At 36.6% G+C, this 57,301-nt stretch carries 60 protein-coding genes, 1 pseudogene and 1 riboswitch (1 of these 62 running past the window's edge); of the genes and pseudogenes, 15 read left to right on the plus strand and 46 right to left on the minus strand.

Going from position 1 to position 57,301, the window contains the following annotated elements:
* Positions 1–135 precede the first annotated feature (135 nt).
* The 5 genes from MKZ14_RS19275 to MKZ14_RS19295 all read right to left on the minus strand — a co-directional run bounded on the left by MKZ14_RS19275 (position 136) and on the right by MKZ14_RS19295 (position 1,787).
* The gene (locus MKZ14_RS19275) at positions 136–720 is read right to left on the minus strand and encodes a DUF305 domain-containing protein (protein WP_004225628.1); all 585 of its coding nucleotides are present in this window, start codon (positions 718–720) and stop codon (positions 136–138) included.
* Between the two features lie 102 nt (positions 721–822).
* Positions 823–1,011, minus strand: coding sequence for a cysteine-rich CWC family protein (locus MKZ14_RS19280; protein ID WP_054549001.1), 189 nt, complete (start codon positions 1,009–1,011; stop codon positions 823–825).
* A 78-nt stretch (positions 1,012–1,089) separates the two neighbouring features.
* Positions 1,090–1,287, minus strand: coding sequence for a hypothetical protein (locus tag MKZ14_RS19285; protein WP_054549000.1), 198 nt, complete (start codon positions 1,285–1,287; stop codon positions 1,090–1,092).
* Between the two features lie 12 nt (positions 1,288–1,299).
* Complete coding sequence (locus MKZ14_RS19290; protein WP_004225632.1) at positions 1,300–1,509, minus strand: hypothetical protein; 210 nt, start codon at positions 1,507–1,509, stop codon at positions 1,300–1,302.
* A 44-nt stretch (positions 1,510–1,553) separates the two neighbouring features.
* On the minus strand, positions 1,554–1,787 hold the full coding sequence (locus tag MKZ14_RS19295; RefSeq protein ID WP_048394826.1) for a hypothetical protein: 234 nt from the start codon (positions 1,785–1,787) through the stop codon (positions 1,554–1,556).
* Positions 1,788–1,920: 133 nt separating this feature from the next.
* Here MKZ14_RS19295 and MKZ14_RS19300 point away from each other — a divergent pair, with 133 nt between their 5' ends.
* Complete coding sequence (locus tag MKZ14_RS19300) at positions 1,921–2,415, plus strand: L,D-transpeptidase family protein (protein ID WP_048394827.1); 495 nt, start codon at positions 1,921–1,923, stop codon at positions 2,413–2,415.
* Positions 2,416–2,454: 39 nt separating this feature from the next.
* On the opposite strand, the gene MKZ14_RS19305 is transcribed toward MKZ14_RS19300, so the two are convergent.
* Entirely contained in the window at positions 2,455–3,222 is a 768-nt protein-coding gene (locus MKZ14_RS19305; protein WP_257962118.1) for a DUF2935 domain-containing protein, read from the minus strand.
* Positions 3,223–3,432: 210 nt separating this feature from the next.
* On the opposite strand from MKZ14_RS19305, the gene MKZ14_RS19310 reads away from it, so the two are divergent.
* Entirely contained in the window at positions 3,433–5,106 is a 1,674-nt protein-coding gene (locus MKZ14_RS19310; protein ID WP_016993466.1) for a ribonuclease J, read from the plus strand.
* A 44-nt stretch (positions 5,107–5,150) separates the two neighbouring features.
* Here MKZ14_RS19310 and MKZ14_RS19315 read toward each other — a convergent pair whose 3' ends face one another.
* A complete protein-coding gene (locus tag MKZ14_RS19315) occupies positions 5,151–5,804 on the minus strand; it encodes a hypothetical protein (protein ID WP_016993465.1) in 654 nt (217 codons plus the stop codon).
* Between the two features lie 213 nt (positions 5,805–6,017).
* Here MKZ14_RS19315 and MKZ14_RS19320 point away from each other — a divergent pair, with 213 nt between their 5' ends.
* A complete protein-coding gene (locus MKZ14_RS19320) occupies positions 6,018–6,407 on the plus strand; it encodes a helix-turn-helix transcriptional regulator (RefSeq protein ID WP_004225641.1) in 390 nt (129 codons plus the stop codon).
* A 40-nt stretch (positions 6,408–6,447) separates the two neighbouring features.
* Here the strand turns inward: MKZ14_RS19320 and MKZ14_RS19325 are convergent, their stop codons facing one another.
* Positions 6,448–7,323 carry a radical SAM/SPASM domain-containing protein gene (locus tag MKZ14_RS19325; protein WP_258860043.1) on the minus strand — a complete coding sequence of 292 codons (876 nt, stop codon included), beginning with the start codon at positions 7,321–7,323 and terminating at the stop codon, positions 6,448–6,450.
* Positions 7,324–7,518: 195 nt separating this feature from the next.
* Here MKZ14_RS19325 and MKZ14_RS19330 point away from each other — a divergent pair, with 195 nt between their 5' ends.
* Positions 7,519–7,932 carry a hypothetical protein gene (locus MKZ14_RS19330; protein WP_339280350.1) on the plus strand — a complete coding sequence of 138 codons (414 nt, stop codon included), beginning with the start codon at positions 7,519–7,521 and terminating at the stop codon, positions 7,930–7,932.
* 100 nt (positions 7,933–8,032) lie between these two features.
* Here MKZ14_RS19330 and MKZ14_RS19335 read toward each other — a convergent pair whose 3' ends face one another.
* From MKZ14_RS19335 to MKZ14_RS19345, 3 genes are all read right to left on the minus strand, one after another.
* The gene (locus MKZ14_RS19335; RefSeq protein WP_339280351.1) at positions 8,033–9,436 is read right to left on the minus strand and encodes a SpoVR family protein; all 1,404 of its coding nucleotides are present in this window, start codon (positions 9,434–9,436) and stop codon (positions 8,033–8,035) included.
* 44 nt (positions 9,437–9,480) lie between these two features.
* Positions 9,481–10,638, minus strand: a complete 1,158-nt coding sequence (gene yhbH / locus MKZ14_RS19340) for a sporulation protein YhbH (protein ID WP_036076919.1) — start codon at positions 10,636–10,638, stop codon at positions 9,481–9,483.
* Positions 10,639–10,955: 317 nt separating this feature from the next.
* Positions 10,956–12,905, minus strand: coding sequence for a PrkA family serine protein kinase (locus MKZ14_RS19345; protein WP_280522772.1), 1,950 nt, complete (start codon positions 12,903–12,905; stop codon positions 10,956–10,958).
* Between the two features lie 157 nt (positions 12,906–13,062).
* On the opposite strand from MKZ14_RS19345, the gene MKZ14_RS19350 reads away from it, so the two are divergent.
* Together MKZ14_RS19350 and MKZ14_RS19355 are read left to right on the plus strand one after the other, a co-directional pair.
* The gene (locus MKZ14_RS19350; protein WP_036076918.1) at positions 13,063–14,058 is read left to right on the plus strand and encodes a M23 family metallopeptidase; all 996 of its coding nucleotides are present in this window, start codon (positions 13,063–13,065) and stop codon (positions 14,056–14,058) included.
* Positions 14,059–14,321: 263 nt separating this feature from the next.
* Positions 14,322–16,016 (plus strand): methyl-accepting chemotaxis protein, encoded by a 1,695-nt coding sequence (locus MKZ14_RS19355; protein ID WP_339280352.1) that lies wholly within the window; start codon positions 14,322–14,324, stop codon positions 16,014–16,016.
* Positions 16,017–16,072: 56 nt separating this feature from the next.
* Here MKZ14_RS19355 and MKZ14_RS19360 read toward each other — a convergent pair whose 3' ends face one another.
* The 6 genes from MKZ14_RS19360 to MKZ14_RS19385 form a co-directional block, all read right to left on the minus strand.
* A complete protein-coding gene (locus MKZ14_RS19360) occupies positions 16,073–16,750 on the minus strand; it encodes a hypothetical protein (protein WP_339280353.1) in 678 nt (225 codons plus the stop codon).
* A 139-nt stretch (positions 16,751–16,889) separates the two neighbouring features.
* Positions 16,890–18,380, minus strand: coding sequence for a sodium:solute symporter family protein (locus MKZ14_RS19365; protein WP_339280354.1), 1,491 nt, complete (start codon positions 18,378–18,380; stop codon positions 16,890–16,892).
* 21 nt (positions 18,381–18,401) lie between these two features.
* Positions 18,402–19,154, minus strand: a complete 753-nt coding sequence (locus MKZ14_RS19370) for an SDR family oxidoreductase (RefSeq protein WP_036076910.1) — start codon at positions 19,152–19,154, stop codon at positions 18,402–18,404.
* Positions 19,144–20,895, minus strand: coding sequence for a HAMP domain-containing methyl-accepting chemotaxis protein (locus MKZ14_RS19375; protein WP_258860047.1), 1,752 nt, complete (start codon positions 20,893–20,895; stop codon positions 19,144–19,146). Before MKZ14_RS19375 ends, MKZ14_RS19370 begins: the two co-directional genes overlap by 11 nt.
* Before the next feature lie 107 nt (positions 20,896–21,002).
* Positions 21,003–21,088: riboswitch (cyclic di-GMP riboswitch) on the minus strand.
* A 219-nt stretch (positions 21,089–21,307) separates the two neighbouring features.
* Positions 21,308–21,502, minus strand: coding sequence for a hypothetical protein (locus MKZ14_RS19380; RefSeq protein ID WP_004225659.1), 195 nt, complete (start codon positions 21,500–21,502; stop codon positions 21,308–21,310).
* 141 nt (positions 21,503–21,643) lie between these two features.
* A complete protein-coding gene (locus MKZ14_RS19385; protein WP_036076905.1) occupies positions 21,644–22,138 on the minus strand; it encodes a DUF1456 family protein in 495 nt (164 codons plus the stop codon).
* Between the two features lie 185 nt (positions 22,139–22,323).
* On the opposite strand from MKZ14_RS19385, the gene MKZ14_RS19390 reads away from it, so the two are divergent.
* Positions 22,324–22,527 (plus strand): alpha/beta-type small acid-soluble spore protein, encoded by a 204-nt coding sequence (locus MKZ14_RS19390; protein ID WP_004225662.1) that lies wholly within the window; start codon positions 22,324–22,326, stop codon positions 22,525–22,527.
* A gap of 71 nt (positions 22,528–22,598) precedes the next feature.
* On the opposite strand, the gene MKZ14_RS19395 is transcribed toward MKZ14_RS19390, so the two are convergent.
* Positions 22,599–23,795, minus strand: a complete 1,197-nt coding sequence (locus MKZ14_RS19395) for an MFS transporter (RefSeq protein WP_339280355.1) — start codon at positions 23,793–23,795, stop codon at positions 22,599–22,601.
* 614 nt (positions 23,796–24,409) lie between these two features.
* Here MKZ14_RS19395 and MKZ14_RS19400 point away from each other — a divergent pair.
* Positions 24,410–24,913, plus strand: coding sequence for a hypothetical protein (locus MKZ14_RS19400; RefSeq protein WP_339280356.1), 504 nt, complete (start codon positions 24,410–24,412; stop codon positions 24,911–24,913).
* 119 nt (positions 24,914–25,032) lie between these two features.
* Here the strand turns inward: MKZ14_RS19400 and MKZ14_RS19405 are convergent, their stop codons facing one another.
* The 10 genes from MKZ14_RS19405 to MKZ14_RS19450 all read right to left on the minus strand — a co-directional run bounded on the left by MKZ14_RS19405 (position 25,033) and on the right by MKZ14_RS19450 (position 34,468).
* Complete coding sequence (locus tag MKZ14_RS19405) at positions 25,033–25,761, minus strand: methyl-accepting chemotaxis protein (protein ID WP_339281021.1); 729 nt, start codon at positions 25,759–25,761, stop codon at positions 25,033–25,035.
* 314 nt (positions 25,762–26,075) lie between these two features.
* Positions 26,076–26,828 carry a carbon-nitrogen family hydrolase gene (locus tag MKZ14_RS19410; protein ID WP_339280357.1) on the minus strand — a complete coding sequence of 251 codons (753 nt, stop codon included), beginning with the start codon at positions 26,826–26,828 and terminating at the stop codon, positions 26,076–26,078.
* Between the two features lie 326 nt (positions 26,829–27,154).
* Positions 27,155–27,739 carry a TetR/AcrR family transcriptional regulator gene (locus tag MKZ14_RS19415; RefSeq protein WP_339280358.1) on the minus strand — a complete coding sequence of 195 codons (585 nt, stop codon included), beginning with the start codon at positions 27,737–27,739 and terminating at the stop codon, positions 27,155–27,157.
* Positions 27,740–27,769: 30 nt separating this feature from the next.
* Entirely contained in the window at positions 27,770–28,084 is a 315-nt protein-coding gene (locus MKZ14_RS19420) for a multidrug efflux SMR transporter (RefSeq protein ID WP_036076887.1), read from the minus strand.
* Positions 28,085–28,087: 3 nt separating this feature from the next.
* Entirely contained in the window at positions 28,088–28,429 is a 342-nt protein-coding gene (locus MKZ14_RS19425; RefSeq protein WP_036076886.1) for a multidrug efflux SMR transporter, read from the minus strand.
* 463 nt (positions 28,430–28,892) lie between these two features.
* Complete coding sequence (locus MKZ14_RS19430; RefSeq protein ID WP_339280359.1) at positions 28,893–29,900, minus strand: DUF4179 domain-containing protein; 1,008 nt, start codon at positions 29,898–29,900, stop codon at positions 28,893–28,895.
* On the minus strand, positions 29,878–30,420 hold the full coding sequence (locus MKZ14_RS19435; protein WP_339280360.1) for a sigma-70 family RNA polymerase sigma factor: 543 nt from the start codon (positions 30,418–30,420) through the stop codon (positions 29,878–29,880). Before MKZ14_RS19435 ends, MKZ14_RS19430 begins: the two co-directional genes overlap by 23 nt.
* Before the next feature lie 412 nt (positions 30,421–30,832).
* Entirely contained in the window at positions 30,833–31,801 is a 969-nt protein-coding gene (locus MKZ14_RS19440) for a tRNA-dihydrouridine synthase (RefSeq protein WP_312126578.1), read from the minus strand.
* A gap of 286 nt (positions 31,802–32,087) precedes the next feature.
* A complete protein-coding gene (locus MKZ14_RS19445; protein ID WP_312126576.1) occupies positions 32,088–33,071 on the minus strand; it encodes a bile acid:sodium symporter family protein in 984 nt (327 codons plus the stop codon).
* Positions 33,072–33,082: 11 nt separating this feature from the next.
* On the minus strand, positions 33,083–34,468 hold the full coding sequence (locus MKZ14_RS19450; protein ID WP_333004994.1) for an FAD-linked oxidase C-terminal domain-containing protein: 1,386 nt from the start codon (positions 34,466–34,468) through the stop codon (positions 33,083–33,085).
* 224 nt (positions 34,469–34,692) lie between these two features.
* Here MKZ14_RS19450 and MKZ14_RS19455 point away from each other — a divergent pair, with 224 nt between their 5' ends.
* A complete protein-coding gene (locus MKZ14_RS19455) occupies positions 34,693–35,418 on the plus strand; it encodes a FadR/GntR family transcriptional regulator (protein WP_339280361.1) in 726 nt (241 codons plus the stop codon).
* A 343-nt stretch (positions 35,419–35,761) separates the two neighbouring features.
* On the opposite strand, the gene MKZ14_RS19460 is transcribed toward MKZ14_RS19455, so the two are convergent.
* From MKZ14_RS19460 to MKZ14_RS19505, 10 genes and pseudogenes are all read right to left on the minus strand, one after another.
* Complete coding sequence (locus MKZ14_RS19460; protein WP_339280362.1) at positions 35,762–36,646, minus strand: hypothetical protein; 885 nt, start codon at positions 36,644–36,646, stop codon at positions 35,762–35,764.
* 24 nt (positions 36,647–36,670) lie between these two features.
* Positions 36,671–37,015 carry a hypothetical protein gene (locus MKZ14_RS19465; RefSeq protein ID WP_327868559.1) on the minus strand — a complete coding sequence of 115 codons (345 nt, stop codon included), beginning with the start codon at positions 37,013–37,015 and terminating at the stop codon, positions 36,671–36,673.
* A gap of 17 nt (positions 37,016–37,032) precedes the next feature.
* On the minus strand, positions 37,033–37,926 hold the full coding sequence (locus MKZ14_RS19470) for a hypothetical protein (protein ID WP_339280363.1): 894 nt from the start codon (positions 37,924–37,926) through the stop codon (positions 37,033–37,035).
* 92 nt (positions 37,927–38,018) lie between these two features.
* Positions 38,019–38,996 carry a hypothetical protein gene (locus MKZ14_RS19475; RefSeq protein WP_339280364.1) on the minus strand — a complete coding sequence of 326 codons (978 nt, stop codon included), beginning with the start codon at positions 38,994–38,996 and terminating at the stop codon, positions 38,019–38,021.
* A 53-nt stretch (positions 38,997–39,049) separates the two neighbouring features.
* On the minus strand, positions 39,050–40,255 hold the full coding sequence (locus tag MKZ14_RS19480; RefSeq protein ID WP_312126561.1) for a hypothetical protein: 1,206 nt from the start codon (positions 40,253–40,255) through the stop codon (positions 39,050–39,052).
* Between the two features lie 114 nt (positions 40,256–40,369).
* Positions 40,370–41,583, minus strand: a pseudogene (locus MKZ14_RS19485) (recombinase family protein); the annotation flags it as partial.
* A 368-nt stretch (positions 41,584–41,951) separates the two neighbouring features.
* Positions 41,952–42,386 carry a DUF4406 domain-containing protein gene (locus tag MKZ14_RS19490; RefSeq protein WP_312126559.1) on the minus strand — a complete coding sequence of 145 codons (435 nt, stop codon included), beginning with the start codon at positions 42,384–42,386 and terminating at the stop codon, positions 41,952–41,954.
* Positions 42,386–43,138 (minus strand): phage antirepressor KilAC domain-containing protein, encoded by a 753-nt coding sequence (locus tag MKZ14_RS19495; RefSeq protein ID WP_100330393.1) that lies wholly within the window; start codon positions 43,136–43,138, stop codon positions 42,386–42,388. The genes MKZ14_RS19490 and MKZ14_RS19495 overlap by 1 nt, the downstream gene beginning before the upstream one ends.
* A gap of 385 nt (positions 43,139–43,523) precedes the next feature.
* Positions 43,524–43,742: a hypothetical protein gene (locus tag MKZ14_RS19500; RefSeq protein ID WP_000658732.1), complete on the minus strand. Its 219-nt coding sequence runs from the start codon at positions 43,740–43,742 to the stop codon at positions 43,524–43,526.
* Positions 43,743–43,767: 25 nt separating this feature from the next.
* Positions 43,768–44,481 (minus strand): GAP family protein, encoded by a 714-nt coding sequence (locus MKZ14_RS19505; protein WP_015926217.1) that lies wholly within the window; start codon positions 44,479–44,481, stop codon positions 43,768–43,770.
* A gap of 103 nt (positions 44,482–44,584) precedes the next feature.
* Between MKZ14_RS19505 and MKZ14_RS19510 the strand changes: the two genes are divergently transcribed.
* Positions 44,585–45,184, plus strand: a complete 600-nt coding sequence (locus MKZ14_RS19510) for a TetR/AcrR family transcriptional regulator (protein ID WP_339280365.1) — start codon at positions 44,585–44,587, stop codon at positions 45,182–45,184.
* Positions 45,185–45,468: 284 nt separating this feature from the next.
* Here MKZ14_RS19510 and MKZ14_RS19515 read toward each other — a convergent pair whose 3' ends face one another.
* From MKZ14_RS19515 to MKZ14_RS19540, 6 genes are all read right to left on the minus strand, one after another.
* Entirely contained in the window at positions 45,469–47,403 is a 1,935-nt protein-coding gene (locus tag MKZ14_RS19515; protein ID WP_339280366.1) for a DNA polymerase, read from the minus strand.
* A 72-nt stretch (positions 47,404–47,475) separates the two neighbouring features.
* Positions 47,476–48,024, minus strand: a complete 549-nt coding sequence (locus tag MKZ14_RS19520; protein ID WP_339280367.1) for a DUF2815 family protein — start codon at positions 48,022–48,024, stop codon at positions 47,476–47,478.
* Positions 48,017–49,165: a DUF2800 domain-containing protein gene (locus tag MKZ14_RS19525; RefSeq protein WP_339280368.1), complete on the minus strand. Its 1,149-nt coding sequence runs from the start codon at positions 49,163–49,165 to the stop codon at positions 48,017–48,019. Before MKZ14_RS19525 ends, MKZ14_RS19520 begins: the two co-directional genes overlap by 8 nt.
* Positions 49,158–49,481 (minus strand): hypothetical protein, encoded by a 324-nt coding sequence (locus MKZ14_RS19530; RefSeq protein WP_061129968.1) that lies wholly within the window; start codon positions 49,479–49,481, stop codon positions 49,158–49,160. The genes MKZ14_RS19525 and MKZ14_RS19530 overlap by 8 nt, the downstream gene beginning before the upstream one ends.
* A complete protein-coding gene (locus tag MKZ14_RS19535; RefSeq protein ID WP_061129967.1) occupies positions 49,456–49,674 on the minus strand; it encodes a hypothetical protein in 219 nt (72 codons plus the stop codon). The genes MKZ14_RS19530 and MKZ14_RS19535 overlap by 26 nt, the downstream gene beginning before the upstream one ends.
* 46 nt (positions 49,675–49,720) lie before the next feature.
* Positions 49,721–50,254 carry a sigma-70 family RNA polymerase sigma factor gene (locus MKZ14_RS19540; protein WP_339280369.1) on the minus strand — a complete coding sequence of 178 codons (534 nt, stop codon included), beginning with the start codon at positions 50,252–50,254 and terminating at the stop codon, positions 49,721–49,723.
* Positions 50,255–50,680: 426 nt separating this feature from the next.
* On the opposite strand from MKZ14_RS19540, the gene MKZ14_RS19545 reads away from it, so the two are divergent.
* From MKZ14_RS19545 to MKZ14_RS19565, 5 genes are read left to right on the plus strand one after another with little or no spacing between them, the layout of a single operon-like run.
* Entirely contained in the window at positions 50,681–51,682 is a 1,002-nt protein-coding gene (locus MKZ14_RS19545) for an ABC-three component system protein (RefSeq protein ID WP_312753481.1), read from the plus strand.
* Positions 51,675–52,127: an ABC-three component system middle component 2 gene (locus MKZ14_RS19550; RefSeq protein WP_312753482.1), complete on the plus strand. Its 453-nt coding sequence runs from the start codon at positions 51,675–51,677 to the stop codon at positions 52,125–52,127. Before MKZ14_RS19545 ends, MKZ14_RS19550 begins: the two co-directional genes overlap by 8 nt.
* Positions 52,128–52,133: 6 nt before the next feature.
* On the plus strand, positions 52,134–53,963 hold the full coding sequence (locus tag MKZ14_RS19555; protein ID WP_312753483.1) for an AAA family ATPase: 1,830 nt from the start codon (positions 52,134–52,136) through the stop codon (positions 53,961–53,963).
* Between the two features lie 34 nt (positions 53,964–53,997).
* Positions 53,998–54,207, plus strand: coding sequence for a helix-turn-helix transcriptional regulator (locus tag MKZ14_RS19560; protein ID WP_053995401.1), 210 nt, complete (start codon positions 53,998–54,000; stop codon positions 54,205–54,207).
* A 46-nt stretch (positions 54,208–54,253) separates the two neighbouring features.
* Positions 54,254–55,297: a restriction endonuclease PLD domain-containing protein gene (locus MKZ14_RS19565; RefSeq protein ID WP_312753484.1), complete on the plus strand. Its 1,044-nt coding sequence runs from the start codon at positions 54,254–54,256 to the stop codon at positions 55,295–55,297.
* Between the two features lie 15 nt (positions 55,298–55,312).
* Here MKZ14_RS19565 and MKZ14_RS19570 read toward each other — a convergent pair whose 3' ends face one another.
* Both MKZ14_RS19570 and MKZ14_RS19575 read right to left on the minus strand, forming a co-directional pair.
* A complete protein-coding gene (locus MKZ14_RS19570; RefSeq protein ID WP_312753485.1) occupies positions 55,313–56,557 on the minus strand; it encodes a DNA cytosine methyltransferase in 1,245 nt (414 codons plus the stop codon).
* Positions 56,545–57,301 carry the 3' portion of a DNA cytosine methyltransferase gene (locus tag MKZ14_RS19575; RefSeq protein WP_312753486.1) on the minus strand. Its footprint extends 362 nt past the window's final position, so only the last 757 of its 1,119 coding nucleotides appear in the window; the start codon falls outside the window, past its right edge — the gene reads right to left on this strand; the stop codon is at positions 56,545–56,547. Before MKZ14_RS19575 ends, MKZ14_RS19570 begins: the two co-directional genes overlap by 13 nt.

The raw sequence follows: 57,301 nt of genomic DNA on the forward strand, positions 1-57,301 counted from the left end.
TTACACTTTATTATTTTTTCGTCCACTTTATTGACAATTTCTTATTTTCTTAGTTAAACACTGTCTTTACGCAGAAAAAGCGCTAAAATCCTGATTGATTTAGCGCCTTCTTCCCATATAAACTTCTCGTTAGTGCTAGCACTCGCAATCGCAATTTTGTAAACTATCCAGTAGCTTTTCCATGGCTTCTAGTTGCTCACACAGCGTTTGAATCATGCAACGTAGGATTGGAATTAACTCTTGACAGATGCAGAATCTAAGCACATTTTGTGCCAGTCGTATACCACCCTGATGATGGACAATCATTTCCCGAAGATAATTGATATTAATGCTATTAGAGACTGGTGGAGCACACATTGCATTGAACATAGCTTCTGTAATTTCTTTGTAAGCACACATATACTCGTATAATTCATACTCTGAATTTTGTACGACACAACATCGATTTTGTATCGCTTCAAGACTCTCAACCATTTCTGTATGTGTGCGAATGATTTCTAAGGCGAGATTTTGCACAGGTATATTCGTTGTATAACGTAAAACATTTTCAGACATTTGTATTGCTGCAACTTGATGAGGGATGATTTGCTTAATAAAATTTTCTGAGATACTACAAGTAATGGTTACGTAGGTCATACCCTGCATCATTTTTTTGAGGATTCGCTGATATTCCTCTAAATATGCCTTTGTCACATTACTGAGTTCAATTGGTTTAGCCATTAGACACACTCCTTTCAGAGTAATGTATGCCTGCTAGGTTGTTGTGCGATAGACAATTGTACCAATTGCTCAATTTTTACCAACCTTTATCATCGTAAAAAACTATACTTCCTCTTTCTTATATGTAGCTATGCATGTTGAACAAATGCATAGATTTGGCTCTCTTTGCACTGTATTTAACAGGGTTTCTGGAATGCTAACTGTCATACACCAGCACTCTTTTTCACCTTTTGCCACGCCACAATGGTTTTCGCCTCCGCATAATGGACATTTTATTTCTCCAGTTGACATGCTTTTACAACTCCTTTATTTTTCATCATTGTAAAATAAAAAGGGAAGAGCGCTCAATACCTTGCTCCTCCCAAAACTTTAATGTTGATGCTTGTGTATATCTTGTTTTACTTCTTCAATGTCAGTGTCACTATAAATAGATGTTCCACGTCCGCCACCTTTTGCTAACAGGGCCTTCACTTCATTATAGGATAATCCTGCCTCTGCATTTTTTTGCTTCACTTCGTTAATATTTGTGCCTGCAGATGTAAACTGGATGTCTTTTTCACGATTCATCATTTTTACCTCCTATAATTCATCTGGCTGCATTTCAATTAATTCGTCGCCTTCTCTTTTTACACGCTTATTGAGTTCCTCTATCGGAATGGCATCTACAGTTTGCATATCCTCATGCAGATCGAAAAGACTAATCGTATCTGATTCAACCATGTCAGGCTTGTCCTTACTATTTAAATTCATGAACATTTTCTTTTCATGTGGTATTTTTTCGATGTCCATTCTGTCACACTCCTTTTCCTATAATGTGTGTAATGCTGAACAGATTATGTGTCTTTCTCTTTCGTACTTTTATCAATTCGATGATACTCAGCTATTTGAATAACTCGTACATGTTTTGTGTGCAGTTCATGGTATATCCCCCTACTATCCGTAAAGGAGATATATTGATCACGTTCATTTTTCACTAATTTTTCTGCCTCTTGTTGCGATTCAATAAAAATGAATCTTCGTACATAATGTACCTCATCAAAAAAATACGTAATTTTAAATTCCTTCATCTTTATGCCCCTTAATCCTGAATGTCACCGCTTATTCTGTCCAGAAACTGAAAAACCTTGCATTCCTAAAATTACATAAAACATCTGATGCATATAGTAGAGCAATAAACCTTTGCATTGGAGGGAACAATAATTGATTCATACTGTCAAAGCTGGTGAAACCCTAACTCAAATTTCTCAAGATTACCGTACATCTTTGGCATCCATTCTCGCTGCTAATCCAGGAATTCAGCCTGATCATCTTTTCATGGGTCAACAAATCGTCATCCCTGGCTTGCCTGAGCCCGACACAATTCCTTACCGTATTGAGATATCTACCAACAATCGCTGGCTCCGTTTATATAGAGATAATATCCTTCAAAAACAATACCCAATTGCAGTTGGACGCATGCTTCACGAAACACCAGTAGGTAGTTTTATGATCATCAATAAAGCGCCAAACCCTGGTGGTCCTTTTGGCACGATGTGGATGAGTCTTTCTAAACAACACTACGGAATTCATGGCACAAATGATCCTAGCTCTATTGGGCATGCTGTTTCACATGGGTGTATCCGTATGCAAAATCGAGATGTTGAAGAGCTAGCCAGTATTGTGCCAATAGGTACAGAAGTAGTGATTCATCCCTAACTTAAAAGGCTATCTAGTTAGTTTAGATAGCCTCTTGTTTTACTTATCTTGTTCTCTAGCCTGTGCGAGCTTCGTTAAATAGTATTGCTCCTCACGCCACATATGATCCGCCATCGGAGCTGTAAATGTACCTAGCACCTCTGCACTTAGCTCCATCTCTTCTAGCTCTCTTAAAAATGTTTTAAATAATGTCATTTCAAGCTCAACATCTTTACTAAAGCGTTTTAAAGCAGGAAAGGAATTCATATTCGTACGTAAATAGCCTGTTAATTCAACAGCCTTTAAATAAAATTGCTCAAAGTGTTGAGCAAACTCATGGCTCTTTTGCTTCAAACGCTTCTCAACACCATCTAAATCATCATTAATAATGCCTGCATGACCGGAGGCATCTAAAAGCCAAACTAAATGATGATGAAGCTCATGAAAAATAGGTGGTGCTTCTCCTTTTTTTAAATAACCCAGCACATTTTGATATTCTTCTAATTCATTAACCATATGATTGACAAACGTAGGCGTTAAATGAATCCCAATATCCCCCAATAGTTGATGTCTGAGTAGACGAAGCTTGAACTGCTTAAATTGCTCAACATTGTCGTCCACGGACACTGAAAAGGATACAGCATTTGAATCATCGAGTGAAGGGACATAGGTAAGTAGCTGCGAGAATTGATAAATATACGTATGGGCTCTTTGAATATCTTCTTCTTCTGAGGGATAAAGGGCGTCATGAATAAATTGAGCGTGGTTTTGCATGATTTCTAGCCAAAATCTATGCTCGAAAATGGCATGTTGCACAAAATTTGACAAAGGTCTACCTCCTCTTATCTTGATTTTAGAGAAATAAACTAAAAAACTTCCCTCGAGCTGTCTTTGCTTTCTGTTATCTCCCCATTCTATTCTTCGTGCTATACAATTAGTCTTACTGTAAATTTCGTATAGGATGAAATGCTAAAAGCTATACTATCTATGGCAAAACCATTTAGATGGCTTTATTTAAAACTATAGGAGGGAAATACGTTGTCAACAAGTAAACAGCTATTATCCATATTCGCCCTAGGTGGGATAAATGAAATTGGTAAAAATATGTATGTAGTACAATATGCAGATGACATAATTATTATTGATTGTGGAGCAAAATTTCCGGATGAAACCCTGCTCGGAATTGATTTAATCATTCCTGATATTACGTTTTTACTTGATAATAAGGAGAAAATTAAGGCATTAATTGTCACACATGGACATGAGGATCATATTGGTGGAATTCCCTATTTATTAAAAAAATTAAACGTCCCTGTGTATGCTACCCGATTCACCCTCGGACTTATTGAGTTAAAGCTTAAGGAACATAAACTTTTAAGAGAAACGGATTTAATTGAAATTCATGCTGATTCAGCACTACATTTAGGACAAATCGATATTAGTTTCTTTAGAACCAATCATAGTATACCCGATTGTTTAGGAATCGTTTTAGCTACCCCTGAAGGAAATGTTGTCCATACGGGAGATTTTAAATTTGATCTAACGCCCGTTAACAACCAGTTTGCTGATATTCATAAAATGGCTGAAATCGGTTCAAAGGGTGTGCTTGTCCTTATTTCAGAAAGTACAAATGCAGAAAGACCAGGTTTGACCCCTTCTGAGCAACTTGTAGGGCATCATATCGAGGAAGCCTTTTTACATGCTGAACGAAAAGTAATCATCTCAACCTTTGCTTCAAATGTTAATCGCATCCAACAAATCGTACATGCTGCAATTGCCACCAATAGGAAGTTAGCTTTAGTTGGGCGCAGCATGGTCAATGTTGTGGATGTTGCGATTGAACGAGGTTATTTATTTGTGCCAGAAGATCTGTTAATTGATGCACGAGAAGTTAAATACCTCCCCCCAGAAGAGGTCGTGGTCCTCTGCACAGGTAGCCAAGGTGAGCCTCTAGCTGCACTAGCAAGAATAGCAAATGGTAATCATCGTGAAATTAAAGTTTTACCAGACGATACAGTCATTCTTGCGGCTTCACCAATCCCAGGTAATGAAAAGGGCGTTTCTCGCATTGTAGACAATTTGTTTCAGCTTGGTGCTAAGGTTATTTATGGTTCTTCCAGTCATACAGGTATGCATGTATCAGGTCATGGTCATCAAGAGGACTTGAAACTTATGCTGACCTTTATGAAGCCTAAATTCTTCATTCCTATTCATGGTGAATATCGTATGTTACATCAACATCGTTTATTAGCAGAATCTGTTGGCGTTCAAAAGGGACATACATTTATTATGAAAAATGGGGATGTTGTTGATATTGAACATGCGAAGGCAAGGCAAACACGGAAAATTCCTGCTGGGGATACGTATGTAGATGGGATTGGCATTGGTGAGGTCGAAGGAATTGTCCTCCGTGATCGCAAGCAACTTTCAGAAGACGGAATGCTTGTTATTGTATTGACACTCAATAAAGCTGATGGTGCTTTTATTTCAGAACCCGATACCATTTCACGTGGTTTTGTTTATGCAAAAGATTTCGAGGCACTATTAACTAAAGTCAATGTGCTTACCAAAGAAATCGTCAATGAGCTTCAAGAAGAAGGCAGACAGCAAATACATGTCCTTCGCCGAGAAATTAAAAGAGCTGTTGGACAATATTTATTTACCCAAACAAAGCGAAAGCCCATGATTTTACCAATTATTATTGAAATTTAGCAAGTCGGTGCAAGGATTGCCTAATCCATTTGCACCGACTTATGTTAATTGCTCAACCTTTGAAAGGAATCATTTAGAAAATCTCCATTAAAAACCTTATGTAACATATCAGCATATAGATATTGGAGCTGTTCAAAGCTATGATGTAAGTTTTTTGAATGCTGATTCACTTGTTTTGACACATTATCGAAATACTGTGGAAGCTTTTCTACCGCTGTGACTAAAGAATCTTTATTTATTAATAAATGTTGAATAGCGTTTAATAGTTGAGCTACTCTATGCTGTATATCAAGAGGAGGTAATTCAATTATTAAACGAAAGATATGACGCCTCTCTTTATTTATTTGATACCATTTAAAAAAGTGAAATAAATAATCACTAACAACAATGGATTCATTCGGAATAATGGCAATGATATCATGACCGATACACACAGCTTTTTTACATTGATAAATAAGGGTTTCCTTTAAATTCAATTTATTGAGAAGGATGCTTTTTGCAGGTACTAGCGACAAATCAAATGAATCAACCGTGTGATCAATCTTTGGCACTTGACTAGCATCATCATCTACCAATAACTTCAATAGTGTTGCTTTGGTGATAAAAGGAGTACCTTCCGTAGTAAAACATTGATCATTCACAATTAAATGACCAATTTGGACTTTTGCTATTTCTTCTAAAAAAAACTGCTTCACCATATATGAACCCTCCAATCCTCTGTCCCAATTAATACCCTGAATACAATCCTCATTAACGCATTATACCTAGTTATTTATTTAGGTCATTTGTCTGAATAAAGTATTACTCTAAAGATTGTACCATTTTAATGTAACTTTTTCTCTATTATACCACTATAATAGTATAGTCATTTCCATTGTTTTTCACTAGCTTTTAACTTAGAGGTGAATCATATGTCAGATTTTTTAAAGCTAGTAGGTGAACAACTTCGGATTATTCGGTTATCTAAAGGACTTAGCCAAGAAGAAGTGGCTGAAAGGACAGGGAAGTTAGGTTTCAGTAAAGGAAGGGTTTCCAATATTGAGCATGGACAATCTAATATTACCTTAAGTACTTTGGAAACAATCATGAAGGCATTAGACATTACCCCTGAGGAGCTATTTAATTTTCAAAAATTATCTGGCGTTACTGATATTGAGGAGAAAAACCTCATGCTAGACATTCATCGCTCATTATTAAGAGAACGAAATTTAGACGAGGTCAAATATGTAGTTCGTATTACGAAGGATTTTTTAGATACCATTGATTCTCAATCAAAGAAAAACAGCTCCAACGGTCAATGACCAGTGGAGCTGCTTCTTTATTCAACATAACTTTTAGTAGCTACATACCAAACTTTTGACGATAGCCACATTTTCTACATAATTCTTCTACAGCTTCCCTTCGTGAGAAGCCTGCTACGATCTTATTGGCACGTTCCCCTTCTACAATTTCGGAGAAGGATTTTTCGTGTACATTTCCTAAATTTATGACACCTTCCCCATCCAAACAGCAAGGTACAACGGTCCCATCCACCAATATAGCTGCTTGACTACGCAGTGCATGACAAAAACCCTTACCTTCATCCTCAGGCTCTAGAAGACTTGGCCATCTAAACTCATGATCCTGATTTAAATACACATGAGGGGCAATTTTTACCCCTTTTCCAGGCTCTACTTTTTCTTCTATACGGTAATCAAGATTATACTCATTTTCTAATATTTCTAAAGTCTCACGGTTGCGACGGGCTGCAACATCCGAAACATGATCCTGTTGTAGATTCCATAAACGATAGGAAATAATCGTATTGTATTCCCTAGAGTCTCGCACAAAATCTAAAATATCCCCTAAATATTTTTCGCGATTTTCGGAGCCTTCATGCCCATCAAAGCTATGCAACGAGAAATTAATTTGGCGTAATGCTGGCTTTCCTAATATTTTCTCGCGGTTCTTTTTAATTAGCGTACCATTCGTTGTAATATTCACTTTAAATCCTTTTGCATGGGCAGCATCTAATAGCTGATCAATTCTTGGATGTAGTAATGGCTCTCCTTTCACATGCAAGTAAATATATTTTGTATGTGGACGAATTTCATCTAATATTTTATTAAATTGTTCGACTTTAATAAGCCCTTTTGCACGAGCTGTTGGTGGACAAAAACTACATGCTAAATTACAGACACTCGTAATTTCTATATAAACCTTTTTAAATGTTTTCAATGTTACTTCTCCGTTCCCATTCACTAAATAATCAAATCTTATTCATTTTAACAAATTTATTGGATAGATAGCAAAAATCGTTGAGTTTCCATCTAGAACTCCTACCTTTTCTCTAGGTAACATGGCTACACGTACAGGTGGGTTCACGAAGCACTAATATCTTAATAGTAATAGGAAAGGAAGGGAGGAGAAACGATGTCTAATTTTAATTCTAAAAAATTTTATGGACCTGATGAACCTGAGCAGGAATCCTCTAACAAGCAAGGGAAGAATCATATAACAATCAATTTTACATTCAATATAGGAAATACTGATTTTCACTTTGAGCAACGAGCGGAAGGCGGAGGCCAAATCAATCATGATGTAGGTACAAATGCCAACCAAGGTGGTCAAAATGCTAGTAATGGTAGTCATACACGCAACGTCAATTCGCAATTTGCTGACGGTAATGGAAGAAGTGGTATTGCTGGTAATAATAAAGACGAGGCTGGTGGGCAACAAGGCATTAAAGTACGGGATAGTCTTGTCATTGATAGTGATATTCATTCATCCTCTAACCATAGTGAAAGTAATGAAGAGCCTGATGTATTAACTGAAGAAGGTGAGTAGATTTGCTTTCACAAAAAGACTATTGATGGTTTTGTTTTTCAACACGATGAAAAAACTTCTATCTGCTTGATGGTACCCTCAACAGATAGAAGTTTTTTTATTACACATTGCGTTTATAGTTTTTTGTGCCATCATATGAATAAAGCATCGGCTTTTTATCCACATAGGTTTCTAAATGAACAGGACGTCCCCATAGCTGGTAAATATAAGGCAATACATTTTCTAAATAGTGTGGATCTAACTCCATCCCTTCATAGCCATGAACTAAATATAGCTCGCCATTTCGCAAATAATCACCATTTTTTACGACAATGTATGGGAAGCCTCCATTTACACGCATGGATACAAGCTGATCGCGAACCATCTCGTGATCCTTATCCGTTATACGGTATTCATTCCCTTTCTTTTGGAACAAGTACAAATCTTCACGCTTCACTAAATCCTTTGTTAAATAGTTTCGAATAAAGGAAATATCTGATTCTACCTCTCTAACCTCAAAAATCTTTTCACGTCCTGTATTTGGCAAAACACCTAACCGTTTCATTTCCTCAGTAGGGTTATTATAACGATTTTCAATATCCTCGAAAATTTTAATCCCAAGATAATATGGATTAATCGATGTTTTGGAAGGCTGCACAACCCCCGCATTTAATTTGGCATATTCGATTGTTTCAGCAGTTGTTAGCTTTAGCTCCCGCATGATTCGTTGATGCCAGAAGGAGGCCCAACCCTCGTTCATTATTTTTGTTTCTAACTGAGGCCAAAAATAAAGCATTTCCTCTCGCATCATTGTTAATATATCTCGTTGCCAGTCTTCCAATTCACGGCTATGCTCCTCTAAGAATAACAACAGATCCTTTTCTGGCTGAGGAGGAAATTGCCTTAATCGGCGTCGGATTGGTTTATAAACTTTTTCTTTTTCTTCTATACTCCATAAATCATCGTACGGTGATTTTGCTGGTGGTTTTTCCTCCTCAAGCTCATCCTCCTCACTCCAGGATAGCTTCGGTCGTAAAATAGATGGATCAATATGCTCTTGAATAGCTAAAACAGCATCTAAAAACTGCTCCACCTCATCCTTGCCATATTCTCTCTCATAGCCAGCTATTCGCTCCGCGGTTGCGGTCATACTTTCTACCATATCTCTTCTTGTATTAGAAAAACGTATATTATTTTTGAAGAAATCGCAGTGTGCTAAAACGTGGGCAATAATCAATTTATTTTGCGTTAATGTATTGGTATCGAGTAAAAATGCATAGCAAGGATTTGAATTAATCACAAGCTCATAAATCTGACTAAGCCCTAAATCATATTGAAGCTTCATTTTATGAAATTGTTTACCAAAGCTCCAGTGGGAAAAGCGCGTAGGCATACCGTAGGCGCCAAATGTATAAATAATATCTGCAGGACAAATTTCATAACGCATTGGATAGAAATCTAAGCCAAAGCTTGAGGCAATTTCGGTAATTTCATCTATTGCTCGATGAAGCTCTTTTGTGTCCATGTTACGCCCCCTCCTTTGAACGTGGTGCTGAGCAAACTTCCTTGTTACTCTTCATTTTTCTTGAAAAAGCTCTTTAAGGCGTCATAGACATCGCCTTTTTTTCTCAGAATATGGTATCTAAATTTAGGATCATCAATTTTTTTATACGTATACATAAGCGTTGAGAAACGGTTATGCTGATTCACCTCACCATAGCCAAACATGCTGGATACATCCATTAATTCTCCTACTAGCTTTAAGCACTTTTCATTATCCATCGATATATTTTCACCGTCTGAAAAATGGACAGGATAAATATTGTAGCGAGATGGATGATATTTATCCTGAATTAATTCCAATGCCTTTTTATAAGCTGAAGAACAAATGGTTCCTCCACTTTCGCCCTTTGTAAAGAATTCCTCTTCTGTGACAACCTTTGCCTCTGTATGATGAGCAATAAATTCAATTTCTACTGTTTCATATTTTGAACGTAAAAATTTCGTCATCCAAAAGAAGAAGCTTCTGGCACAATATTTTTCAAATGCTCCCATCGAGCCACTTGTATCCATCATGGCGAGCACTACTGCCTTGGATTCTGGTTTCTCCACTTCATCCCATGTTTTAAAACGTAAATCGTCATTGTGGATTGGCGTTATTTCTGCTTTCCCATGCATCGCATTGCGCTTTAATGCGTTTAAAATTGTACGCTTTTTATCGACATTACCCATGAGTCCCTTTTTTCGAATATCATTAAACTCTATTTTTTCTGTTTTAATATCTGCCTTTTCTTTTTGCTGTAAATTAGGTAACTCTAGTTCATGGAATAAAACATTTTGAATTTCCTCAATACTGACTTCCGCTTCATAATAATCTTGGCCAGGCTTGTCACCCGCTTCTTTTCCTTTACCTGGAGCCTGATTGGCCTTACTGCCATCGCGCGCTACTACGTCTCCAACACTACTATCCCCTTGTCCTTGCCCTACATGCTTAGAATTATCATAGTTATATCGAATCTTATATTCATCAAGTGACCGAATTGGTATTTTAATAACCTCGCGACCATTGGACATCACAATACTTTCTTCGCTAACTAAATCAGGTAAATTATTTTTAATCGCATCTTTCACTTTTTCCATATGGCGTTGCTGGTCCTGGTGCCCTTTACGATGGAGGGACCAATTTTCCTGAGAAATGACAAAGCGTTTATTTTCGTGTTCAGTCATTTTTATCCTCACCCATCTATCAAATTCGCTTTTTCTATACTATGCTTGTGAGCTAAATTTTTGAACTTTTTTCATAAAATCAATTGCTTCCAGATTTTTTTGAGCATCCTCGAAAAGCTACTCTTCAAAATCTGTAACATCCGCTGGGACTTTATCCAGATTTTTTCACTGAACCAAAGAGAACAATTTGTGCATCCATCTCACCACCTATAAAGGTGAGCGTTTTCTGCTGAATCAAAATAAATCTCTCATCCTGATAATAAAAGGAGTGCCCTAAAAATGGGACACTCCTATCTGAATTGGAACAATCAACATAGTTATCGATTGAGCAAACTTCCTACATATTGTAGCAGCTCATTTGCTGATGTTGTATTATAGCCATGTTCATCAACAAGCCTTGCCACAACCTCATTAATCTTCTTCAGTTGCGATTCATCTGGCATCTTAGAAGAAGTAGTAATTTTCACGACATCTTTCAAATCTGCAAATAATTTCTTCTGAATGGCTTCTCGCAATCTTTCATGAGAATTATAGTCAAAACGTTTACCTTTCCGTGCATAGGCAGAAATTCGAATAAGAATCTCTTCACGGAATGCCTTTTTAGCATTTTCTGAAATGCCAATTTGCTCCTCAATCGAGCGCATTAATTTTTCATCTGGGTTCATTTCTTCCCCAGTAAGTGGATCATAAATTTTATTTTTATTACAAAATGCCTCTACATTATCGAGGTAGTTGTTCATCAATGTTTTAGCCGATTCCTCATAAGAGTACACAAAAGCTTTTTGTACTTCATTTTTAGCAATTTCATCATATTCTCTACGAGCAACCGCAATGTAATTCATATATTTTTCACGATCTTCTTGAGAAATAGATGCATGCTGATCTAACCCATCCTTCAATGCTCTTAAAACGTCTAATGCATTGATCGATGGTATCTCTTTGCGGATAATAGCAGAAGAGATACGGTTAATAATATAGCGTGGATCAATACCGTTCATGCCTTCATTTGGGAACTCTTTCTTCAGCTCCTCTAAGTCAACGGAATTAAATCCCTCCACATTTTCTCCGTCGTACAAGCGCATTTTTTTAATCAGATCCACACCTTGTTTTTTCGGTACCTCCAATCGAGTGAGTACCGAAAAGATTGCTGCAGCCTTTAAAGCATGCGGTGCAATATGGACATGGGACATATCGCTCTCTTTTATCATCTTTTCATAAATATGCTCTTCCTGACTAACTTTCAGGTTGTAGGGAATTGGCATAACGATAATTCGAGAATGTAATGCCTCATTCTTTTTATTCGAAATAAATGACCGATACTCCGTCTCATTTGTATGAGCAACGATTAACTCATCTGCACTAATTAAAGCAAATCTTCCTGCTTTGAAATTTCCTTCCTGAGTTAGAGATAATAAATTCCATAAGAATTTTTCATCGAGCTTCAGCATCTCCTGGAATTCCATCATTCCTCTATTGGCTTTATTTAGCTCCCCATCAAAGCGGTAAGCACGAGGATCCGACTCTGAACCAAATTCGCCAATTGTAGAAAAATCAATACTTCCTGTTAAATCAGCAATATCTTGCGATTTAGGGTCTGATGGTGTAAATGTCCCAATACCCACACGTTTGTCTTCTGAAAAAGTAATACGTTCAATCATCACATTCTCAATGCGTCCATCGTATTCCTTTTCAAGCCGCATTGTATTTAAAGGCGATAAACTTCCTTCAATTCTAATACCATATTCCTCAAAGAACTCATTACGCAAATGATGTGGAATTAAATGGAGTGGATCTTCATGCATTGGACATCCCTTAATTGCGTAAACCGCACCCTCATCTGTTCGCGAATATTGTTCTAATCCGCGTTTCAGTAAAGTAACGATTGTTGATTTACCACCACTAACTGGTCCCATTAATAATAAAATACGTTTTCTAACATCTAACCTGCGTGCTGCTGGATGGAAATATTCCTCCACCAGTCTTTCAATTGCTGTTTCAAGCCCAAAAATTTCTTGTCCGAAAAATTTGTACATTTTTTGCCCATCGCGTTCCTCTACACCAGCACTTTTTATCATATTGTAGACGCGTGAATGGGCTGTTTGAGCAACTTCAGGTCTTTCCCTAATGATGTTTAAATAATCTGCAAATGTCCCTTCCCACTTCAGCCTGTTTTCTTCTTCGCGATAGTTTTTCACTTTATCTAAAATGTTAATAGCCTTCCCTCCATTCAGGGCTTGATTTATAACATAGTATGAAGTTAACAGCATGATGATACCATTACTTTTTCTTTGATGAAGTTTCTTCTTATATTTCTATTTTTCGGGGCAAAAAAATGGCAGATATATCAACTGTTTTCATACATAGAACCTTACTGAATGAAGATAAAAATTTCGGTTATTCTAACGTTAGAAAGGAGGTCCATCATTGCATCGCCATTTTACATTTCTTTTCACATTTTTATTTTTAGGAATTATGCTGTACCCCTCTGTCTCTTTTGCAAAGGAAGAGCTAACAGAAGAAGAAATTTTACAGCAGCGTATGTCCTATTATGTACAATTTGACGAATTACTCATTCCTTGGCATTTTTTAGCTGCTATCGATCAATATGAAAGAAACCTACAGTCAGTTCGTAAAGATATCCCTAAACGAGAAGGTTATTTGGCTATCCAATTTTCTGATGAATACTGGTCAGGTGCATTAAATCCTATAAAAGAAGACACTTCTCCTGAGACAATCAGCTATTTCGGAGGAATGGGCCTTGATGGCAATCACGATGGGATCGCCAGTCCTAAGGATGATGAGGATGTCATTTTCTCGATGGCTAGTTATTTAGGGAAATTTGGAACCACTGATGAGGATTTTAAATTAGCTTTATGGGAATATTATGGAAGCGAAGAAGCAGTCAATCAAATATTCACCATCTCCACATTGTACAGACATTTTAAAACAATTGAGCTTGATGCACATACCTTCCCGTTAAATGTTCGCTCTGATTACAGTTACAGGGGCACTTGGGGCGCCAATCGTGGTTGGGGTGGACGCCGAATTCATGAAGGAACTGATATTTTTGCCAGCTATGGAACGCCAGTATTATCTACCTCTTATGGAATTGTTGAGGTAAAAGGATGGAATCAATTTGGTGGCTGGCGCATCGGTATTCGCGACAATCATAATTCCTATCACTATTATGCCCACCTTGGTAGCTATCATAAGGATATTGAAGTCGGTTCAATTGTAAAACCTGGTACTGTTCTTGGTTATGTTGGAAGCTCTGGGTATGGGAAAGAAGGTACATCTGGCAAATTCCCTCCACATCTTCATTATGGGATATATAAATTTAATGGCAGAAACGAATGGGCTTTTGACCCGTATCCTTCACTTCTACAGTGGGAGCGGCAAGCAAAAAATCAAAAACAATAAAGAAACTTTTACTTATGGCACTTGAAGCAAATTGCTTCAGGTGCGTTTTCTTTCCACATAGGAAATTCTACATAAATATATAAATCAGTTGTTAGACATCTATATATATTTAACTATTAATAAAAGGAAAACAATTATGTCATTGTACTAAAAAACTATTTTTAAATATTTCTATCGAAAGGCTTATTAATATGCATAAATAGTTATAAAATAGTATTTGTGATTGAAAAAATTTCTCAATGAGATAGTAAAGGGATGGGAAAATGAAAGGCATAATCAAGTTTAAAACACTTAAAACTCGAATTTTAAGTGCATTTATTCTTTTGTTAGTTTTAGTAGTTAGCTTTACAACCTACACTTACAATTCCAATACAAATATGGAAAAACAGGCAAAAGATTTAGTAAAAGAAGATTTAGTTGTTTTAAATGCAAGTAAAAATTTAGCACTCTCTATGAGTGTTCGCCTATCTGCAGCGTTAAATTATGTGTTGACAGGTGACGAGAAATACAAAGAATCATTTGATGAATATCGCAAAATGGCTGAGGAAAATAACGCTATTCTAGACAAATATGAAAAATCAGATGAACGCGAACAACTAGTAGCTATCGCCCGTGATTGGAGTACCCTTGTCAACACAGAGGTATTTGATATCTATCAAAAGGGCAATAAAGAATTAGCTTTAGAAAATTTAATGGATACTCATGGACTCGTTACGAAAGTACGATATGGTTACGAAAAACTGGCAGATGAACATGCTCAAGCCATTACAGATGTTGGTAATGATGTTGTATCAACAAGCTCTGAGAATCGAACAATTGGTATCGCCTTTAGTTTGATCCTAACTATAGCTGGTATTCTAATTGCCATTATCACAGCTAATACCATCTCTAAACCTGTTACAGTCGTAGCCAATCGAATGAAAGAATTAGCAGATGGAAATTTGCAGCTAGAGTCTCTACCTGTCAAAACACGAGATGAAATTGGAACGTTAATGGTGGCAGCAAATGATATGAACGAAAAACTAAAACAAACGATCCGCTCTATTTACACGGTTTCTGAAACAGTAGCAGCTAGTAGTGAAGAACTTGCTCAATCATCGAATGAAGTACAAGCAGGTACTGAGCAAATTACAATAACAATGCAAGAGCTAGCATCAGGTACAGAAACACAAGCATCCACAACAGGGGATTTGGCAGAAACAATGACAGCATTCAAGCGTAGCATTCAGGAAACGACACAAGAGGGCATTGAATTAAGTGAGCATTCTAGTCATGTTCAAAAATTAACGGTTTCAGGGAAAAGTTTAATGGTTCAATCTACCAAACAAATGGCTACAATAAATGAAATTGTATTAGACTCTGTGAAAAAGGTCGAGAATTTAAATGAACAGTCTGCTGAAATTTCCAAGCTTGTGTCAGTTATCGATGATATCTCAAACCAAACAAATTTACTTGCATTAAATGCAGCAATCGAAGCAGCACGAGCAGGTGAGCATGGCAAGGGCTTTGCTGTTGTGGCAGATGAAGTCCGAAAGCTTGCTGAGCAAGTACAGTTCTCTGTTACGGATATTGCAACAATTGTCCATCGTATTCAAGGTGAGACTGGCAATGTAACATCTGCCCTTCAGACTGGCTATGAGGAAGTAAAAAGAGGAACAACACAGCTCGATGAAACAAATGAAACATTTGAAAAAATTTCTGATGCTGTTGGGGATATGATTGATAATATTTCAACCATTTCAACGAATTTAAATCAGCTTGCTCGAAATTCAGAAACCATTAATGCTTCTATTGATGATATGGCCTCCATTTCACAGGAATCCGCTGCTGGCGTTGAGCAAACAACAGCAACTGTTGAGGAAACCGCTGCTACAATGGATGAAATCGCTAGAAGTGCAAATCAGCTTGCTGGAATGGCCGAGACGTTAAATACGCAGCTACAACAATTTAAAATTTAATCATCTAAACAACAAAGGCTATCTCAAATTTTTCTATTTTGAGATAGCCTTCTCTCTTATTGCCAATGACTTATCGGCACTCGTTCTAATTCATGACGTTTAATAATAACACTTATCTTTTGAAACCATTTCTCACAAAGCTCCATGGCTTCTTTATAGTCATCATCCTCTTTTGATATAGGATCTTCACTATTATCTATGAACATATATTCTTGAATAGGCTCTGATAAATGATCTACTACTAGCTTTAACGATAGCTGTGAGATTGTATCTTCTTCTACATCCTCTTCTTCTTCTACTTCATCTGCTTCAGCAAGTAAGGAACCACTCATTAGATGATTCTTTGTTTTAACCGTAAATACTTCATCTTCCATAATGGCAACCTCATATATTCTGTTAAATGGAACCTCTATTATTTTTAGTTCTTCGTCTAAAGCTTCTCTTCGTGCAAAAATAAGCGTGTTTGTCTGTTCATTTAACAATAAAGCATTTAAAGCATCACTGGAAACTGTACATTGTGTATGAGGGATAGCCATTATCTCCTCCTCACTAGCCTCCGTCATGGCAGTTAAAGTTTGTATGGCAATATAACGCTCTTTTAAATAACGGATACTACCTATACCAACTAAAGCTAGCCCAATTAAAAAAAATAGCTGCTTAATAATGACTAATTCAATGGCCTTTGCTAGATAAAGATAGATAATCCCTAATAAAATGAAGAAAATATTTTTCATTTTTAATTCCCGCCTTTATCAAGATACTCACTAGAAAAATTTAATTGATGTACTAGCAATAGTATTCTTGATTCTATCTTTTCATTCTAATAAAAAACACGAATCCATTGAACTTTTCAATGAACCCGTGCTTTTGCTTTTAACGACCAATTAACTCTTCTTTACTACTTACGTCGTCTAATGTTTTATCTTTTTCTATTTTGTGCATCTCAAGAACATGCTCAGATGGCGGAACGAGTAAGCTCACCACGACAATGGTGATACCAGTTATTACAACACCCGAAAATACAGGAGCCTGCCATAACTCATTTAATAGACCTATAAAGCCTTCTGATTGGATTGTCAGACTAGGTACGAATGTTAGAGATGTCACAATGTAATAAACTAAGCCAACAGAAATACTTGCCCAAACTGCAGGAGTACTCACACGTTTCCAAAATGGTCCTAGAACGATTGGCCAGAATATTGTCACGAAAATAATATCCCATGCTAAATAAGCTAAATCAATTACTTTTTGGAAGCTTAAAGCTAGTACTAAACCTAATAAAGCACTAGATAGAATAATAGAGCGCGAGAATCTTAGTAGCTTCTTGGGATCAGGGTTACGATTAATAAAATCTAAATAAATATTCTTTGTCACAATCCCCGAAGTCGCTACATAACATGCAGCTACTGTGGACATCCCCATGGCTGCCATGGCTGTTAGGAAAATAGCTGCTAGTAAGGGCGGAAAATAACCTTGTGCAAAGGTAAGCATCAATGTTTCTGGGTTTGTGCTCTCAGGATAAATAGACTTGAATGCTTCCCCCAGCATCCCTGGAATCCAGCTAATTGCAATGACAATAATACCAGCCATAATCATACTGCGCTGTGCCACTCGCGGACTTTTCGCAGCAGCTACCCTCTGCCCAAGGTCAACTGCAGGAATATCTCCAAGTGCTAGTACAAGATACAACGTCCAGAATTCAGCTCCTGCCTTCTCAAATAATGTACCAATATTCCACCACTCAGGATTAAATGTAACGTCTGGATAGTAAAACAAAATAAAAATGGTAATACCCAAAATACCTGCCACTGCAAGCGCACCTTGCACAATTTCAGTATAGGCAACTGCCCATAAACCACCAATTACTGAATAAATAGCTGTTAACGATACAAATAGAAGTGCCGCAGGTATAAAATCAATTTGCAACAATTGCTGAATAATATATGTTCCACCAACTGTTAACGCCGCTGCATTAAAAACACCAAAAGCAATTGCCATAACAACCCCTGTATAGGCTCCTAGCTTTTTACTGCCGTAGCGTAAACCGTAGTAATCTGCTAATGTCCAGCCCTTTAAACGTCGTAATGGCTTTGTCCAAATGAGTGCTCCAAGAATCATACAAGTCCCTAAACCACCCATTGTTGCCGATCCTTCAAAGCCACCACTTGTATAGCCAGAGCCTACCGCTGCAAAAAAGAAGGGTGCTGCTAATAAAGCAGCGACTAAACTACCCGTTACAACGGATAAAGGCATGCTCCAGCCAGCAACAATTAAATCTTCGGCTGTGTTGACACGCTTATAGCCTTTATAGCCAATGTAATAGATAAATAATAAGTATAAGCAAAAGATAATAATATTTAACATTATTTACTCCTTCGTTTTCCATTATCCGTTCATTACGACGCCACCATTTGGCGTTAAGATTTGGCCTGTATAGAAGTCAGCATGATTAGAGGCTAAAAATAATACACTTTTCGCAATCTCTTCTGGTTGCGCTAAACGTTTTAATGGATATTTTGCAGATTCTTCCTCCACATAGTTATCGCCAAACTCTTGTAAAATGTCCGTAAATGTTCCACTAGGAGCAACTGCATTGACAAGTATAGAAGGTGCTAATTCTCTTGCTAAAGCCTTTGTAAAAGCATTAATAGCACCCTTCGCAGCTGAATAATGCGTGAATTCTTCACAACCTAAGCTACCAATATCAGATGAAATATTGATGATTTTTCCTGTATTACGTTCCTTCATTCTTTTAGCTGCTTCACGGCAATTATAGAAGCAGCCATATAAATGAACTTTAATCATGCGATCCCACTGCTCATCCGTTAAATCTGTAATGCTGGAACCCTGTGCAAATCCAGCATTATTTACAAGAATATCAATTTCCCCGAGGTGCTCGTCCATAAATTGATGCATCGCTTGTACTTCTTGTGAGTTAGAAACATCAGCGTGGAATATTAAAGCTTTCACACCATACCTTTCTGCTTCAGCACGTACAGCTTCTGCCTCTTGCTCATCCCCAATATAATTAATTAAAATATTGGCTCCATGTTGCGCAAAGCCTAATGCAATTGCTTTACCGATTCCTTTACTAGAGCCTGTTATTAAAACATTTTTCCCTGTAAAATTAATGTCCATTATGATCATTCTCCAATTTGAATTTTGCCACAAGACCTTGCAGCTCTTCTGCTGTTTTGCCCAATGATGAAGAGGCATCCTTTACTTCCTGCATGGTAGATAATTGCTCTTGTGTAGATTTCGATACATTAGAAGAGAATTCTGCTGATTGCTCTGCAGATTGTTTAATATTATTAACAGATGCCGCCACTTCTTCTGAGGAGGCAGAAATTTGTTGTGAGGCTGCTGAAATTTCACGTATTTGGCTAGCCACCTCTTCTGAGGAAGTAAGAATTTCTTTAAAGATTTCACCAACCTCATTGGTAAATGCCATCCCTACCTTAACATCCTCTTTGCCTTTCTCCATAACCGTGATAGAAGCGTTTGAATCAGACTGAATAGAATTAATTAAATTGTAAATTTCTGTTGCGGATTGAGAGGATTGTTCAGCTAAGCGTCTCACCTCATCCGCAACAACGGCAAAGCCTTTACCATGTTCACCTGCTCGTGCCGCTTCGATGGCAGCATTTAATGCTAATAGATTTGTTTGATCCGCAATAGCAGTAATTAAGCTAACAATTTCACTTATTTTTTTTGTATTAACATGTAGTCCATTAATGGTTGTCCCTATTTGTTCAACAGAATCATTAATTAACTCCATTTGCGCAATAACTTGTTGTACAACTTCATTTCCTCTTTCCGAAGCCTGTGATGCTGAAATAGATGATTCCGCAGCTGTGTTTGCAGAATCAGCAATTTGCTGAATACCTGTTGCAGTTTCTTCCATAGCAGCAGCAGTTTCTTCTGTCATAGTCATCGAAGCCTCGGCATTTTGTGTAATTTGATTCATATCTAGAGCAATATTTGTGGAGCTGTTATAGGTTTCACCAGCATGTACCGTTAATTGATTGGCGGCTGAAGAAACGTGATTGGATGTATTGCGTATGTTTAAAATAATATGTTGCAAATTGGCCACCATTGTTCGGATGGATTCAGATAATTTTCCAATTTCATCCTTTGATGTCTCTAAATCAACATCGATTAATTCACCATTTGCCACTTGATTGGCTACATTCACTACTTTTTTCAGTGGCTTTAAAAGTCGATCTATAATTATGTAAACTAAAATTAATAAAATTAAAATACCAATAATGGCAATGACAATTTGCTTAATTACACTTGTTTTAATAATCGTATTGATATAATCAGCGGAGTAATCAATCCCTAATAGGGCGATTAGTTGGCCATTATCATCTTTAATAGGACTAAAAACCGTTCTCCAAGAACCAAAAGGATCCTCGAAAATATCAGTTACCTCTGTACTATTATTTTCAATAGCTAATTTTGCTGTTTCTACATGTTCATCCGCTAAATCATTAAAAATTTCACCAGCTTCATATACTTCATTTAAATTAGAGGTATAGCCAATTGGATTGACGCCACCCTCATCCTTTACATCCCAAATATAACTCCAGCTCATAATACCTTGCTGTTCTTGAATCATATCAAGTTGCTTTTGGATCTTTGTAAACTTTGCGTTTGTTTCCCCTTTTTCGGACAGCAGCTCTTTTACTTCATCACTGTCTAAGTTCATAGCTGTTAATAAACCAACACTTTTTAATTCTTGCTCCAAATCCACATTCATCCGATTATTCAATTCACTAATACTTTGCGTCGTAATAATAGCGATAAGCAGTAATACAACAATAGAGACTGTTAGTAAAAGCTTATTTTTTAGTGATGTGTTTTTTAACAACTTCATTTCCCCTTTTCCTCCTTTGAACTTTACTTGCAAAAAAAAATGCCTATTTCAAAAGAAATAGGCATAAAAGAACAAAAACTAGAATGAGAATGATACAACTAGCACTCTTTTGCAACCCAGCCGTCATAGCATTTATTGCCTTAGACCTGTAGCTTTGCGTCTTTACTTTTCAGTAAATTTGCCTATATTTCCCTACCAAAATTAACACAGTAGGTAAAAGTAGTCAATGTTCTCTTCTTAAAACATACATACTTTATACTATCTTAACCTTCATTAATAATTATTTATGTGCTTAAAAATACATTATTTTAAAGTTTTTATTCATCTATTGAACAAAATAAAACAGCTACAACCTCAATTAGCGTTGTAGCTGTTTATTTTCATTTCACTTACCCCTAAGTGTTTGAATAAATTATACGTTTTGTGTAACAAGTAATACGGATGGTATAAAGGATAATGCAAACATAGCGATATACCATACTGAAGTACGACGTAATGAAAAGCGTACTTTTTTTCGTTCCGCATAAAAAATATCTAACATAACCGCAACAATAAAAGGCATTGTAATACATGCAATAGCTACTAATAAGATGTCAAAATAAATCATACAAGCACCCCTTTGTCTGTGAACATTTTTCATCTTTTTTGTGAACATTTTATGATAAATTTATTGTACACAATTTCGTCACAAATTGTCAACGAGTTTCAAAGAAAAAATTGGCACTTGATGATTGATATCTATTGGGCATTAGGCTCTATATTTATATGTTAAGCCCCTTAAAAAATTTCGTACGAATGAATCGCCACACTCTTTATAATTACGATGACTTGGATTTCTTAAAATAGCACCTAATTCACCTTTTGTAACTTTAATGCCGCCTTCATATAAAATTTCAAGCATCTCCTCAGTTGTTAAAGCTAAAGCAATTTTTACTTTCTTTAGTAGCATATTATTTGGGCTTTCTTTACCTGACACAGGTAACGGTCCAACAGCCTGTCCTTCCTTGGGTTTCTGAGGCCCACGTTTAAAAGTAATTAATCCATTTAAAAATGCCTCTAACATTTTATTATTACATTTGATGTATTCTTCTGGCGCTTCTTCCTCATCATTAATCTTAATCAGCATATTTAATACTTCTTCCTTTGTATAATCCATGCCACCAAGTTTGAAAATTTCTACCATATCTACATTTTTTATATCGAACGCATAGCGTAAACGAATTAAGATATCATTATTCGTCATTTTATATTCCTCCTTTAATTAACCTTATATAGTAAAGAGCCAGGCTTAATTATAACAGAGTGTTTGCTGATTATTGCTAGCTTTCCACAAGTTGTTGTTGTTAGCAAATAGCGTGTGCATTTCCTACTTTTTAAATGTATGAAAAGATTAATCGCAACCATTCTAAGGTCAAGGAGGTGAGAACAATGGCTAACAATAACCGCAGTTCAAATAAACTTCTAGTACCTGGTGTACATGAGGCTGTCAATCAAATGAAATATGAAATTGCACAAGAGTTTGGCGTTCAGCTTGGGCCAGAAGCATCTTCTCGCGCAAATGGTTCCGTTGGAGGAGAGATTACAAAACGCCTTGTTGAAATCGCTGAAAAACGTTCAAAGGGTTTATTATAATTAAATACTAATAAAGAAAAGAACGAATCCCATTTGCAGAAGTGGAATTCGTTCTTTCGTGCTCTATAAAATTATGCTGTTTGCAATTCCTTACCTGAGCTCTTAAGCGTTAGCATTACGATAAAGGAAATACAATACAGTGCTGCTAAGTAAATCATAACAACAGTCATATCGTAGCTTTGTAAAATATAACCAACAAAGATTGGTGAAAACCCACCTATAGCTCGTCCAAAGTTAAAAATGGTGTTTGTTGCTGTACTGCGAATTTGTACTGGATAGAAGCTACTAATTAATGCTCCATATCCTGCAAACATCCCATTAGAGAAGAATCCTACAACCGCACCGCCTATTAATATCGCAACTGCGCCCGTTGCAAACGAGTAAAGGAATACAGCACATGCAGAGGCTACTAAAAAGATACCGAATGTCCGCTTAGCACCAAAACGATCCATAAATCTACCAAACGTCAGCATACCAATAATCATTCCTACAGCAGTACTAATTGTCCATAATGCTGAGCTTGAAACCGATAAACCTTGCGATTTCTGTAACATCGAAGGTAGCCAAATCATCAGACCATTATAGCCTGCAATTTGAACAGTAGCCATTAAAATCAGCGAGAGTGTTGTCATGGTGATACGTGGTGAAGCAAATAACTGTGCCAATTTCCCGTTCTCTTGCTTATTGTTTTGTTGTTTCTGCGCTGCTAACCATTCTGGTGATTCATCAATATTTTTACGTACAATAAAGGCGAAAATAACTGGTAGTAATCCTACAAAGAATAATGCACGCCACCCTAAAGTTGGTAAAATAATAGCACTTAACAATGCTGCTAAAATCACTCCATATTGTGCGCCCACACTGACATAGGAGGATGCTCTGCCTTGTTTATTCTTTGGCCAAGCCTCCACTACAAGGGCCATACCAATACCATATTCTCCGCCAGCACCTAAACCAGCAATAAATCTATAAACATAAACTTGTTCAATACTTGTTGCTACTCCTGTTAAAGCCGTTCCGATGGCAAACAAAATAATCGTATAGGTAAACACTTTTACTCGACCATATTTATCTGCTAACACACCGAAAACAATACCACCAAGTAGCATCCCAATATTCGTGATGGATGAAATCAATCCACCCGTTGCAAGATCAATATTAAATTCTGCAATAATCATTGTCATAGCAAAAGAAATAAACATAATGTCCATTCCCTCTAGCGTCAGCCCTGCCACTGAAGCGACCACGGTTTTTTTACGATAATCCATTCTTTCTAGCCTCCAATTTTCTAGTTGTCGATCTCTTTTAGTGAATGGATTATAGCTGTCTTGTCCATTCTCTTTTGAAGCCTCACGGGACTTCCTTTAAAAGAGGGGTATGGATCAATAATAAAAGCCCTTCCGTCACAGAGGACAAAAGGGCATGACAAAGCAAAGATATTAGCTTAAGCTTAAAAATATCACATAGCCCTTTTCAGCCTCTCTGGACCGTATTAAAGGATTTTTATATCGTTCATTTATACCGTTCTACATTCTATAAGATTACGAAAGAAAAAGCAATGGTTGAATAGTGGAAATTCAAGTCACTAATTCTATAAAGTTTTGAGCAATCTGATAAATTAGATTGGCAGGTACAGCCAAATTAAGGTTTTGGCCATTACCGAAGCCTGCCGTAATCAGACCAACCATTGCCCATGCAAATTAGTCCTTTTCATCCTATTAAGAGCAGTTTAAGCAGCTCAATGGTCTTCAAACAAAGCGCCCGATTGTAGAAGATTATAAACCACTTTGAGAACATTTCTTAACAAATTCTCTAATGCTTTCTAATTTTTACATTAAAATTCGTTTAGCTGCAGTGTATATTTATATTAAGGGGGAATAGCATGAAAAAAATTAAGTTAGGTATATTTTTTTGTATCCTTGTAATTTTAATAGGTTGTTCCGATAAAGAAGAAAAAACTTCTATTACTCAAGATCATACAACTCAAATTAACGAACTTAAAGAAGAAAATCAGAAATTAAAAGATGAATTGCAGAATTTGAAAAGTGATTATAGTGTATATCTCCAACAATTTGATAGTACATCCAGAACGATTATGAGATTGATCAACGAAGAACAATATGAACAAATAAAAACTGATTATCACGCTGATTTTAATGTGTTACATGGTGAGATAAACTTCAAGACCCCAGACAATACAAATAGCGCTGCATTCCCAATTGAGAAAGCAAAACTCCCAATGTTCATTGCTTATTTAAATGTTCAATCCAATAGTACAGAAATTGGTTATTATTTAGAAAACTTAGAAAAAGAAGAAAAGCTTTTGATAAGTTTTGTATACGATCACAAAGGAAATTTCCAATATATATATATTGGTGATGTTTAATAAATACAAGTTTAATTCAGTTTGTTTGGAATTAAACAGATACAATTATTTTAAAAAAATTTTCATTTATTATAAAACCCAGGCACAAAATTAAAGTGCCTGGGTCCTTTATGAAATCATCATCCAAACTCATTCATTATTTTATCAATCTTTAGTTGAGTGATTTCAACTAACTTTTGTAAGTTTTCCGTGATATCACTAACCTTTGTTACTTCATCGGTAATGTGTCCTACATAAGAGCTGACATCTTTGATAGCTTCATCAGAATTATTGGCTAATTTACGGACCTCATCTGCAACCACTGCGAATCCTTTCCCATGTTCCCCCGCACGGGCTGCTTCAATGGCTGCATTTAATGCTAATAGGTTTGTTTGAGAAGCTATATATCTTATAGATTTAGATACCTCACTTATTAACTTAGTGTCTTCTTTTAGAGAATTAAGAGCTTGAATGTTTTCATTAGATTTTGAAACAACCATATTCCCTAACTCTGTAGACATATCATTTAATTGAGCTATAACATCCCTTGTTTTATTTTCACGTTCTGTAATATTTGTGGCAATCTTCAAAACATGACTTACATTTCCATTGTCATTTCGAATTGGTATATAGGTAGCTTCAAGCCATAATAAATTTCCCCATTTATCAACTCTCTGCATTTTTTGTTGGAACTTTATTCCTTTGATGAGGTTATCCCATAATAAAACGTATTCTTTACTGTTTTTAAATTCCTCAGTACATAATTGTTTATGTCTCATATTCTTCATTTCTTTTACTTCATATCCCAAAGTGTTTGAGAAGTTTTTATTAACCCAAATTATTTCGCCTTGTAAATTAAACTCGATCATGGCTAAATTTAATTCAAGAGCAGATAAAACTGCTTTTTCATTCAAAACTTGTGTAGTAGTTATAAAATTATCTGTGCTCAATTGATTTAACCTCCATTACTTATGGACCAGCAGTCAGCTTTTAGCATTCTTTATGCTCGATCGGGATATTTTCCTTTGGTCGAAAATTGAATATGAAAGGAGAATAGTTTCATGATGTCGATATTAACAAAAAATACATTCGATTTAAGAAGTTACCGTAAAACATAAAGGCTTGTTATCGTCTTACAAAAATAACTAAACATTCGAAGGTGATAGTTTGATCACTAAATACATTATAATTTTCTATATTTCTCTGGTACCCTCGTCTCGAATATGGGAACTTCTCTTCTTATTTGCAGTACTTTTTCAAAATCTAAAGTTGCTCTTATTTCACCAACTTCTTGGTCTAATTTCTGAACGATGTCTCCCCAGGGATCTACAATTTGCGAACAACCTGCGAATACTACTCCTAATTTTATTCCGGTAACATTGGATGAAACAACATACATTTGGTTCTCAATTGCGCGAGCACGAATTAACGTATTCCAGTGAGTTTCCCTTGCAAGTGGCCATTCTGCTACAATATGTAGAACTTGAATACCTTGCAATGCTAAGTCACGGATAATTTCAGGGAATCGTAAATCATAACAAATAATAACCCCCATCTTTACACCTTCAAGTTCAAATACTTCAACTTGATTATGACCGCCTGTTAGAAATTTTGGTTCATTTAACATTGGAACAAGATGCATCTTATCGTATACATGAACAATTTCGCCCATTCGATTGACAACAACAGCGCGATTATAGATGTCTTTACCTTCTAATACAGCAATCGAGCCACCTATCAAATTTACATTAAACTTCTTAGCCAGTGATTGTAAAAATTCAATGGACTGATTACCATCCACTTTACAGATTTCTCTCAGTTCTTCCAAAGCATAGCCGGTTGACCACATTTCAGGAAGAACTATAACATCTAAATCATCACTGTAATTTGCTTCTAACCAGCTTTCTATGATTCTCCTGGTAAAAAATGAGGGCATTTTACAAAGGAGTAGAAGATGACTGATATAGTGTTTTAAGGATTAATAGAAAGTTTTGTATTAACTTCAGTAGTCTTTGGATTTGTAAGTTTGAGGGTGATGAGAGCAAAATAATCATGACAACAATCGTTGTCTATGGTTTGTCTTTATTATAACGGCGCTAACAATGGTGATAGAAGCCTTAAAGTTGAGCTTTAGGTAAAGATAGGGGAAGGTAAATCCTTCTCCCTAATCTAAGAAGCATTTTCTCTAGTATGCTATCAAAGTTTATACAATAAATAAGAATTTAATCTTATTATACCCTGTCACCCAGACTCAGAGGTCATCTATTTCAATATCCCTTTCCAGAACACCTTCCAAGTAGATGTTAGCCTTCTTTCATATTCTTCAAATGAATAATTCATGAGATAGAACAACATGCCATCTAGGAGACATATAAAAGCTGTTGCAATGTTCTCTTTATCGATAAACTGATGATCGTCTGATTCAACATTTAAAATTCTATAAAGTAATTTTCTAATTTCATTTTCAACCATACTGTTTTTTTGAGTGATAAGTTCTTTAAATCTTTCAGGTGGGAAAACGCCATACCGTTTAAGAAAAACCCCTCTGTCATTCATATAGTAGTATTCATTTAATTCTCCTAACAACTTATATAACTGATCTTTAGTGGAAAGTGGACCTATAGTAGATGCTTGATCATCAATAAATTTAACATAGTCATCAATCACAAATTCTACTATTTTTTCAAAGAGTTCATCTTTACTTGAAAAATAAGCATAAATGGAAGGTGTCTTAATGTTGACTTTAGTTGCGATATCTTTAAGAGAAGTTTCCTCATACCCTTTTGAGGAAAATAATCTTAATCCATGTTCTAGAATGTTTTGTTTCGTTTCTTCTCCCTTTTTCATTTCCTCACCTCAATTTAAAAGTAAAACAATTTAGGACACAAGCTTAAGACCTACGATACTAATTATAATACCACCAACTAACAGTAATTTTTTTATACTTTTAGGCTCATTAAAGATGAACATACCAAGTAACACACTTCCGGCTGCCCCAATACCTGTCCACAGACCATAGCCAATACTAATAGGAATTTCCTTTAATGATAGTGAAAGAAAGAAAAAGCTCAATCCCATGCACACGATCAACAATATTGTCGGTTTAAGTTTTGTAAATCCTTCAGTTAATTTAAGGCTAATAATGCCTCCAACTTCAAATAAGCCTGCCATTACTATAAAAAGCCATCCCATATTTTATTCACCACTTTCCGTTTCTGTTTCATTGGATACTATTTTTAAACCGATAATACAGCTGATTAATATGAATACTAAAACAACTTTCGTAAAGCTCACTGGATCACCTAACAAAGTCATACCTACTACAGCTGTTCCAAATGCCCCTAGTCCTGTAAACACCGCATAGGCCGTTGACACAGGAAGAGTCACTAATGTTTTCGAAAAACACCAAAAGCTTAAAACCAATAACAACAATGTAGGAATTAGAACACTTATATTCGTAAAGCCATCAGAATACTTTAATCCAAGAGCCCAGCCGACTTCAAAGATACCTCCAAGAATAAGATAAAACCAAGCCATAAAAAATCTCTCCTTCTTTTTTAATAACTGTAAATTAACTAACGTTCGTTAGATTTTTAAATAAAAAATAACAGTATTTCGATGATATTTATATAAACTACCTAACGTTAGTTAGATTTTATAATAAGTAACCTAAAAATACAACCCCTATATCTTAGGGATACTGGTTAAAAACTAAGTTCGCCTTAATGCGAATTTTTTTATATAGTGAAACTTTACTCAACTATTTTGCCCTTTAGATGAAGAAAGACGCATTCCTTAATTAAAGAAATGCGCTCAATTGTGGAAGATTATCTTTAATTGAAGTATAAGAACGATAACAGGTATGAACGTTGATTTAACAAAATTCGTGCCTTCTTTGTGCGTTTCCAAACTTTCATTTGAGAACGTTTTTTATATAATTTTGTATACAATATTAGTTCTTGTTACACTAAAGCGCTTGTTAGCGAATAAGGATAAATAGTTAATTTAATTCAATCGTAATAGGTTCGAAATCAATTCGTTTATTATCACTTTGACTATTACTTACATGAGCGAATGGATAAAATGTAATCGATGTTGCCTCAGGATCTAGTCCATGAATTGTTGCATTCCATGTGATATCTTCACTCGAATCCCCATCCTTCGTACCAGATCCACCGTTATATGGAACTTCATATTTATTGCCTAAATTATCAATCGCACTCAATTCAGCCTCAACATAATTCCATCTTTCATGAACAGCAGGATCGATATCTTGTAAGTAGTTAATCGTTAAATTAACATCTGTTTTGATTGCATCGATTAGCTCCACCGTTACACCCTCTTTGTTTACTTGCTCATTAATTACGATCTGTTTTCCTTCTAGCTTGCTTAAAGAAAATTCAAAATACCAGTCGCCTTTCATTACTTTTCCCCCCGAATAAATTGCATGAGGACTCCATTCTATATTCACTTTATCTTGTTTTTTATCACGCATAGACAACGTCATCATGCCTACATAGCCGACACCATTCACATACCCTCCATCATAGCTTCCATTCACTATATTCTTTGGCAGATTCTCAAAAGTCGGGGATGAGCCTAAATCTTCTTCAGCTCGTATAATATATGAAAGGGTTACTGTATTGCCGTCGTAAAATGCTTTTTCAATAATTATTTCAATTCCGTTGCTTTCCTGGACTATACCAATATCTGTACTCACCTCTTCATATGCTTGATAGTAGTCTTCCAGTTGGATAAAATAGTCGAATGCCTGACCAATAATCGGGATTTTCGTTACAAAGTTAGCAAATGCAGGTGATACATAAGCAGATGAAATGAGACCTATCGATAAAATTCCCACAACAGCCGTATATTTAACTATTCTTATAAAGGGGAATTTCCGTTGCTTCTTCTCCTGCTTAAAAGCGTCAGCCAAAATAGCATCTAATTCTTTAGAAGGAACAGAAATTTCATTCAATGCCTCCTTAAATCGGTCTTGTTCGTTCATCTATGTACGCTCCCTTCAATGTCTTTTTGATTTTCGCTAACGCTCTCTTGCCGTTCGATTTGACTGTACCAATCGGTTCGCCAAGTACCTCTGCTATTTGTTCGAAAGTTAAATCCTCATAATATTTTAAGAGTAGGACTGTTTTATATTTTTCATCTAATTTATAAATGGCATCCAATAAATCCAGCTTTTCATCAGATGTTGCGATCCCAGTCGAGAGAGTGTTAAATTTAAATTCATCAATTAAAATTACGTTCTTTTGTTTTTGGAGTACACTTATTGATGCATTGATACAAATTTTCATCAGCCATGTTGTGAAGTACTTTGGCTCTCGTAGCTGATGAACCGACTCAATTGCTAGCAACACCGTTTGCTGGAAAACATCCAAAGCATCCGCCTCATTTCGAACATAGCTATAAGCAGTCCTATAAAGCTTCTCTTTCTCTTGATTCAGCAAAAACAGCAGTGCTTCTCGATCCCCTCTGATTGATTGTTTTATTTTCTTTTCGTAAACCGCCATCCTTTTCACCACCCTATCTATTAGATAGCCTACCCTCAAAAAAAGATGCACTTTTCTAAAATAAAAAAGACGTATTCAATGAATAAGTCCTTATTAAACATTTTTTTAATTCAAATAAACTGTGGGGTTAGTTGAATTAAAAACGTCCCAAAAGCGTCGTTTGGTAATCTTTCATAAAAGTTGCTATTCAACAATCTGGCTCGTTTGTGGAACAAGTAAAAAAATCCTGCATAGCAACACAGGATTTTTAATCAAATCTTTTTATAAACGTCGCATGTTTTTTATAAATATCGTGACTTTATTTCAAATCTACATTGAAAGGAGCAAAGAAAAGGAAATCTCATCCCCTACTCTTTGCTCCTACTTCTACTGTTATTTACTTGACTTTATTGGTAGTTCCATCATTTCATTGTCATTCAATATTGTTTGATTCAAAGTTGTCCAGCAATGCACGCACTTCATCCGTTGATTTTGTGTTCATCAATTGACTTCTTAATTCGCCAGCTCCTCGGAATCCTTTGACATAAATTTTGAAGAAGCGATGAAGCCCTGTAATGGAACGTGGTAGTTCTTCCGCATATTGATCTTGAAGATCGAGCTGCAGTCTTAAAAGATTAAGATACTCTTTACTGCTATGCTCTTTTGGCTCTTTTTCAAAAGCAAATGGATTTTTAAAAATACCTCTCCCAATCATCACGCCATCAATACCATATTGTTCAGCTAGCTGCAATCCCTTTTGACGGTCAGGAATATCTCCATTGATTGTTAGTAGTGTATTTGGTGCAATACGGTCACGTAACTTTTTGATTTCCGGGATAAGCTCCCAATGCGCATCTACTAGGCTCATTTCCTTTCTTGTTCGTAGATGAATCGAAAGGTTCGCTATATCCTGCTTTAAAATATGCGTTAGCCACTCTTCCCACTCATTTACATCCTTGTAGCCAAGTCGCGTTTTCACGCTAACAGGCAGTCCGCCCGCTTTTGCTGCTTGAATTAATTCTGCCGCCACATCTGGTCGGAGAATTAGGCCACTCCCCTTCCCTCTTGAAGCTACATTCGGTACAGGGCAGCCCATGTTAATATCAATGCCTTTAAAACCTAGCTCTGCCATGCCAATACTCATTTCACGGAAATACTCGGGATTATCTCCCCAAATATGTGCCACCATTGGCTGCTCATCTTCTGTAAAGAGCAAACGGCCACGCACACTTTTCTTTCCCTCAGGATGACAATAGCTATCCGAATTTGTAAACTCAGTAAAAAATACATCTGGTCGACCTGCTTCACTTACGACGTGACGAAAAACAACATCCGTCACATCTTCCATCGGTGCAAGCACAAAAAAAGGCCGTGGTAAATCGCGCCAAAAATTATCTATCATGTTAATTCCAAATCCTCTCACTATGGACATATCGCCAAACTCTCAGTCAAAAAATATAAAATATTACATTTGCCTCATTACCTAATACAAATAGAAGTATTATTTATGAAGAGCAATGTAATTATCAACAAGGTTTATTTTAACGAAAATCCGTCCTAAATGATATTTTAAAAAACAAAAAGCAGATGGTATAGATTGTTTCTATCTCATCTACTTTTATTATACCTAATTTTCATTTCTATATTTTTTCAAATAAATCCATTGTAAACATTGGATAATTATCATCCTACATTTGAGTTCTGCCGTTCTCTTCTTGTATCTGTTTTTTATGGTGTACCTCTGATCTCTCTGGTTTTTTCGACCAATAAGTAGCGAGAATCGGACCAGAAATATTATGCCAAACAGCCCCAAGTACACTAGGTAAGGCGGCTAAAGGACCGAAGTGGGCAGTGGCTAACGCTACACCTAGACCAGAGTTTTGCATTCCAACTTCAATAGAAATAGCTCTTCGATTGCTTTCATCAAGACCTAATACACGAGCTGTTAGATAACCAAATAACAATCCGAATGCATTATGAAGCACTACAGCTGCAAAAATAATGGAGCCTGCCGAAGCGATGGTATTGACATTACCAGCAACAACAGCAGAAACAATAATCATAATAGCAACTACTGAAATAAGAGGAATCACATTAATACTTTTTTCTACGATTTGAGGAGCAACTCTTCTTATAACTATCCCTAGGATAATAGGGATAATGATTACTTGTATAATTGAAGTAAACATTGCTATTGGATCAACTGGCATCCATTTACCCGCAAGTAATAATAGGATGAGTGGTGTGGCAATTGGAGCTAATAATGTCGAAAAGGAGGTCATTGTGATGGACAAAGGTACATTTCCTTTAGCTAAATACACCATGACGTTTGAAGCAGTTCCACCTGGCACAGATCCAAGAAGGACTAGCCCTGCAGCTAATTCTGCTGGCAAGTTCATTATATAAGCAATTAAAAAAGCGGAAAGTGGCATGATAACATATTGAGCACATACACCAATAATGACTGGTACAGGATTCGTTATAACCAATTTAAAATCTACTGCTTTTAACGTCAGACCCATGCCAAACATAACAATGCCTAACAAAATCGTGATATACCCTCCAAATATTAAAAAGGGCTCCGGAGCTATAAAGGCAATAACAGCAATACAAATAACCCAGATGGCAAAATATTTTCCAGCTATCGTACTAATCGCTTCTAAAATTTTCATATTTCCACTCCCTATATTTTTATTTTCAATATTTTATTCGGATTGAAAAGTGTGTCAGGATCAAGTGCTTGTTTAATCTTTTCCATCACAAGAAGTGCTTTACCGTGTTCTTTCTCTTGATATTTCTGCTTACCAATGCCCACACCATGTTCTCCTGTGCAAGTTCCTCCTCGTTCTAGTGCATACATCACAATCAACTCATTTAATTCATCAGCTTTCTTTATTTCCTTTGGATCATTCATATCAATCATTAATAGTACATGGAAATTTCCATCACCAACATGTCCAACAACCCCACCTGTAAGCGCTAACATATCAAGTGCTTCTCTTGCATGTTCAATAGCACCTGCTAGCTCGGATATCGGTAAGCAAACATCGGTTACCATTAGTTTTTTTCCTGGATGTCCATGGACATAGGCGTAAGCTAAATTATGGCGAGCTTCCCATAGCTGATTTCGGGCTGCATTATCCATCTCAAATTCAATATTTTTGCAATTATGAGCCGCTACAATCTCTTTCATAAATTCTACATCCTGCCTTAAGCCAGCCTCATTTCCCTCAAATTCCAAAAATAAGGTTGGTTGTTCCTCATAAGCTGTTTGACTATACAAGTTCACTTGTTTCATTGAAGGTTCATCTACAAGTTCAACTCTTGCAATGGGAATTGCCGCTTGTAGAATACTCACAACTCCTTCCACAGCATCATTCACTGTTTTGAAGGACGCCCTAGCAGCCATTACACATTCAGGAATACCATAAACTCTTAACGTCAACTCAGTAAAACAACCAAGTGTTCCCTCTGACCCAACAAAGAGACCGTTTAAATGATAGCCCGATGAAGATTTCTCTGCTAAATTCCCTGTATGAATCACTGTTCCATCTGACAGAACAACCTCTAAATCTCGAACTTGATCGCGCATAGTTCCATATTTAACAGATGTTGTCCCACTAGCATTTGTTGCGGCCATTCCTCCAATTGTCGCATCTGCTCCTGGGTCTACAGAGAAAAATAATCCATATTTCTTCAACTCTTTATTCAACTGAGAACGTGTCACCCCAGGTTGAACTTTCACAAGAAAGTCCTTCTCTCTAACTTCTACTATTCTGTTCATGAGTGAAAAATCAATCGTTATCCCATGATTATAAGGAATCACATGTCCTTCTAAGCTTGTGCCTCTTCCAAATGGCACTATTGGTACTTTGTATTGATTTGCTATGTTCATTATCCTACACACTTCTTCCGTCTTTGTCGGAAACACCACAATATCGGGTAGACTGGCACTATGATAGGATTCATCACTGCTATGCTGTTCTAAAATCGTTTGATTGATTGTCACCTCAATTTCTGGAAGAACTCTACGTAGGGCCATCACCAATTCTTCATTTGTAGTAATCATTTTTTCCTTCCCCTTTTGCTCTCATAGTATTTGGATGTTTAATTGATAAATTTATATGTCATACCAATTTTCCGTATTCTTAAAATTGGTCCAACCTTTTTACATTGTACTAAATATTCAGAAAATATCAACTATTAATTTTTTTCGTAAATTGATAAACATGCTGTATTTCTGTATGATTAAAGCGTTTATAGTACTATGTATTTAAGGTGGTGAGATAGATAATGCCTCAACCAAAGAAAAAAGCGTATCAGGTAATCGTTGATCAAATAAAGGAATATTTTTTAAATGGTGAATTACAGCCTGGGGATAAACTCCCGACAGAAAGAGAATTAGCGAGTCGTTTTAATGTAAGTCGAACATCGGTAAGAGAGGCACTTCGAAAGCTTGAAATAAAGGGATTTATTGAAATTAAACAAGGCAGTGGTAGCTTTATTAAAACAGCAGAATCCCATACTTTAGGTGAAGAGCTTTCTTCTACAATTATAAATACTGAAAAAAAATTAATTTATGAAATGTTGGAGCTTCGCCAAGCACTTGAAGTAGAATGTGCATTTTTAGCTTCACGACGAGCTACTTCTATAGACTTAGAACGAATTAGTGAAGCATTAGACATGATGGATCAAGGTAAAAATGATGTAGAATTAGGAATTCAAGCAGACCTAAGTTTCCATCATAATATTGTACTCGCCTCACATAACTCAATATTTTTACAATTATTTCAAACCCTTAGCGAGCATATGAAGGACACAATCCGAGCTACCCGCAGACAACGCTTGGAAGATCCAGAACGAGCGCAAGAAACCATCGATGAACATAAAAAAATTTACTTAGCCATTGCTTCTGGAGATGCGAACCAAGCCAAGCAACTCATGGAAAACCATATCACGCAAATAAGACGAGAATTGACAGAGTCTCTTTTAAGTCATATTGGAGAAAAAAACAATTAAACTAGAGATACGCATGGATGATATGTAGCATATTGAAATTAACGGAAAAAACTCGGATTCGTATTTGATCGAATCCGAGTTTTTATTGATAAACAAATAAGAAAAAATATTTTTACTGAAATACGTCCTAAAACGTAATTTTTATATTGTGTAGGTAGTTGAGTAATGTGTTACTCGTTTAATTTCAACCATGCTACTGCTTCACAATGGCTAGAGAGGACAGAATTGATGTCATTTGAGTATGTCTGTTCTCGGAAACATATCCACTGAGTTTTTGGCACTATCGGTAGACGGGAACATATCAACAGTTTTAGGTTTCTTGGGAATATATCAACGTTAAGCCTTATTTGTTATGCAATTCACGGTCGCTCAGCCAATCTTGGAATACCGGATAGTCTTTGATTTTGTCTGCCTTATTTTTTAGGTTCTCAACGATTTTTCCCATTTGTTTTTCACTTATGGAATTCGAGGCAGACTGAGTTGTTTTTAGGATGTTCATGAATTCGTTTCCGACTACACTGGTTATTAGCTGGTCTTTTGCTTCTATACTGCCAATACCGTTTAAAATTTGTGTTCTTTCCCATTTTTCCTGGCTGCCTTTTTTATAAAGGGTAATGAGTACGATACCCATCATATTCGTGATAGTTCCATATGTGCCATCATCCTCGTAGCAAAAGGTATAGCTGATTATGCCCCTGTGGAATGTTACATGTGGTCTTAACTCAGCCATCTCAGTATTACCTGTGATTTCCCTTATCTCATCAAAGAAAAATATGTGATGCTCAATGGCTTCGATATCGTTTCGGCTGTTAAGCAAATAGTCTTTCATAATCTTTTCACAAGATATTAAGTGTTCCAAGGCATCAATGCCGACCACATGGTTTTCTACGAAGTCGATCAGATCTAAGTAAAGGCTTCTCCAGCTCAAGGATGTGAGGAAATAAAAAAGCTTGCTGTCATAATCAAATTTCGTCTTTTCCTTTTTTATGTATGGATGAAAGAGAGTGTTTGCAAAGTACGTCTCTTTTTCACTGAATAAATCCTCGCAGCTCCCGCAGAGCATATAATGCTTTTCGCTATCCTGGGCAGGGATATTCGGGTTTTCAGAATTTCTTATGTTACCTGCGGCGGTTTTTTTAAGCGTCCGCATAACCATTTTCGGAACGATGTGGCTCAACTCCAAGTTTGTCTCTGCACCACATAGAGCACACTTTTTAAATTTATACATCACATCATCACCACCTTAAACAAATTAAATACCCTTATTAATAGCATCAAACAATTTAGCTGGTGATAATTTGCTTAGCTCCCTATTGTCAGCTAATGCACGTTTAGCTTTTTTGTGTATAAACATATCAGCGTCATGTTCTTCAAAACCTTTTTCTAAAATCATATATTGATACAATTCTCTACAGGGATACAACATGAACTTTTCATTACGAAACGCATTAGTTGCTTCCTCTCTATCTGCATCACATACCTTCATCAATACCCGCAGAATTTCTTCATCCTTAACTTTTGCTTCATACAAAGCAGCCGTTACAAGTTTTATTTCATTGCTTCTAGCTCGGCGTTCTTCCAATGACCCCAAATACATATTCATTCCTCCCGTATTTAACCCCATGTCTTAGACTTAAGAAGTTCAGCAATTTCCGGTGTTTCAGGTAACTGCTCAGTCTCAAGAATCTGGGACAAATCAAAAACTCGTGTACCCATTGGTGCTCTAGGTGTTATCTTCTTAAAGTCTGTTTCATAAAATTTATCAACAAAGAAATATCGATTTGCAGACAGTACATATCCATAATTTCTCCCATCTTCAATGGCCTTGCGGATTTGCTGCTTCCTATTGTCTGAAAGTTCTCCAAGTTCAGCCTTATACTCAATGCCATCTTCCGTAGTTACTGCTGTAATGATTGCAGAGATTTTTCCAACAGCCCTCACACTTTTTTCTTTATACAGCCCAAGATAGTCATGTGCACTAAATCCACGTTCAATATTATCATAGTAAAGATTTTCACTAACATTAAAATTAAATGTGGTACCTGCCAGTTGCACTCTCATACGCTTCCACGAATCTGAAACGATAATTAACTTGTCGTTATAGCAGTAATTCAGGTAATCGTCCAGAACCTCTTGCATTTCATAATCTCTTTCATCAATAACATCTCGTATCGCATCAATAATCTCTTCGAAGGTAGTATTAACGTGCATTACCGGATAAGTCTGTGTGGCGTTATATGCCTTCAAATGCTCTTCGAACTCTATTTTCTTTTCTGATTTCATCAACTCAGGTGCCAAAGTTATCATAACTTTATATTTTTCATCACTGAAAGACTTCAAATGGCGCAGCAACTGATCTGTATAAAACCAGTCAGACATTTTCGTCTCAACAACAATTTTGAAACTCTCCTGTGTGATAGTAGCATCCGGAATACTTTCGACATTTTTTTCCTGTAAATTAAAAACTATCTCTGGTTCAAAGGAGCCAGAAAAGAACTCGGATTTCAAAAATCTTGTCTGAAGAATATGAATAAAGCCGTAACAATAGCAACATTTTCTTTCTCATGATATCTCTGGAAATAATGAATCTTCATAACTATTTATCTCCTCTTTTTTCCGTAGTTCTTTGGGAAGTAATCCTTACCAAGTAGCCAAACATACTGGTCAATTTCCTTAAGGTTATATTTACCCAAATTATAGAAAGTGCGGAAATCAATCAGTATACCTTTGAATTTGATATAGTCCTTCAAATCACTATCCTGAAAACTCGAGAAACTATCACGAATTCTAAAATAGCGAAGTACCTCATCAACGTAGCTGTCATAAATCGGATAATCCAGTGGATTGTGATGGCTACAATACTTTGTGGCAAAAGAGTAAAAATTCTTCTCCGCATCGCCGATAGTTACATACTGGATATCTCGAACTAGGGTAACATCACCAGCTTTAAGTCTTGAATCAATATCCAGAGCGCATATGTGCTTAGCCACCGGATAGATTGAGAAAATATTTGTACTATAAAAGTCGTTAAGAGTTGATGCCTTCAAAAGAACATCGATAATGTCTGTATTCTTTGGGCATAGCTCAAAGAACAGTTTATTAAGTGCATCCTCCTGCAGGTGGTAGTTCTCAAGACCATCCCACTTAGCAAGATAAAACTCAACCTGCTCAATTGATGGATCAGGAACATCAACATCCATTTTCTTCTTACGTGTATATGTACGATTAGCAGTATTTTCCTGACCTGGTGTTGATTGTTCAGCAGTTCCATCAGAGTCTAAGAATAAACGGAACCTTCTTAAGTGAGACAAGTAACTATTAACAAGTGATTTAACATTGCCGGTCGAATTCTCAGAAAGAGCCTTTATTAATGCATTTTTTGCTTCATTCTCAAAATCAGTGGCAGTCACTGCATTCCAGAACAGGTCTTTGCTCCCTTTTCTCCAAAGGTAGAATGTGTCTGTGTAAGCAGTATTGACTGTTGGTTTTGAAATGTTCTGGCCATGTAGGAAGTTCCTATATAAAGCACGCAATTCATCATATGGTAAAGCTTTCATTTTATTAATATCCAAAATCATACCTCCTTTACCCGATACCACTTAATCTTTCAAGCCACTTCAATTAATCATTTTCATAAAAAATATTTACTCGTTGTTTTTATGTTGAGTAATTCTTCTTTGTCTTGTTCTGTTAACAAATCATCTGGATGTTTACTAGAATCCTGAATCCAATTAGCCTTATCCGTAGCCCATTCATATTCATCTGTTGTTTCATCCAGCTCAGCAGAAATGTATTCCTTTATTAGTTTCGAGTAAAAATAGTTTATCGAGTTAGTCAGCAAATCCTCAGTTTTTTTACGCTCTTTTTCTCTCCGTTCTCTAAGTAATTCCCTCTCCCGTTCTTCTACCAATCTTCTTTCTTCCTCTAGTATATGTGCCTTTTCTTCTTCATCTATAATTGGCGGAAGTGAAAATATGTATAAGAACACCTTTCTTAATAAATCTTCAGTTGTCATAGTTTGCGTTTGTTTTATTAATTTTTCATGCTTTCCCCATTTACGCCAATACAACTTATAACCTACTTCAACATTTATTTTTCCATTTGTTTCATACTTAAATGTGTTGTAACGTGAATATTCTTTATCCTCTGGCGATAATGTAACTTTTTTACAAGGGAGTCTAAATTTCGAACTGATTGTATACTTTTTATACAATACTTGTATTTCATCATATTTACTAACGATTTTTGCTCCAGCCATTTCAAGCGCTTTAAATAAACTATCAATGAAAGGTAAAACTTCTGGAATAATTTGACCCGAAGCGGAATTAATTCTTAATTTATCCTCTCTATATGATTGCGTTTTTCTGCGGTATTCCACTATTTCCTTATGGGGTTTATTGGATAAAGTCTTATTAACCTTTAATGAGTTGTATATTTTAGTTAATTTTTCTTGGTCAGATTCTAGGTCAAGAAAATAGGACGGCTTTTCCTTTTCTATCTTCTTTGTGGGTAAAGTAAAGCTCTTTTCTGCAGAGGGGCTACTGGACCTTTTTTCATTTACTGAAACTGTTATTTTTTTAGGTACCTTTGCAATTTGTTTTTTAGCTGTTTCAATGACAACTATTCGGTTATCATTTGGATTGGGTAGTGGTGGTTGAATTGGCTTCTCATTCCCCATATATAAACTGCTCCAATAAGATGCTGTAGGTAATGGAATATCATTGCTAGTACATGTATTTTTCAATTTATTATAGGGTACATTTAACTCTTTAGCTGTTTTAGTGGTACCAATAGTCCATAGCTTTTCATATAAATCTTTTCTTGAGAGTGATAGCATGATTTTTCCTCTCTTTATCCTTTGCTTCATTTTATATCTACAAAAGTTTTCGGTCAATTTGATACTCAAATAAGCCCATGTATGCATTAACATGGGCTTGGGTAGATTTATATTTCACATTTCTATTTGCCTCTCAATTCCTGATTTAAATTCAATAGTTAAATCACTGTTGTAAATTGTTACTTTCTCAATAAGAAATCTTACCAACTGCTCATCATATTCCTCCAGTTCGCAGGACTGTTCATTCAAGAAATCAGTCATTTCAGCGATTCGTTACCTTTTTCCTTCTCGCTCTGCATTTTCAACTAGTGCATTTTGCTTTAATTCTCGAAGGCGATAAATTTCATCAGCCACATTTTCATAGTCATTCTTAGACTTCGCTTGAACAAGAAGCTGTTGTTGTAATTCTTCCAATTTGCTATCAAGACCATCAATAGCATTATCATTTTCTTCATTAAATATAGTAGCTATGTTTTTCTGCAAGGTTGAGAGGAAGGGTTCTTTGTTAGCCAAAAGTTCGTTAATAGCCTTAACCACTGCTGTCTGCAAAGTTTCCTCATTTATGGTAGGGGCAGTGCATTCAGAGTCCTTTTCCTCCAAACGGCTGACGCATCGCCAAACAATTGACTTGTAGCCTCGGTTATTCCAGTGTACCCGCCGGTAAATATCACCGCACTGTCCGCAGTAAACGATACTCGATAAAGCATACTTGCAGCTGTAGACCCTTTTTTTGCCGTTCTTGCCGCCTCGAAGATTTGCTCTTCGAACTATCTCTTCTTGAACCTGCTTAAAAAGGTCTCGTGGAATGATAGGCTCATGGCTGTTTTCTACATAATACTGGGGAACGATGCCGTTATTCTTGACTCGCTTTTTAGAAAGGAAATCGACCGTATATGTCTTTTGGAGAAGGGCATCACCGATGTATTTTTCATTCTATAGTATCTTTTTCAGTGTTTCTGGTCCCCATTTAGATTTGCCTGCTGCTGTAAGTATACCGTCTGCTTCTAGTCCTCTTGCTATCTGTAAAAGGCTGGCTCCTTCAATGTACTCCCTGTAAATCCGTTTAACCACCTCAGCGCCCTCTGGATCAATCACTAGCTGTTATTTTCATCCTTGGTATATCCAAGGAATCGCTTGTGGTTGATCTGTACTTCACCTTGCTGATAGCGATACTGAATACCTAGCTTTACGTTTTGGCTTAAGGATTGGCTTTCCTGTTGGGCAAGGGATGCCACAATGGTCAACAAGACTTCACCCTTGGAATCCATGGTGTTGATATTCTCTTTCTCGAAGAATACAGCAATGTTTTTATCCTTTAACTGACGGATGGAGCAAGGGGAACGATAAGCCTGAGTCTTGGATTTTCTGGTGTGTGCTTCTGAGTGGAGTAAACGCAACATTTGAAATCGAAAAGCATACTGATTTGCTCCCAGATATCCAGTCTACCGTAATCCATATCGAGGGTAAGCAAAGAACGACACAGAACATTGCCCTTCTTTCGCCTTCCTTCTTTTAAATGTCCCTCGACAAAGCCGCCCACGTCTTTGATATCATCTTGCTGGCTTTTTTATGTTTCCGATATTCTTCTACCGTTTCTGTAGTACGTTGGGTTGTCTTTACACGGGAGCAAAAATCCTCCCAAGAGATATCTTTGTTTTCCATTTCCTATCCATCCGGCTATTGTCCACTGCAATTTTCATAAGTTTTCAACCTCCTCATGCTCCGGACTAAAATACCTGACCTTTTGTCTGCGTTTCTTGGCTACTTCAATTTCCCTCGCCATACCGCTTGAGATGGTATTACCTAGCACCCACACTTCGGAGCATTTGCCCATGAGCACAATGTCCATGAATATGGCCAGCTCCCGTTCCTCTGGGTTTTCATCATCCATAAACTGAGGAAACATATGATGGAGAGCAATCGGAATACAATTACTTTCCAAGGCAAACCTGCAAAAGCTACGGGCCTTTTCAACATTTCCATCTACATCACCGGAATAGGGAGAACAGATATATACAAGCGGCTTAAAGGCAGATTTTTTCTCTGCCTTTTCCTTTCTCATTATGTTGGTCAGTGCTTCATGGGGAGTTGGGTCATGGTATCCTTCATGGTTAAATTTGTTGATCCCCATTACACACCCTCCATTTCTATCTGAGGCAAAATACCGTCCGCCTTCATCAGTTCGTAAATGAAGAGTCTGCCTTTTTGAGTCCAATATGTATGGACCTTTGTATGCTGTTCACCGTTACTGCCAAGGTAGCTATGTGTCTTGGTGCTGGTGTAGCCTTTTTCCGCATACTTCTGATATAAAAGCCAGATGCCGCCTTGTTTAAACTGGACACCCTTTTTATTAAGATAGCGATTCATCCAAATAGCTGACTTGCCGTAATCTTTGGCAATTGCTGAGGTGGAAATGAGGTCTTTGCAATTTAAAACTACATCGTAATAGGAGACTTTCGGTTTCATTTCTGCAATTTGCTGATTCTGAACGGCAATCGTACCTTCAAGCACTTTATTTTGTTTCCTTACTTGAGTTAGCTGTTGATTAGCAATCTGAAGTGCCCTTGCCATGATTGCTTCTGGGGAATTCCATCTTCTTTCTATTTCAAGAAAGTATTGGCGACACTCTTTCCCTTTTGGAGTACGCTGTATCATGCATAGCTCTTTTGCCATGTCAATTGTTAACTGATGGTCAATGCTTGGTCTGCCTCCAGTACTTTCGCTCAAAAATGAGCTAAAGTCTGATCCTTCCTCAAATCCGTACTCACACATTCTTGGAAACCAATCTTTATAAGCGGTCTTTACTTCCAAGGCTTCATGTAAATCACGACCGAGTACGGTTGGTCGTTGATTTTCATAATTGATTTTTACTAATTCGTCCATACGAATTACCTCCTGCAATATAGTCAGAGAGGAAACCCCTCTACCTAATAGCCACAGGAGGTAATAATTGTTGAGGATTTTGAAGAAATAAATTATACATCCGGATTTTTGTTCGAAATTTGTGTATGTAAAATAGATTTAAAAGCTGATTCAGTAATTTTCTACTTTTACAAACGGACTAGATTGATGAACAAAAAATGGTAACGTAAACTGTAATAGGCCTATAGGATTTGGAGCTAATAAGAGAAGAGGAAAACAATCATTTTGGTATCATATTTTATCTATGACCTGGATGAGTAAGGTTGGTAGAGCCTCGAGGAGAATCAATTAAAATAAAAAATACAGAGCGAGAAATTCTCACTCTGTATTTTTTATTTTACATCATTCACTTATTGCTTTTACTTGATGTTATTTTACGAGTGGCTAAAGCTATGATTCCACCAACTGCAATAAATACAATGTCCAAAACGATTTCAAACCCTTGAAACGCATCAATATAATTTACTAAAAACCAACTTTTTCCCCCATTAGTCAAATGATTGATTAATCCGCCTATTCCCTGAATAATAAAAAGTAGACTGAGACCACTGATAATTTCTTTCATGATGAACACCTCTTTAATATTTTTTCTAATTTAAAATGCCTCTAAGACCGATATTAAAAAAAACTGCACCTATGACTCCTGTCGCTACCAAGAGTGAAGAGATTGGAGCTTCATTTAATTTTGACCTGATTTTAATAAGAAATTGTTGCAATCTTTCTTTAAATATAATATTAACCCCTAACAGTAATAGAGAAGGAAGCACCATTACTAGATTGTATCCAATTATTATTAAGATAGCAGGTGTAGTCTCAATTGTTTGATGATTCATTAAAAAGATTGAATAAAAGTAAGGCAATGCCGTTACAAATTCAATTAGGAAAACAATGATTCCTAGTATAATCATCCCTTTAATTGTTGTATTTTTGGGGATAAATGAAATTAAACGTTTTTTTGTAGTCTCTTTTGGTTTACTGAAGCTTATTAGAACAAGAACTGCTCCAAGTAGGATATAAAACCAATTGATAAAGTCAAACTGAGACAATTGTTCTATTCTCTTCAATAATGAATTTCCACCAAAGTAGAGTAATAAACCCGTGATGAAATAGCCTAACTGCGTGATGAATAAAAACACAAATAAACGAGAAGATAACTGATTCGGTTGTGTCAGTAATAAATAGGCTGTTACAGTCAGTACACCGGGACTTAAAATATCAATTAAAGCACACAAAGAAATAATCATTAATGCTGAAGAAATGTCTAATGATGAAGAAGGCATCAATGCTTCAATAGTTTCGATCAAACAAACTAGTCCTCCTTTAAATGTTGTGGTATTATCTATTTAACACACCGTGCTATAAAAAGATAATAACACACTGTGCTAAATAAAGGAAGTGATTTTTATAATGCCAAAAATTGTTGATCATGATGAAAAGCGCAAACAAATTGCTGAGGCTGCATGGAATATTATTAGGAAAGAAGGGGTTGAGAAAGCGTCTATACGAAGAGTTGCAGCTGAGGCAGGGATGTCTTCTGGTGCGTTAAGACATTATTTTTCAACTCAAGATGAAATGTTATTATTTATTATGAATTACTACTTAGAAGAAGGGAAAAAACGTTCTCAAAATAAAGAATGGTCAGAAAACCCAGTGCAGGCAGTAGAAGAAGTTTTATTAGAGCTAGTACCAATAGATGAAGAAAAGAAAATTGAAACGAGTGTTTGGTGGATTCTTGCATTACGTTCACTTACAAGTGATACAATAAAGGACAAAAAAGATGAAATGACGGACGGTACATATGAATTAGCAAATTCAATGATTGAAATCTTAGCTCTAAAAGGCGTATTATCAGATTCAATGAATGCAGAATTAGAAAAGAGTAGGTTAACGGCATTAATAGAGGGATTGTCGATTCATGCTTTATTAAGACCTGATGTATACTCTCCAGAAAAGGTGAAGGAAGTTATTCGTTATCATTTAAAGACACTCTGCAATAAAATCAATTAAGCTAATCGGTCGATGTATCAATTATTGTCCCATTTGTTTTTAATAGATTTAGTCTTACCCCTTGATTTATTATTAACTTTATAGAGAGAGGAGTCAAAATCGGTTCTTTCACTATATTTCTTCAAGATTCGAATTTTAACCCTTTATTCCACAAAAATGGAGCGTTTATTAAACAAACAAGATAGCACGTACCGGTCATAAAATAAGTGCTATCCTGTTTTCATTATTTAAAAATTGAAGGTCTTTTAACCTCCTCCCACACGATTATCCGATTACCAATTAATTTAATCTTTTTGATAAAACTGACACTCATAACCATCAGCACTAAGCAACAGGCCATTTGCCCATGTTGGTATCTTAGCCATCTGTTCACAGATAGCGGAAAGTGACGTCCCCATATCTGCCTCGATGATAATTTCATCGTGTACATGAGCCACAATGGAACAATTCTTTAATGTCTGCATGGCATGACACAAGATGTCACGACTGATTGCCTGAACAATATTCTCTACAAATTTGGGTCCATAGCTTTCGATTCTATCCCATTTTTTCGTCCCACCGACCCCTTCATAAGTAACCGACTCACCGCCAAACATATTCTCTCTCATACGAGGTTTCACATAGGCAAGCCGTCTGCCAGAAGGGAGGACAATGAAGAGCATTCCACTTTGATAGATAAATTTAATGCCGTGTGTCTCTGTGGGAGTTTTTTGCTTAACACAAGTTTTTACTGCTCGGTCAACATCCCACCAGAGTTTTGTGATATTGGGATTGGATTGTCTCCAAGCCGTTACAAGAGGCTGAAGTTCCTCTTCTTCAATTCCCATCTCTAAAGCCCCCATTGATTTTAATGCTCCAACAGATCCACCATAACCGAGGGCAAGTTCCGCAATTTTCCCTTTCTGTCGAAGGTGACCATTCACACCATGCTTTTCAACCGGTACATTAAACATCTGAGAGGCACTGGCACAGTAGATGTCACCGCCCTTTTGGAATACATCCATTCTCCATTTCTCACCTGCAAGCCATGCAATGACGCGAGCCTCAATCGCTGAAAAATCTGCCACAATGAACTTCATGCCATCTTGGGGTATAAAAGCTGTACGGATAAGTTCCGACAGTACCTCTGGGATAGAATCATAGAGTAAAGTAAGAGCATCAAAGTTTCCGCTTCGAACTAAAACCCGAGCCTGTTCCAAATCGGGCATATGGTTTTGGGGGAGATTTTGCAACTGAATCAGCCTGCCAGAGAATCTTCCAGTTCTATTGGCTCCGTAAAACTGAAACATTCCTCTTGCACGACCGTCACTACATACTGCATTCTCCATTGCTGTGTATTTTTTCACCGATGATTTTGCAAGTTGCTGACGAAGTTCTAAAACAGTGCCTAGTGGTTCAGGTGCTGTCTTTAACATCTCAGCAACAGCTTTTTTACCAAGGGACTCTGTTTCTAGCCCATTGTCGGCAAGCCAGTCTTTCATTTCTTGCACAGAGTTTGGATTCTCTAAATTGGTTATATCCTGCATTAAAGCCATCAGCTTTTCACGGGAATGTTCATCCATCACAACAGCCTGTTTTACGAAAGTCATGTCAATGGCAATGCCCCGATCATTGATTTTCTGGTCGAGATGATACTCCTCCCAGATGTTCTCCGGTACTTGAAACTTGGATAATCTCTGTTGTATTGACATCTCGGATTCCACATCGCGAATGTTATATGCTTTAAACCGCTCCCATTTATCCATGTCGTGTTCTGGTAAATTACGAACTCGACCACCATTTGATTTTGTAGGGGCGCACGGTGTACAAAAATATTTGATGAGGTCTTTACCCTCTGTTAGCTTTTGTTTCTCCAAACCTAGAACTGAACCGACTCCCTCCAAAGAAAGAGGTAATCCCATATATGCCGACCATATCATGGAACATTTCCAAGATGTGGGGTCAAGATATTCAGTAAGGTTAAGCCATTTTGATAGACACACACGCTCAAACATTGCATTGAAAGCCCACTTAGTAACGGAATCATTCATAAGTGCGTTTATAATTTCATCTGGGATTTCCTCCCCGCTGGCAAGGTCAACAACTTGTACTTCACCGCCATCTACCGAGTAGCCAAATAGTAGAATTTCAAAATCATCACTTTCGGCATAACGGTAAACTCCGGACTTTTGAAGATTGGTACTGCTAAATGTTTCAATATCAATAGAAATAGAATTCATGTATAACCGTCCTTTCCAATGCAAACGAGGTGGCAGAAGAACAACCTCCACCACCTCGTCTGTATTTATTCTTTATGCTAGAAAATCATCATCTTCAATAGTTGTGAAATCATCAGCCGCATTGGTTCTTCCACCTAAAGGCTCTCCATCTCTTATCTTCTGGATGTTGCCAAGACCACAAGCAACACCCTTATTGCCATTAGAGTTAAAAGCATAGAAATTTAGTGATACTCTTGCATAACAACCACTGTAAACCTCGTTGCGATCCAAGATAGGTCTGACTGCTTTATCTACTATTTGGGGTGGCGTCTTGCTGTTGGCATTTACAAAATAATGCCCTTTATAAGCCTCATCATCACGTTCTACATCACCATCACGAAGTGGCAGTTTGATAGCCGCCTTATTCGGCTTTTTACCACCAAACTGTGCAATGCCCTCTTCAATGGCTGCATCTACTGCTGCATTAATAGCATTGATGGTTTCCTTATCTGTTTTAGGAATCAATACGGATACGCTGTACTTTTCTGCTCCGCCATTGATGGATACGGGTTCCCAACCGTGAAAATAGCTAAGCCGTGTGTTGACGCTTGTAACAACCTTCGTTCTGTTTTGATTATTCATATTCCAATTCCTCCGTTATTTCGTTAAATTCGTTTTTTACGTTTGATATATTCATAGCTGGCCGCTTATCCGAAAGTGGAACCAGCGTAGGTTTGCCTGGTGGTTTATGTATGAGACCACCAAGGATTTTCTCAAATTTCGTTTTACCCATTAGCTTCTGCATTTCCGTAAGGGTAATAAGACTATGGCGGTAGATATCTTTATAGCCGCTTGCCTTGGCTGCTTCAGCCACAGCCTCTTCGTCCTTATATTTACGGATAGACCTGCCCTCGACTACCTTAAAACCGTGCCACTCTTTCCCGTGATTAACAGCAGCATCCGTGGCATAAGCAATGATTTCATTTGCCCACTTTGTAAGGTCGGACAATTTAGAAAGAACTTCCTCAATTTCAGATTCCGTAAGCAAAGGTGGCAGTTTAAATTCCATCTGTACTAATTTCAGCTTTTCTTCTGCTCTTGCACGGCATTTGACAGCCGCTCGACAGAAAGTACACCATTCACCTGGAAGATAGTCACCTTCGCCTTCATAGGCCTTCTTCGCCTTTGGCTTCAGTTCATTTTCTGCCCAGTCTTTTAATTCCTTTACCGGGATTGTCCATGTGCTGACATTTTCCCTGCGGGGTTGGAAGATGGTCATGGAAACCTCCTCGATGTCATACAGGCTATCGTAGATTTCCAAAGCACCAAGGGCATATAATTTCATCTGCGGATTATCCACCGCATCTACCAACACACCCATGCCATACTTAAAATCGATAATATGAAGCTTTTTATCTCCAATAATGATGCAGTCACCAGTTCCGAACCCCTGCGGTACATAGCAGGAAAAATCAAGACGTTGTTCAATAAGTATTAACGGGTCCGTACAGCTTTGCCTTGCCAGTTCAAGCTGCTCCATTACAAATTCCACATAGGCATCGCTGTGTTCTTCCATCTCATCGGTGTTATAAGCCGAGACGGGACGCTTACTCCTCATGTGAAGTGCTTTTTTAAGTTTATGTTCACAGAGAGCATGGGCGGCTGTACCTTCAGCGGCTGCATTGGATTCACTATTTTCAAATTCCAGTTCCAATCTCGCAGACGGAAGGCAATTAAGCCATCTATGGGACCCCGATGCTGAAAGTACTGCGTGATCACCCATTACCTAGTACCTCCGCATCTTTCAACATATCTGCATAATGTTTTGGGTCAACTTCGCTTAATTTAGAGCCACCGTACTTTTTGATAATTTCTCTCACTTGAGAAGTAAGACCGGCTTGACTCTTTTCAGCGAGTTTTGCTCTGACTTCCTCCAGAGTGATCTCCTTTTTCTTTGGCGCAGGTTTTTTTACAGGTGTAGTCGGTTCTTTTGCTTCGACAGGTTCATTGCCCGCCATTGCATCAGCAACCGCTTGTATACTGTCTGCCAAAGAGCGCATATCAGAAACCACATCAAGAAGAAGTTTGATTTTGCTCATGGTTTAATCCTCCCTCCTTAATCTCACTAATGGCGAGTTCCTTTACGGTGTCACCCGGAACAAGGATAGTCAGTTTCTGCTTATCACCTAGTAAGAAACGAAGGAAACGCTCCCTTATGGTGACATTACGACAGGAAACAATCCCGCCAGATTGTGGAGTTTTTGAAACACTGATTTTCAAATTGTGTTTCATGTTCTTCACCTCTTCCCGAGAGCGTTTATGTGTTGCCCTCTACCTATTAGCCCTGGCAAGAGGGGAAAGTTGAGGATTCCGGAAAAACTTTTTTGAAATTCTTCTTAGCTGTATCTAAACGATGTGAAATGGCACTTTTACTAACACCCTCACGCTCTGCATACTCAGTCATTGTCATGCCATCAAGATATACAGCAATAAAAGGTTCTGAATGTTTTGGCTTAAGAATGGCACGAATAATCTCACAGTAATATTCGTACTCATCTTTTTTATCCCGAGCCACTTCATCGGTGTTATCTGGGAAATAGTCCATATGATCCGTTGCATCCTCAGATTCATCATCTTTGCGGAATGGTTTTTTTGACATCCCTCTGTGTCTGTCAAATTTATGCCAGTTATTGTACTCAGGCTTGTTGAAACGCTCGTCCATAATCTCCTGCGGTGAACGGCGAGTCACAGCTCCCTTATCTTCGGCACAGGATAACCTGTCCTCATAGTCCATATCAATCATTACAGTGCAGTCCTCGTCTGGTACCTCCAAATAGGTAGGTTTGTTGTCGTACATAATTCTAATTTTCATTTTGCATCCTTTCCGCCGGACTGCATTGGCGGCAAAGGATACAAAAATAGGTCTGTGCCTCGAAGTACACAGACCCTTTGTCCTGAAAATGAGCGCAATAAGGTAAGGTACTTCTATTGCAACGCATAACAATCCTAAACGGACTGAAACATTGCAATATGTATCCTTTGCCCTTATTGCAAATCAGGCATTTGATATTTTTTTAAAAGAAAAACTCATTGAACGCTGTTAAAATCTCTGCATTCATAAATGTTCACTTCTAGTTAAGTGGCAATTTACGTGATATAATTTAAATAGACTAATTTACTCTTGAATTTTTCATATCACTCAATATCTAAAAAAATTGTATAAAAAAAAATCCTTCCATTTCGGGAGGACTCGGAAAAGTTTGGAACGATTCGGAAACATGGTTAGAGGTGACAGATTATGCTCTTTAGTGAATTTGCGAATATACTATTTAAACATAGTGACAATTCATATAAGTCACATGAATTTTTTCTGTCACTTTTCGACAATATTATGAGAAATCCACAATCCCCTGAAGAAATAATGCTATCTGAAAACGATAAATATAACCCTTTCAGCACCCTGGTTCCAGATTCGTTAAACAGGCTATTTAAAGGGACAAACCCTTTAAATCAAAAGAAGGTACGTAAAGTTATAAGCCGTAAAGATACGGATAAATTTGCAAAATATATAAACGGATTTAATGGGCATAATCAAATGGCAATTGAAGATGAAATCAAAACAATGATTCCAGATTTTAACTCCAATGATAATTTAGGTTATGCTTGCGCTGATTTATTTCTTCAAATTTTAAATGATATTTATGAGGGTAGAGAAACATCTAGTGCTATAGTTTCTAATAACTCGAATCCCACTCAAAAATTAACATTCTTTCCTGTACAAACTATCTACTACGATGAATCGGACGGAAAATTACATGTTGGAAATATAGAGATTTCTATTCCGAAAGAACTAGAGCCACCACAAGATATTGCTCCAGAAGAAGAAATTTACGTCAGTGAACTTCTAGCTGCCTATGGAGATGCCGTGAATTGTAAGGAACTCACAAAAAACGATTTGGATTCTCTTCCACAAAAATATAAGAGGAATTTCTCTGACCAACGAATCAACTATTATAGTGCTGTACGCATTGATCGTTTTCTTCGTGAGTCTTTTGAAAAAGGAGAAGTACATGCTGAAAAGTGGAAATCCGAAACGTTCGATTATATTAAAGACACTCTATGGGATGACTATGATAATGGTTACAAGAGATTAGTAACAGTGATGAAAAAAGTAGTAGATTGCTCCACTACATCAATTGTAAGCAACATACAAAATCTCGTAGGACCAAAAGAAAAGAAAGGAACCTGTCACTTATTGGCAAATGACGGTAGTGTTCGCTGGGTAGACGAAGATGTATAATAAAATTTTTAATACTGAATTTGAAATGTCGTTGAGGTTATTACTTGTCCTATCTTTATCCAAAAATAAAAATCGTACATTAGATGACCTTGTTACAGCAGATTTCATTTCAAATTATTCAAAGGAAATTGGACTATCGGACAGTAATCTTCACGGAGATAATGAATTTAGCTTTTCTGAATTTTCCGCCAGGAGATTATTAGCACAAGGCGCTATAAAGAATCTAGTCCTTGAAAATATGATAAAAGTTTCATACTCAAAAGATGGCTTTCAATACTTTATTTCGAACCGTGGTCAAACATTATGTAGTTCCCTAACTTCAGATTACGCAACTGAATATAGAATATATGCCAAGAAAGCCCTCACATATATGGATTCTAAAAACGACAAAGAACTTCTCAACTTATTCGGACAAGCAGCATCTAAATCACTATGGAGGGAGTAATCCCAAATGACATTTTATATAACTAAGGTTACAGCAACTGGCACCGGGAAAACTCCCGCCACTGTTACATTCAATAAAGGATTAAATATTATTTGTGGGGTTTCAGATTCCGGAAAAACCTGTGTATTAAAGTGTATTCAATTTGCTATGGGGGTTATCAATAAACCTTTTGAACATAAACAAACAGGATATAATAGTGTCAGTCTTGAACTTATGACTTCAGAAGGACCGATTCATCTTTCTCGAAAGCTTGGGAAAAACATAGTAAATGTAGTCACCGAAATCAACTCAATTGAGAGTGGTGACTATGATGTTGATTATAAGACTAATGGGAATAAGCGCCCTGTATTAAATGAACTATGTCTTAAATTAATTGGTATTAATGAGCTGCCAATGATAATAAGTAATCAAGATTTTGCTAGACAACGTTTAAAATGGAATACACTTACTAGGCTCTTTTGGTTAAGAGAACAGGATATCGAAAATCCAAAGTCTGTACTTTTGCCTTCATCACCTACGCAATATCCTTACTTTTTTTCATCCTTACTATATCTTCTCACAGGTGATAATTATCCAAATATGGAAGAACAAGATAAGGATGAAATCAGCAAAGCGAAAAGGGATGCTGTTCGGCAATTTGTAAATGGTAGAATTGCTCAATTGTCTACAAAAAGAGAAGAACTTCAAAATTCACTATTAGAATATAGCAATTTAGATATTGAAGAAGAAATGCAAAAGTTAATCGATAATCTTTCTGAAACTGAACAGACCCTTGTAGCTGCCACAGAGGAAAGCAAAGATTTACTTAGTACTTTACTAGTTTTTAAAGAAAAAGAAGCTGAAACCAAAGTAACTCATTCGCACTTTCAATCATTGAAAAGCCAATATACAGCTGATATAAAGAGACTTACCTTTATCGTGGATGGAGAAGTACATTTACACACTATTGATACAAACCATAAATGTCCTTTTTGTGATGGAAATATCCAACCATCAGAAAGAAAGTCCTTTATTGAAGCATCGAGAGCTGAGTTGAATCGTATCATCGCACAATTACAAGGTTTAACAGAAAGTGAAAATGACATCGTTTCAACTTTAAATGAACTTCAAAAAAAGATTAACTATTTAGAAAGCCGAAGAGCCGAGATTGAAAAATGGATTGAAATTGAGCTTGTTCCTCAAGCAGATAAATTGAGAAATGCAATCCAACAATATCGTACTTATATACAATTACAACAAGAATCAACAGTTCTACACAATGTTTCACAGGATTGGATTACGGAATTACAAAAGCAGGAGCAAAACGAGGATTTAGAAAAACCCAAATTTAAACCAAAAGAACATTATCCAGTAGATTTTAATTCCCGTATAGATAAAATAGCATATTCGATACTAACTGAATGCAATTATGAGAATTTAAATACTGCTCATTTCAATATGGGGACTTTTGATTTAGAAGTAAATGGCTTAGCTAAAGAAGTAAGTCATGGTAAAGGATACTGGGCATTTATAAACACCGTATTAGGTTTAACTTTTAGACAATATTTGCAAGAAGATGCTGTCTATAAGACTAGCATTTTTGTAGTAGATACACCTCTACTTGGTTTAGATCAGGGAGTTAATGATAATGCTCCTACAAGTATGAGAACAGCCCTTTTCCAATATTTTATTGACAGTCAATCTAAAGGACAAATAATAGTTATTGAAAATACAAAAGATCTACCAGACTTAGAATATGAGTCTGCTGGTGCTAAAGTGATTGAATTTACACATAATAAATATAAAAGTAAATATAAAGAAAGTCGTTATGGATTTTTACACGATTTATATAAATAACCGAAAAAGTAATTTGTAAAACGGAGGTAGCAAAATGTTACGAATAAGCTACAATAAACTCTGGAAAATGTTAATTGATAAGAATATGAATAAACAGGATTTAAAAAAAATTAGTGGGGTTAGCTCAGCTTCTATAGCTAAATTAGGTAAAGGTGAGAACATAACTACTGACGTTTTACTCAGAATTTGCACTGCTTTAGATTGTGATATCTCAGATATCATGGAAATAATAAGAGTTAAATAATAATTATTCTACAATTTAGTTGGCAATATTAAGAGGTGTGCATAAAATGCTATATTATACTGGTATCGAAGAAATTATCTTTTCAAAGCATGAATTACTTCCAGAAGAACCTGATGAACTAATTATTATAAGTGGTTATCTAGGTCCTGCTCCAATTAAACGTTTATCAGAATTGAAAAATATGAAAATCACAGTAATCGGTGGAATGTATTCCTCTGGTATAGATGCTAGGTTGTTAGATTCATTAAATCGAATAAAAGAATCTAACGACTCATTAACTATTAGATTTGCAGAACAAGAAATACACTCAAAAATCTATATATGGAAACATAGGGGAAAAGTTTTATCAGCACTAATCGGTTCTGCAAACTTTTCTTCTAACGGGTTACGTACTGACTATAGAGAATCCCTTGCAGATGCAACAAGAGATACTTTTAGTCCATTAGATTTATACTATCAATTTATCCTTGAACACTCATCCGAGACCCCGACTATTAAAGCAAATCAGGAAATTATTGATTTTGCAAATCTAAAAGTTGCTGAAACCAAGGAATCATATAATATAAAACATAGTTTTGATATTCCACTATATAGTGAAGCAAGAGGAGTAAAACAAGTGCCTCTTTCTAGTGGACTAAATTGGGGAAGGGCTAGATTAACAAGTAAGGCCCATGTCGCAGCCGGTGATGCGTATATTAGATTACCTAAAGAGGTATTAAATAGCAATCAGTCACTAATAAATCCCTTTGATCCCGAATTCACTACCCCGGACGGGAGAAGAAAACGAAATTCTGATCCCATTGAATTAATTTGGGATGATGGAACCATTATGGAAGCTTCCCTAGAAGGAGTACAAAAATATAAGGATAAAAAGTATCCTAAACAATTAGCATCATTTTCATCAAAACAGCCTTTTTTAAATGGGCAACGAATTTCTAAAAAAAGTATTCTTGGCCGGTATTTACGTAGTCGTCTTAATGTAGAAATTGACGATGCCATCACTATGGAAACTCTTGAAAACTATGGAAGGGATACAATAACACTCTCTTTAATTGAAGATGGTGTATATTATGCGGACTTCTCAGTTTAAAAGGAAAACAAGAACTTAAATTGCAAGTTCTTGTTTTCCTTTTTCTACTTGTTCTATTATTTTAAATAAGGTTGGCATAAGTTCACCTAATTTTTTAGCAAATAATGGCGGGACAGCATTACCAATCATTTCAAAATTCGAAACCTGAGATTCATTGAATTCATAATCGTCATCAAAAGTCTGTAACCTTGCTGCCTCTCGAACTGTTATAGATCGCATTTGTTCTGGATCAGGATGTATATGTCGTAATCCATCCTTTTTAAGATGTGCTGGAATAGTATTGCTAGGTTCATCCCAACGAAGAACATGATACTTATGAACATTAGTTCTTCTTCCAGTCTTTTGATAATACAATTCGATTAGTGCCTCAGCGGAATTATATTGAAAATATCCATCTTCAATATCTTTTGCAAGACTATAAAATATCTCCTGATCTCTTTTACTATGAAAACGTGAAGAGTGCCCATTGATTTCATTATTATTCTCATAAGCCTGCCGCTTAAGAGGGTTTTGTAATGGATAAATGGGGGGTAAATCAGAAATAGCATCACGCACTGTACTCTTCTTGACTACTTTTTTAGTTGAAAGCATTCTTAAATAAAAATTCTTTAGTATTTCTTGGTAATCTACATCTTTTGAATCCCTACGAATACCAACAATAATAACTCTCTTCCTTCTTTGAGGTACGCCAAAATCAGCCATATCAAGCAAGGCATATTTCCGTAAATCATTTATAATTTCATAGCCAGCTTCATTAAATGCCTTTTTAATTAAATCTGTAATCTTCTCTCCTGTTGGTATAGCCGATAAAATCCCTTCAACATTTTCAAATACAACAAGCTTCGGTTGATAGTGATTAACTATTTTAATATAAGATTCAAACAAAAAATTCCTATAGTCGTCTTTCATTCCATTTTCATCACGAATACGTCCAGCTAAGGAATAGGCTTGACATGGTGGCCCCCCCGAAATTAAATCTACCCTTTTGTCCCCTATAAGTGAATCAAGTCCGATTCCCTTCCCAAACTCAGTATCATCCCAACCATATAGTAACTCATCCGTGCGCTGTATATCAAAGTTTAGCACTTTATCTTTCGCATCTTCATCACCATATTTTGTTTCTAATCTTTTTACCAAAGTACGAACTTGAGGTTTTAACCATTCAACTGCTGCAAGAAGATTAAAGTTATTTGTTTGCTCGAATCCATCTAATAGACCGCCTGCACCTGCAAATAACTCGATACTATTTATTTTTCGCATAGGGCTTCCTCCATGAAAACTTTAACACCATTATTCAAATGCTTTTTCATTTCCTCTCCAATTACTTGTGCTAACAAAGGAGGGACAGCATTACCAACCTGTTTATATTGCTGAGTTTTTGTTCCTAAAAACTCAAATGTGTCTGGGAAGGATTGTAATCTAGCATTCTCCCTTACTGTTGGTACTCGATTCCATTTATAGTGAAAATGATTTCGGTGACCAGTATCTATTGTTTTTGAAGGCTTTTGGCTATGATAACGTGTCCAGGCCTCATTAAATTTTCTAGATTCACCTACTCCCGGAGGTAAGTTCTTATAGTTTCCTCCTTCAGGAACTTGACTAATCACCCATTTTACTTCTTCGGTATGATTGGTTCCAATATGATTGTATATAACATTTGAGTTTTTACGCATCATTTTTTGATAACTACTTTGCGGCTCACAGGTATACTCCATTATACTCTCTCCCAGAGTATCAACTAAAGATGGTAAATCAGATATAGCCTCCGATGTTGTTACATGATGTTTGGAATCTAGTATAGGCTTAGGAAAAGCAAAATAGTCATATCCGAGTTCTTTCTGGTATCCCACAAAGAACATTCTCTTTCTATTTTGTGGTACCCCATAATCTGATGCGAGCAAAGGTGGATCAGTTACACTAACTGCATAACCCATATCTTCAAAAGTATTAATAATCTGTTGTTTGACAGTCCCTTTATATAAAGTTGCCATACCAGGTACATTT

The sequence above is a fragment of the Lysinibacillus sp. FSL P2-0066 genome, from assembly GCF_037969495.1.
Lineage (GTDB): Bacteria > Bacillota > Bacilli > Bacillales_A > Planococcaceae > Lysinibacillus > Lysinibacillus boronitolerans.

Excerpts from the sequence above, each read along its gene's own strand:
- MKZ14_RS19275 (WP_004225628.1), bottom strand. The coding sequence starts at position 720 with ATGGCTAAACCAATTGAACTCAGTAATGTGACAAAGGCATATTTAGAG.
- MKZ14_RS19280 (WP_054549001.1), bottom strand. The coding sequence starts at position 1,011 with ATGTCAACTGGAGAAATAAAATGTCCATTATGCGGAGGCGAAAACCAT.
- MKZ14_RS19285 (WP_054549000.1), bottom strand. The coding sequence starts at position 1,287 with ATGAATCGTGAAAAAGACATCCAGTTTACATCTGCAGGCACAAATATT.
- MKZ14_RS19290 (WP_004225632.1), bottom strand. The coding sequence starts at position 1,509 with ATGGACATCGAAAAAATACCACATGAAAAGAAAATGTTCATGAATTTA.
- MKZ14_RS19295 (WP_048394826.1), bottom strand. The coding sequence starts at position 1,787 with ATGAAGGAATTTAAAATTACGTATTTTTTTGATGAGGTACATTATGTA.
- MKZ14_RS19315 (WP_016993465.1), bottom strand. The coding sequence starts at position 5,804 with ATGGTGAAGCAGTTTTTTTTAGAAGAAATAGCAAAAGTCCAAATTGGT.
- MKZ14_RS19320 (WP_004225641.1), top strand. The coding sequence starts at position 6,018 with ATGTCAGATTTTTTAAAGCTAGTAGGTGAACAACTTCGGATTATTCGG.
- MKZ14_RS19330 (WP_339280350.1), top strand. The coding sequence starts at position 7,519 with ATGTCTAATTTTAATTCTAAAAAATTTTATGGACCTGATGAACCTGAG.
- MKZ14_RS19335 (WP_339280351.1), bottom strand. The coding sequence starts at position 9,436 with ATGGACACAAAAGAGCTTCATCGAGCAATAGATGAAATTACCGAAATT.
- yhbH (WP_036076919.1), bottom strand. The coding sequence starts at position 10,638 with ATGACTGAACACGAAAATAAACGCTTTGTCATTTCTCAGGAAAATTGG.
- MKZ14_RS19345 (WP_280522772.1), bottom strand. The coding sequence starts at position 12,905 with ATGCTGTTAACTTCATACTATGTTATAAATCAAGCCCTGAATGGAGGG.
- MKZ14_RS19355 (WP_339280352.1), top strand. The coding sequence starts at position 14,322 with ATGAAAGGCATAATCAAGTTTAAAACACTTAAAACTCGAATTTTAAGT.
- MKZ14_RS19360 (WP_339280353.1), bottom strand. The coding sequence starts at position 16,750 with ATGAAAAATATTTTCTTCATTTTATTAGGGATTATCTATCTTTATCTA.
- MKZ14_RS19365 (WP_339280354.1), bottom strand. The coding sequence starts at position 18,380 with ATGTTAAATATTATTATCTTTTGCTTATACTTATTATTTATCTATTAC.
- MKZ14_RS19370 (WP_036076910.1), bottom strand. The coding sequence starts at position 19,154 with ATGGACATTAATTTTACAGGGAAAAATGTTTTAATAACAGGCTCTAGT.
- MKZ14_RS19375 (WP_258860047.1), bottom strand. The coding sequence starts at position 20,895 with ATGAAGTTGTTAAAAAACACATCACTAAAAAATAAGCTTTTACTAACA.
- MKZ14_RS19380 (WP_004225659.1), bottom strand. The coding sequence starts at position 21,502 with ATGATTTATTTTGACATCTTATTAGTAGCTATTGCATGTATTACAATG.
- MKZ14_RS19385 (WP_036076905.1), bottom strand. The coding sequence starts at position 22,138 with ATGACGAATAATGATATCTTAATTCGTTTACGCTATGCGTTCGATATA.
- MKZ14_RS19390 (WP_004225662.1), top strand. The coding sequence starts at position 22,324 with ATGGCTAACAATAACCGCAGTTCAAATAAACTTCTAGTACCTGGTGTA.
- MKZ14_RS19395 (WP_339280355.1), bottom strand. The coding sequence starts at position 23,795 with ATGGATTATCGTAAAAAAACCGTGGTCGCTTCAGTGGCAGGGCTGACG.
- MKZ14_RS19400 (WP_339280356.1), top strand. The coding sequence starts at position 24,410 with ATGAAAAAAATTAAGTTAGGTATATTTTTTTGTATCCTTGTAATTTTA.
- MKZ14_RS19405 (WP_339281021.1), bottom strand. The coding sequence starts at position 25,761 with ATGATCGAGTTTAATTTACAAGGCGAAATAATTTGGGTTAATAAAAAC.
- MKZ14_RS19410 (WP_339280357.1), bottom strand. The coding sequence starts at position 26,828 with ATGCCCTCATTTTTTACCAGGAGAATCATAGAAAGCTGGTTAGAAGCA.
- MKZ14_RS19415 (WP_339280358.1), bottom strand. The coding sequence starts at position 27,739 with ATGAAAAAGGGAGAAGAAACGAAACAAAACATTCTAGAACATGGATTA.
- MKZ14_RS19420 (WP_036076887.1), bottom strand. The coding sequence starts at position 28,084 with ATGGGATGGCTTTTTATAGTAATGGCAGGCTTATTTGAAGTTGGAGGC.
- MKZ14_RS19425 (WP_036076886.1), bottom strand. The coding sequence starts at position 28,429 with ATGGCTTGGTTTTATCTTATTCTTGGAGGTATCTTTGAAGTCGGCTGG.
- MKZ14_RS19430 (WP_339280359.1), bottom strand. The coding sequence starts at position 29,900 with ATGAACGAACAAGACCGATTTAAGGAGGCATTGAATGAAATTTCTGTT.
- MKZ14_RS19435 (WP_339280360.1), bottom strand. The coding sequence starts at position 30,420 with ATGGCGGTTTACGAAAAGAAAATAAAACAATCAATCAGAGGGGATCGA.
- MKZ14_RS19440 (WP_312126578.1), bottom strand. The coding sequence starts at position 31,801 with ATGATAGATAATTTTTGGCGCGATTTACCACGGCCTTTTTTTGTGCTT.
- MKZ14_RS19445 (WP_312126576.1), bottom strand. The coding sequence starts at position 33,071 with ATGAAAATTTTAGAAGCGATTAGTACGATAGCTGGAAAATATTTTGCC.
- MKZ14_RS19450 (WP_333004994.1), bottom strand. The coding sequence starts at position 34,468 with ATGATTACTACAAATGAAGAATTGGTGATGGCCCTACGTAGAGTTCTT.
- MKZ14_RS19455 (WP_339280361.1), top strand. The coding sequence starts at position 34,693 with ATGCCTCAACCAAAGAAAAAAGCGTATCAGGTAATCGTTGATCAAATA.
- MKZ14_RS19460 (WP_339280362.1), bottom strand. The coding sequence starts at position 36,646 with ATGTATAAATTTAAAAAGTGTGCTCTATGTGGTGCAGAGACAAACTTG.
- MKZ14_RS19465 (WP_327868559.1), bottom strand. The coding sequence starts at position 37,015 with ATGTATTTGGGGTCATTGGAAGAACGCCGAGCTAGAAGCAATGAAATA.
- MKZ14_RS19475 (WP_339280364.1), bottom strand. The coding sequence starts at position 38,996 with ATGATTTTGGATATTAATAAAATGAAAGCTTTACCATATGATGAATTG.
- MKZ14_RS19480 (WP_312126561.1), bottom strand. The coding sequence starts at position 40,255 with ATGCTATCACTCTCAAGAAAAGATTTATATGAAAAGCTATGGACTATT.
- MKZ14_RS19490 (WP_312126559.1), bottom strand. The coding sequence starts at position 42,386 with ATGGGGATCAACAAATTTAACCATGAAGGATACCATGACCCAACTCCC.
- MKZ14_RS19495 (WP_100330393.1), bottom strand. The coding sequence starts at position 43,138 with ATGGACGAATTAGTAAAAATCAATTATGAAAATCAACGACCAACCGTA.
- MKZ14_RS19500 (WP_000658732.1), bottom strand. The coding sequence starts at position 43,742 with ATGAAAGAAATTATCAGTGGTCTCAGTCTACTTTTTATTATTCAGGGA.
- MKZ14_RS19510 (WP_339280365.1), top strand. The coding sequence starts at position 44,585 with ATGCCAAAAATTGTTGATCATGATGAAAAGCGCAAACAAATTGCTGAG.
- MKZ14_RS19515 (WP_339280366.1), bottom strand. The coding sequence starts at position 47,403 with ATGAATTCTATTTCTATTGATATTGAAACATTTAGCAGTACCAATCTT.
- MKZ14_RS19520 (WP_339280367.1), bottom strand. The coding sequence starts at position 48,024 with ATGAATAATCAAAACAGAACGAAGGTTGTTACAAGCGTCAACACACGG.
- MKZ14_RS19525 (WP_339280368.1), bottom strand. The coding sequence starts at position 49,165 with ATGGGTGATCACGCAGTACTTTCAGCATCGGGGTCCCATAGATGGCTT.
- MKZ14_RS19530 (WP_061129968.1), bottom strand. The coding sequence starts at position 49,481 with ATGAGCAAAATCAAACTTCTTCTTGATGTGGTTTCTGATATGCGCTCT.
- MKZ14_RS19535 (WP_061129967.1), bottom strand. The coding sequence starts at position 49,674 with ATGAAACACAATTTGAAAATCAGTGTTTCAAAAACTCCACAATCTGGC.
- MKZ14_RS19540 (WP_339280369.1), bottom strand. The coding sequence starts at position 50,254 with ATGAAAATTAGAATTATGTACGACAACAAACCTACCTATTTGGAGGTA.
- MKZ14_RS19545 (WP_312753481.1), top strand. The coding sequence starts at position 50,681 with ATGCTCTTTAGTGAATTTGCGAATATACTATTTAAACATAGTGACAAT.
- MKZ14_RS19550 (WP_312753482.1), top strand. The coding sequence starts at position 51,675 with ATGTATAATAAAATTTTTAATACTGAATTTGAAATGTCGTTGAGGTTA.
- MKZ14_RS19555 (WP_312753483.1), top strand. The coding sequence starts at position 52,134 with ATGACATTTTATATAACTAAGGTTACAGCAACTGGCACCGGGAAAACT.
- MKZ14_RS19560 (WP_053995401.1), top strand. The coding sequence starts at position 53,998 with ATGTTACGAATAAGCTACAATAAACTCTGGAAAATGTTAATTGATAAG.
- MKZ14_RS19565 (WP_312753484.1), top strand. The coding sequence starts at position 54,254 with ATGCTATATTATACTGGTATCGAAGAAATTATCTTTTCAAAGCATGAA.
- MKZ14_RS19570 (WP_312753485.1), bottom strand. The coding sequence starts at position 56,557 with ATGCGAAAAATAAATAGTATCGAGTTATTTGCAGGTGCAGGCGGTCTA.